General features: G+C 61.0%; 51 protein-coding genes (2 of these 51 only partly in view). 27 read left to right on the top strand and 24 right to left on the bottom strand.

Annotated elements, in window-relative coordinates:
* From OH720_RS19795 to OH720_RS19780, 4 genes are all read left to right on the top strand, one after another.
* Window positions 1-1297: the 3' portion of an MFS transporter gene (locus OH720_RS19795; protein WP_272602570.1), read on the top strand. Its footprint begins 380 nt before the window's first position; the window shows 1297 of its 1677 coding nt (coding positions 381-1677); the start codon falls outside the window, past its left edge; the stop codon is at window positions 1295-1297.
* 970 nt (window positions 1298-2267) lie between these two features.
* On the top strand, window positions 2268-2465 hold the full coding sequence (locus OH720_RS19790; RefSeq protein WP_272602569.1) for a hypothetical protein: 198 nt from the start codon (window positions 2268-2270) through the stop codon (window positions 2463-2465).
* Between the two features lie 13 nt (window positions 2466-2478).
* On the top strand, window positions 2479-3858 hold the full coding sequence (locus tag OH720_RS19785) for an iron-containing redox enzyme family protein (protein ID WP_272602568.1): 1380 nt from the start codon (window positions 2479-2481) through the stop codon (window positions 3856-3858).
* 15 nt (window positions 3859-3873) lie between these two features.
* Complete coding sequence (locus OH720_RS19780; RefSeq protein ID WP_272602567.1) at window positions 3874-4818, top strand: class I SAM-dependent methyltransferase; 945 nt, start codon at window positions 3874-3876, stop codon at window positions 4816-4818.
* A gap of 12 nt (window positions 4819-4830) precedes the next feature.
* Here the strand turns inward: OH720_RS19780 and OH720_RS19775 are convergent, their stop codons facing one another.
* The 3 genes from OH720_RS19775 to OH720_RS19765 all read right to left on the bottom strand — a co-directional run bounded on the left by OH720_RS19775 (window position 4831) and on the right by OH720_RS19765 (window position 6921).
* Window positions 4831-4986 (bottom strand): hypothetical protein, encoded by a 156-nt coding sequence (locus OH720_RS19775; RefSeq protein ID WP_272602566.1) that lies wholly within the window; start codon window positions 4984-4986, stop codon window positions 4831-4833.
* Window positions 4987-5064: 78 nt separating this feature from the next.
* Complete coding sequence (locus OH720_RS19770; protein WP_272602565.1) at window positions 5065-5589, bottom strand: cupin; 525 nt, start codon at window positions 5587-5589, stop codon at window positions 5065-5067.
* Window positions 5590-5703: 114 nt separating this feature from the next.
* Window positions 5704-6921 carry an MFS transporter gene (locus OH720_RS19765; RefSeq protein WP_272602564.1) on the bottom strand — a complete coding sequence of 406 codons (1218 nt, stop codon included), beginning with the start codon at window positions 6919-6921 and terminating at the stop codon, window positions 5704-5706.
* A gap of 96 nt (window positions 6922-7017) precedes the next feature.
* Between OH720_RS19765 and OH720_RS19760 the strand changes: the two genes are divergently transcribed.
* Window positions 7018-7839, top strand: a complete 822-nt coding sequence (locus OH720_RS19760) for an AraC family transcriptional regulator (protein ID WP_272602563.1) — start codon at window positions 7018-7020, stop codon at window positions 7837-7839.
* A 194-nt stretch (window positions 7840-8033) separates the two neighbouring features.
* Here the strand turns inward: OH720_RS19760 and OH720_RS19755 are convergent, their stop codons facing one another.
* The 6 genes from OH720_RS19755 to purU are packed head-to-tail and all read right to left on the bottom strand — an operon-like array spanning window position 8034 to window position 14784.
* A complete protein-coding gene (locus OH720_RS19755; protein WP_272602562.1) occupies window positions 8034-8591 on the bottom strand; it encodes a sarcosine oxidase in 558 nt (185 codons plus the stop codon).
* 3 nt (window positions 8592-8594) lie between these two features.
* Window positions 8595-11492 carry a 2Fe-2S iron-sulfur cluster-binding protein gene (locus tag OH720_RS19750; protein ID WP_272602561.1) on the bottom strand — a complete coding sequence of 966 codons (2898 nt, stop codon included), beginning with the start codon at window positions 11490-11492 and terminating at the stop codon, window positions 8595-8597.
* A complete protein-coding gene (locus OH720_RS19745; RefSeq protein ID WP_272602560.1) occupies window positions 11489-11788 on the bottom strand; it encodes a sarcosine oxidase subunit delta in 300 nt (99 codons plus the stop codon). The genes OH720_RS19750 and OH720_RS19745 overlap by 4 nt, the downstream gene beginning before the upstream one ends.
* A gap of 13 nt (window positions 11789-11801) precedes the next feature.
* A complete protein-coding gene (locus OH720_RS19740) occupies window positions 11802-13043 on the bottom strand; it encodes an FAD-dependent oxidoreductase (protein ID WP_272602559.1) in 1242 nt (413 codons plus the stop codon).
* On the bottom strand, window positions 13025-13921 hold the full coding sequence (gene folD / locus OH720_RS19735) for a bifunctional methylenetetrahydrofolate dehydrogenase/methenyltetrahydrofolate cyclohydrolase FolD (RefSeq protein WP_272602558.1): 897 nt from the start codon (window positions 13919-13921) through the stop codon (window positions 13025-13027). The genes OH720_RS19740 and folD overlap by 19 nt, the downstream gene beginning before the upstream one ends.
* Window positions 13918-14784 (bottom strand): formyltetrahydrofolate deformylase, encoded by an 867-nt coding sequence (gene purU, locus OH720_RS19730; RefSeq protein ID WP_272602557.1) that lies wholly within the window; start codon window positions 14782-14784, stop codon window positions 13918-13920. Before purU ends, folD begins: the two co-directional genes overlap by 4 nt.
* Window positions 14785-15188: 404 nt before the next feature.
* Here purU and OH720_RS19725 point away from each other — a divergent pair, with 404 nt between their 5' ends.
* From OH720_RS19725 to OH720_RS19710, 4 genes are all read left to right on the top strand, one after another.
* The gene (locus tag OH720_RS19725; protein ID WP_272602556.1) at window positions 15189-16478 is read left to right on the top strand and encodes an NAD(P)/FAD-dependent oxidoreductase; all 1290 of its coding nucleotides are present in this window, start codon (window positions 15189-15191) and stop codon (window positions 16476-16478) included.
* 25 nt (window positions 16479-16503) lie between these two features.
* Window positions 16504-17058, top strand: a complete 555-nt coding sequence (locus tag OH720_RS19720) for a helix-turn-helix domain-containing protein (protein WP_180207196.1) — start codon at window positions 16504-16506, stop codon at window positions 17056-17058.
* A 21-nt stretch (window positions 17059-17079) separates the two neighbouring features.
* The gene (locus tag OH720_RS19715; RefSeq protein WP_272602555.1) at window positions 17080-18426 is read left to right on the top strand and encodes a glutamine synthetase family protein; all 1347 of its coding nucleotides are present in this window, start codon (window positions 17080-17082) and stop codon (window positions 18424-18426) included.
* 472 nt (window positions 18427-18898) lie between these two features.
* Complete coding sequence (locus OH720_RS19710) at window positions 18899-19402, top strand: hypothetical protein (protein WP_272602554.1); 504 nt, start codon at window positions 18899-18901, stop codon at window positions 19400-19402.
* Window positions 19403-19473: 71 nt separating this feature from the next.
* On the opposite strand, the gene OH720_RS19705 is transcribed toward OH720_RS19710, so the two are convergent.
* A complete protein-coding gene (locus OH720_RS19705; protein ID WP_180207202.1) occupies window positions 19474-20055 on the bottom strand; it encodes an XRE family transcriptional regulator in 582 nt (193 codons plus the stop codon).
* 62 nt (window positions 20056-20117) lie between these two features.
* Window positions 20118-20279, bottom strand: coding sequence for a hypothetical protein (locus tag OH720_RS19700; RefSeq protein WP_162831852.1), 162 nt, complete (start codon window positions 20277-20279; stop codon window positions 20118-20120).
* Between the two features lie 262 nt (window positions 20280-20541).
* Here OH720_RS19700 and OH720_RS19695 point away from each other — a divergent pair, with 262 nt between their 5' ends.
* On the top strand, window positions 20542-20757 hold the full coding sequence (locus OH720_RS19695; protein WP_007904463.1) for a TOBE domain-containing protein: 216 nt from the start codon (window positions 20542-20544) through the stop codon (window positions 20755-20757).
* Between the two features lie 58 nt (window positions 20758-20815).
* Here OH720_RS19695 and OH720_RS19690 read toward each other — a convergent pair whose 3' ends face one another.
* From OH720_RS19690 to OH720_RS19675, 4 genes are all read right to left on the bottom strand, one after another.
* The gene (locus OH720_RS19690; RefSeq protein WP_272602553.1) at window positions 20816-22207 is read right to left on the bottom strand and encodes a hypothetical protein; all 1392 of its coding nucleotides are present in this window, start codon (window positions 22205-22207) and stop codon (window positions 20816-20818) included.
* A gap of 265 nt (window positions 22208-22472) precedes the next feature.
* Window positions 22473-22796: a hypothetical protein gene (locus OH720_RS19685; RefSeq protein WP_272602552.1), complete on the bottom strand. Its 324-nt coding sequence runs from the start codon at window positions 22794-22796 to the stop codon at window positions 22473-22475.
* A 124-nt stretch (window positions 22797-22920) separates the two neighbouring features.
* A complete protein-coding gene (locus OH720_RS19680; RefSeq protein WP_008062955.1) occupies window positions 22921-23553 on the bottom strand; it encodes a response regulator in 633 nt (210 codons plus the stop codon).
* A 28-nt stretch (window positions 23554-23581) separates the two neighbouring features.
* Entirely contained in the window at window positions 23582-24949 is a 1368-nt protein-coding gene (locus tag OH720_RS19675) for a cache domain-containing protein (RefSeq protein WP_008062957.1), read from the bottom strand.
* A gap of 299 nt (window positions 24950-25248) precedes the next feature.
* Between OH720_RS19675 and OH720_RS19670 the strand changes: the two genes are divergently transcribed.
* The 3 genes from OH720_RS19670 to OH720_RS19660 all read left to right on the top strand — a co-directional run bounded on the left by OH720_RS19670 (window position 25249) and on the right by OH720_RS19660 (window position 29878).
* The gene (locus tag OH720_RS19670) at window positions 25249-27318 is read left to right on the top strand and encodes a carbon starvation CstA family protein (RefSeq protein WP_008062959.1); all 2070 of its coding nucleotides are present in this window, start codon (window positions 25249-25251) and stop codon (window positions 27316-27318) included.
* A complete protein-coding gene (locus tag OH720_RS19665) occupies window positions 27308-27505 on the top strand; it encodes a YbdD/YjiX family protein (RefSeq protein WP_008051268.1) in 198 nt (65 codons plus the stop codon). The genes OH720_RS19670 and OH720_RS19665 overlap by 11 nt, the downstream gene beginning before the upstream one ends.
* Before the next feature lie 1302 nt (window positions 27506-28807).
* Window positions 28808-29878, top strand: coding sequence for a GGDEF domain-containing protein (locus OH720_RS19660; RefSeq protein ID WP_272602551.1), 1071 nt, complete (start codon window positions 28808-28810; stop codon window positions 29876-29878).
* Between the two features lie 67 nt (window positions 29879-29945).
* On the opposite strand, the gene OH720_RS19655 is transcribed toward OH720_RS19660, so the two are convergent.
* Both OH720_RS19655 and OH720_RS19650 read right to left on the bottom strand, forming a co-directional pair.
* Complete coding sequence (locus tag OH720_RS19655) at window positions 29946-31511, bottom strand: aldehyde dehydrogenase (NADP(+)) (protein ID WP_272602550.1); 1566 nt, start codon at window positions 31509-31511, stop codon at window positions 29946-29948.
* 8 nt (window positions 31512-31519) lie between these two features.
* Window positions 31520-32143 (bottom strand): isochorismatase family cysteine hydrolase, encoded by a 624-nt coding sequence (locus tag OH720_RS19650; protein WP_272602549.1) that lies wholly within the window; start codon window positions 32141-32143, stop codon window positions 31520-31522.
* A gap of 98 nt (window positions 32144-32241) precedes the next feature.
* Here OH720_RS19650 and OH720_RS19645 point away from each other — a divergent pair, with 98 nt between their 5' ends.
* The 3 genes from OH720_RS19645 (at window position 32242) to OH720_RS19635 (ending at window position 35435) form a co-directional block, all read left to right on the top strand.
* Window positions 32242-32760: a winged helix-turn-helix transcriptional regulator gene (locus OH720_RS19645; protein WP_272602548.1), complete on the top strand. Its 519-nt coding sequence runs from the start codon at window positions 32242-32244 to the stop codon at window positions 32758-32760.
* 118 nt (window positions 32761-32878) lie between these two features.
* Entirely contained in the window at window positions 32879-33217 is a 339-nt protein-coding gene (locus OH720_RS19640; protein ID WP_272602547.1) for a hypothetical protein, read from the top strand.
* A 235-nt stretch (window positions 33218-33452) separates the two neighbouring features.
* Window positions 33453-35435 carry a methyl-accepting chemotaxis protein gene (locus tag OH720_RS19635; RefSeq protein ID WP_272602546.1) on the top strand — a complete coding sequence of 661 codons (1983 nt, stop codon included), beginning with the start codon at window positions 33453-33455 and terminating at the stop codon, window positions 35433-35435.
* 83 nt (window positions 35436-35518) lie between these two features.
* On the opposite strand, the gene OH720_RS19630 is transcribed toward OH720_RS19635, so the two are convergent.
* Entirely contained in the window at window positions 35519-36550 is a 1032-nt protein-coding gene (locus OH720_RS19630; protein WP_272602545.1) for a LacI family DNA-binding transcriptional regulator, read from the bottom strand.
* Between the two features lie 190 nt (window positions 36551-36740).
* On the opposite strand from OH720_RS19630, the gene OH720_RS19625 reads away from it, so the two are divergent.
* Genes OH720_RS19625 through OH720_RS19615 form a run of 3 tightly spaced genes read left to right on the top strand, consistent with a single transcriptional unit; the run spans window position 36741 to window position 40274 of the window.
* On the top strand, window positions 36741-37907 hold the full coding sequence (locus OH720_RS19625) for a Gfo/Idh/MocA family protein (protein ID WP_272602544.1): 1167 nt from the start codon (window positions 36741-36743) through the stop codon (window positions 37905-37907).
* A gap of 38 nt (window positions 37908-37945) precedes the next feature.
* Entirely contained in the window at window positions 37946-38998 is a 1053-nt protein-coding gene (locus tag OH720_RS19620) for a sugar phosphate isomerase/epimerase family protein (RefSeq protein WP_272606492.1), read from the top strand.
* Window positions 38999-39041: 43 nt separating this feature from the next.
* Window positions 39042-40274 carry a nucleoside permease gene (locus tag OH720_RS19615; protein WP_272602543.1) on the top strand — a complete coding sequence of 411 codons (1233 nt, stop codon included), beginning with the start codon at window positions 39042-39044 and terminating at the stop codon, window positions 40272-40274.
* Between the two features lie 85 nt (window positions 40275-40359).
* On the opposite strand, the gene OH720_RS19610 is transcribed toward OH720_RS19615, so the two are convergent.
* On the bottom strand, window positions 40360-40917 hold the full coding sequence (locus OH720_RS19610) for a TetR/AcrR family transcriptional regulator (RefSeq protein ID WP_272602542.1): 558 nt from the start codon (window positions 40915-40917) through the stop codon (window positions 40360-40362).
* A gap of 242 nt (window positions 40918-41159) precedes the next feature.
* On the opposite strand from OH720_RS19610, the gene mexE reads away from it, so the two are divergent.
* The 6 genes from mexE (at window position 41160) to wrbA (ending at window position 49633) form a co-directional block, all read left to right on the top strand.
* Window positions 41160-42419 (top strand): multidrug efflux RND transporter periplasmic adaptor subunit MexE, encoded by a 1260-nt coding sequence (gene mexE / locus OH720_RS19605; protein ID WP_272602541.1) that lies wholly within the window; start codon window positions 41160-41162, stop codon window positions 42417-42419.
* A gap of 12 nt (window positions 42420-42431) precedes the next feature.
* A complete protein-coding gene (locus OH720_RS19600) occupies window positions 42432-45611 on the top strand; it encodes an efflux RND transporter permease subunit (RefSeq protein ID WP_272602540.1) in 3180 nt (1059 codons plus the stop codon).
* Window positions 45608-47026 carry an efflux transporter outer membrane subunit gene (locus OH720_RS19595; RefSeq protein ID WP_272602539.1) on the top strand — a complete coding sequence of 473 codons (1419 nt, stop codon included), beginning with the start codon at window positions 45608-45610 and terminating at the stop codon, window positions 47024-47026. The genes OH720_RS19600 and OH720_RS19595 overlap by 4 nt, the downstream gene beginning before the upstream one ends.
* 183 nt (window positions 47027-47209) lie before the next feature.
* The gene (locus OH720_RS19590; RefSeq protein WP_272602538.1) at window positions 47210-47893 is read left to right on the top strand and encodes a nitroreductase; all 684 of its coding nucleotides are present in this window, start codon (window positions 47210-47212) and stop codon (window positions 47891-47893) included.
* A gap of 154 nt (window positions 47894-48047) precedes the next feature.
* Window positions 48048-48926 (top strand): ring-cleaving dioxygenase, encoded by an 879-nt coding sequence (locus tag OH720_RS19585; RefSeq protein WP_442967205.1) that lies wholly within the window; start codon window positions 48048-48050, stop codon window positions 48924-48926.
* 77 nt (window positions 48927-49003) lie between these two features.
* Complete coding sequence (gene wrbA / locus OH720_RS19580; RefSeq protein WP_008062778.1) at window positions 49004-49633, top strand: NAD(P)H:quinone oxidoreductase; 630 nt, start codon at window positions 49004-49006, stop codon at window positions 49631-49633.
* Between the two features lie 14 nt (window positions 49634-49647).
* Here the strand turns inward: wrbA and OH720_RS19575 are convergent, their stop codons facing one another.
* Together OH720_RS19575 and OH720_RS19570 are read right to left on the bottom strand one after the other, a co-directional pair.
* Window positions 49648-50250 (bottom strand): glutathione S-transferase family protein, encoded by a 603-nt coding sequence (locus tag OH720_RS19575; protein WP_272602536.1) that lies wholly within the window; start codon window positions 50248-50250, stop codon window positions 49648-49650.
* 193 nt (window positions 50251-50443) lie between these two features.
* On the bottom strand, window positions 50444-51337 hold the full coding sequence (locus OH720_RS19570; protein ID WP_272602535.1) for a tryptophan 2,3-dioxygenase: 894 nt from the start codon (window positions 51335-51337) through the stop codon (window positions 50444-50446).
* Between the two features lie 196 nt (window positions 51338-51533).
* Between OH720_RS19570 and OH720_RS19565 the strand changes: the two genes are divergently transcribed.
* Window positions 51534-52445 (top strand): LysR substrate-binding domain-containing protein, encoded by a 912-nt coding sequence (locus OH720_RS19565; protein ID WP_272602534.1) that lies wholly within the window; start codon window positions 51534-51536, stop codon window positions 52443-52445.
* Between the two features lie 197 nt (window positions 52446-52642).
* On the opposite strand, the gene OH720_RS19560 is transcribed toward OH720_RS19565, so the two are convergent.
* Together OH720_RS19560 and OH720_RS19555 are read right to left on the bottom strand one after the other, a co-directional pair.
* Window positions 52643-53995, bottom strand: a complete 1353-nt coding sequence (locus OH720_RS19560) for an amidase (RefSeq protein ID WP_272602533.1) — start codon at window positions 53993-53995, stop codon at window positions 52643-52645.
* Window positions 53992-55107 (bottom strand): iron-containing alcohol dehydrogenase, encoded by a 1116-nt coding sequence (locus OH720_RS19555; RefSeq protein ID WP_272602532.1) that lies wholly within the window; start codon window positions 55105-55107, stop codon window positions 53992-53994. Before OH720_RS19555 ends, OH720_RS19560 begins: the two co-directional genes overlap by 4 nt.
* A gap of 422 nt (window positions 55108-55529) precedes the next feature.
* Here OH720_RS19555 and OH720_RS19550 point away from each other — a divergent pair, with 422 nt between their 5' ends.
* On the top strand, window positions 55530-56423 hold the full coding sequence (locus tag OH720_RS19550) for a SphA family protein (RefSeq protein WP_272602531.1): 894 nt from the start codon (window positions 55530-55532) through the stop codon (window positions 56421-56423).
* 4 nt (window positions 56424-56427) lie between these two features.
* Here the strand turns inward: OH720_RS19550 and OH720_RS19545 are convergent, their stop codons facing one another.
* Window positions 56428-57671, bottom strand: partial view of a winged helix-turn-helix domain-containing tetratricopeptide repeat protein gene (locus OH720_RS19545; RefSeq protein WP_272602530.1) — the 3' portion only. 334 nt of this gene lie beyond the right edge of the window; the window shows 1244 of its 1578 coding nt (coding positions 335-1578); its start codon lies beyond the right edge, outside the window; its stop codon occupies window positions 56428-56430.

The following is a 57671-nucleotide window of genomic DNA, read 5'->3' as shown; positions in this document are numbered from 1 at the left end:
CCTGATCACCCTGCGCCTGTTGCAAGGCCTGGCCCTGGGTGGCGAATACGGCGGTGCGGCGACGTACGTGGCCGAGCATGCCCCCAAAGGCAAGCGTGGCTACTTCACCTCGTGGATCCAGACCACTGCCACCCTCGGCCTGTTCCTCTCGCTGCTGGTGATCCTCGCTTGCCGCACCGTCCTGGGCACCGAGGCGTTCGAAGCCTGGGGCTGGCGGATTCCCTTCCTGCTGTCGATCCTGCTGCTGATCATCTCGGTCTACATCCGCCTGCAGCTCAGCGAGTCGCCGGTGTTCTTGAAGATGAAGGCCGAAGGCAAATCCTCCAAGGCGCCGCTGACCGAGTCCTTCGCCCGCTGGGAGAACCTCAAGATCGTGATCATGGCGTTGCTCGGCGGTACCGCCGGCCAGGCCGTTGTCTGGTACACCGGGCAGTTCTACGCGTTGTTCTTCCTGCTGCAGACACTGAAGATCGACGCGCAGACAGCCAACCTGCTGATTGCCGGTTCGCTGCTGATCGGCACGCCGTTCTTCGTCATCTTCGGCAGCCTGTCCGACCGCATCGGCCGCAAGGGCATCATCATGGCCGGTTGCATCCTCGCGGCGTTGACCTACTTCCCGATCTTCCACGCGTTGACCCAATACGGTAACCCCGACGTGTTCGCCGCGCAGGAGAAGAACCCGGTCACGGTGGTCGCCGATCCCGGCCAGTGTTCGTTCCAGTTCGACCCGGTGGGCAAGGCCAAATTCACCAGTTCCTGCGACCTGGCCAAGACCGTGCTGGCGAAAAGGGCCATCCCCTACAAGAACGAGAAGGCTGAACCGGGCACCGTCGCGCAGGTGCGCATCGGCGACAAAGTGATCCAGAGCTTCGAAGGCACGGGCATGCCGGCCGCCGACTTCAAGACCCGCAACGACGCCTTCGTCGCGACCCTCGGCACCGCCCTCAAGGACGCCGGCTACCCCGAGAAGGCCGATCCGGCCAAGACCAACTACCCGATGGTGCTCCTGCTGCTGACCATCCTGGTGATCTACGTGACCATGGTCTACGGCCCGATCGCCGCCTGGCTGGTTGAGCTCTTCCCGGCGCGTATTCGCTACACCTCGATGTCACTGCCTTACCACATCGGCAACGGCTGGTTCGGCGGATTCCTGCCGACCGTGGCCTTCGCCATGGTCGCGGCCACCGGTGATATCTACTATGGGTTGTGGTATCCGATCGTGATCGCGGTGATGACGGCGATCCTGGGGACCTTCTTCCTGCCGGAAACCAAGGATCGGGAGATTCATCACACCTGAAGCCTGCGCTCGCCCTTTCCTGCAGGGGGAAGGGCGATGCCTGATGAACCTTCCTTCCCCAATACTGTTCACTTAAGCATTGGGTTGTATATCAGATCTGGATAGGGGGGATATCCATTGCTGCGGTAACGGCGACTTATGGTTTCGCTCTTACAGCGACTCACTTTTCCAAACGCCGAAAAGTAAGCAAAAGGCTTTGCCCCACCACTCGGTGCCTCGCCTAGGCTCGGCATGCCCTCACTCCGGCATTGCTCCGTGGGTCGCCGCGATGGGCCATCCATGGCCCAGCGCGGCTAAACCGGCGTCCTGCCGGTTTCCCCACTGCGCAATGCCTGCGTTCGGCCATCGTGGTTAACGGGGCACCCAGATCAAAAACAAAAGCGAGGCGGCCTTAAAGCCGACCTGACTTTTGCACATACCCCCAATCCTCTGTAGGAGCCAGGCTTGCCGGCGAACCAGGCGCTGCGGTGTGTCTGTTGTACCGCGTTATCGTTCTTCGCCGGCAAGCCTGGCTCCTACAGTGGGAACGCGTATGGCTCCCGATCAGGTCGGCTTTAAGGCCGCCTCGCTTTCGCGTTCGATCTTGATTTGGCTTTTGATTTTCTTGCCCCATCGAGAGGCCGAGTGGAGGTTCTGCGCAGTGGGTAAACCGGCATGGATGCCGGTTTAGCCGCGCTGGGCCAAGGATGGCCCATCGCGGCGGGCCCACGGAGCAGGACCGGAGCGAGGGTACCCCGAGCCTTAGCGAGGGGCCGAACGGCAGGGGCAAGAGCCCTTGGTTACTTGGGGCTTTTCCAAGTGACTCGCCGTAAGGGCGAAACCATAAGTCGCCGTTACCGCAGGAATGGATATACACCCAATCCAAATATGCACCGTACATGCCACTCGTCTATTCGACCGCACGCTAGCCCCCAGACACCTTCAAACCTATACGCCCCGGAAATCCCGGGCCCAGGTTGTGAGGTGAAGTATGTCCAGCGAGTCGATCATCCAGGACAACACGCAAGACCCGGACAAGACGCTCCCCGCGTCGGACGATCCGGGCAAATACGATCCCCTGACCCAGTCCGACCTCGAAGATGAAGAGGGCGCGCAGGATTGGAATGAGCGCGACAGGAAACTTCCCGAGGCCGATGAGCAAACACCCTTGTCCGACGACAGGCGATAGGGGAAAGCGTCCGATGACAACCTTCACGCCCCTGGGACCGCCTTCGGTGCCTGCGAATGCCGACGCCGATGGCCAGTACCGCGAACTCTACGATTTGCTCTACAGCAACGGCCCGCAAGCAGGAACGCTGGGCGAACAGTTCCTGCGCGAGCAACTGGCCCTGGCGGCCGAACTCCCCTGTGACCTGCCCGAAGCGCCAGAACAGCTGTCGTCATGGGCGCAACAACATTGTGCCGCTGTGGCGCGCGATTACGCCCACTACCTCGAAGAACGCAAGCAGGGCGGGCCACGTCGGTATTTCTCGAACAAAGCCCATGCATTGTTTTTCCTGCAGCGGGTGGCGCCGACCAAGGAGGTCGACGGCGCATGGCTGACCGGTGTGCTCGAGCACTGGCAGGACATGCGATACAACGGGTTGCTGAGCACCTATCTGGAAGAGTTGGGCAGAGGCGACCCCCGGCACAATCACGTGGTGATCTACCGCAAGCTGCTGGCCTATCACGACTGTGGCGACAGGCAGGGACTACTCGACGAACACTTTCGTCAGGGCGCGATTCAACTTGCCTTGGGGCAGTGCAACGCGATGTTCATGCCGGAGGTGATTGGCTACAACCTCGGCTACGAGCAACTGCCGCTGCACCTGCTGATCAGCGCCTATGAGCTGCGTGAGCTGGGGATCGATCCCTACTATTTCACCCTGCACGTGACCATCGACAACGTCAGCAGCGGTCACGGGCGCAAGGCGATTGAAGCGCTGCTCGAGCTGATGCCCATGGCGCGGGGACGAGATGAGTTCTATCGGCGTGTCGCCCTTGGCTATCGACTCAATGACCTGGGGCCGGGCTCGACGGCGGTGATTGCAAGTTTCGATCTGCAGCAGGAAGTCGTCGCCATGCTCGAGCGCAAACGCCGCTTCGGCCAGCACATGCATTCCGATTACTGCCAGGTCGAAGGCAAGACCGTCAATCAGTGGCTGGCGACCCCTGGCCATATCGAGGATTTTCTCGGCGCGCTGCAACGCAAGGGCTGGATCAAACGGCACTGCCCACCCGGGGAAAGCCGCTTCTGGCAATTGATTGAGGGTGATCAGGCGGCCATGTTCGGTGTGTTCAGTGGCTTTGAGAAACAACTGCTGCACGACTGGATTGCCGGTGACTGGCAAGCACCGCAGCGGCGGCCAGCGATACGCCGCGCTCCATTCGACGATGCCCGGGCCGATGAAATCGGCGCAGACGACCCCGAGCTCAAGGCATTGCAAGAATCCCTGCACGACCAGTCACCGCGACAGCAATTGCAAATGCTGATCCCGTGGCTCTCGGCACAGCGTCATTGTCGGCCCGCCGGACTCTTCGCCACCCGGCGCTTTATCGAATGCGTGGCCCATCTGCGCTGATTTCAGGAGTCATGCATGTCAGTACAACAGATCGCTGATCGGACGTTGCTCGAGCTGGGCCGGCGTCTGGTTGCCGAGGGCTACCGTTTCATCACGCCCACGCCCTTGACCCATGAGCGGGTGTGCCAGCGCTTCGCACCGGCCTTGGCCAAGGACCTGCGTGATGTATTCGGTTGGTCGATGCCCTTCGAACACACGCTGTTTTCACCGCAAGAACTGGCTGGCCTGCAGCAGGCGCACATCGTCGAAAAGGAGGGTTCGCTATGGCGTAGCACGGTGCGCTGGTCGAGCCTCGGGCACTTGTTGATTGCCCATTCGGCGTACCCGACCACGCAGCCCGATTCGGTGTTTTTCGGGCCCGACAGCTACCGCTTTGCCCAATTGATCGAAGCATACTTGCAAAAGTGCTCCGGGCCCGTGCGGCGGGTGGTGGACATCGGCTGCGGGGCCGGCATCGGTGCGTTGGTCGTCGCGTGTGCCCGACCGGAGGCCGAGGTGCTGGCGGTGGATATGAATCCACGGGCATTGCGGTTGACGGCGGTGAATGCCGAGCTGGCCGACACCGGCAATGTCAGCGTTTATCACAGCGACGTACTGGGCTGTGTCGAAGGGCAGTTCGACTTGATCATTGCCAATCCGCCCTACATGAACGACAGCCAGCAGCGTGCTTATCGCCATGGCGGTGGCACGCTCGGGGAATACTTGTCGCAGCGCATCGTCCGCGAATCGCTGCCGCGCCTGGAAAAGGCCGGCAGCCTGCTGCTGTACACCGGGGTGGCGATGGTGGACGGGACGGACCCTTTTCTCGAATCCATCCAGCCGCTGCTGGGTGACGACAGGTTCAGCTGGACCTATCGGGAGCTGGACCCTGACGTGTTCGGCGAGGAGCTGCTCAAGCCAGGTTATGAACGAGTGGAGCGCATTGCGGTGGTGGCGTTGACAGTGACCCGGCTGCGGTGATGCGATGCAGGTTCAATTACCGTCCGCCACTTTGCGTTCTATCTCGGCAACTTTTCGCCTGAGATCCTCGGCTTCCTCCTCGATGGTTTCGGGGGGAGAGGGCTCAAGGGTCTCATCTTCCTCGGTGGGCTGGGTGTCGGCTGGGGTGATGCGGTCATCGTTGTTCATGGTGCTTGCCTCCAGGGTCTTCACGTTGGATCGGGGCCTTGGCTGCGAGTTCGAGATTTATCGACAAATACCCCATGGCTAGCCTCTGGACCAAAACTCGCTTACCGCGCCGTGGGTACCTTGCACCGGGTCCTGGTCCGGAAACGGCAGGGCGTCGATGCTCTGCTGTTGCGCGGCACACGGCGCTTCACGGCACATGTCGGCGTGCTGGCCGGGCGGATAGGCGCCGACCACCAGAAAGTCATCGCTCGAATCCAGGTCGCAATGACCGGTGCCGGCGGGCAACAGCAGCACATCCCCGGCACGCACTTGCAGCACATGACCATCGGGGCCGCCCAGCATCAGGCGCGCATGCCCGCTGGCCACGCCGAGCACTTCATGGCCTTCAGTGTGGTAATGGTGAAAGTCATAAACGCCATAGCGCCATTGCGGCGGCCAGCCGTTGGCACTGAAGATTTGCTCGAACAGGGCCGCTGGATCGTCGCCCTGGACAGCGATGGCCCCGGGATAGAACAGCACCGGCAGGCGAGGGTTATTCGGCACCCAGCGATTGCGTTCAAGTATCAATTTTTTCACGGGAGTACGCGCTTGCGAGCTGGTCATTTGAGATCTCCGTCCATGCCCGTCGATTTGAAGGCGACCTTTTGAAGTGTCTATTGAACAGAGACACTGGCTGGGCATGGGTGGTTCTAAAAACCGGGCGTGCGAAGACCCGCACTAAACGCCTTTGGTAGACGGCAACAGGATCGTCAAAATGCCCAGCAGCGGCAGGAACGAGCACAGCGTATACACGTACTCGATGCCGTGGATGTCCGCCAGGTGCCCGAGCAGCGCCGCGCCAATGCCGCCAAAACCGAACATCAGGCCGAAGAACACCCCCGCGATCATGCCGACGTTGCCGGGTACCAGTTCCTGGGCGAAGACCACGATGGCAGAGAAGGCCGAGGCGAGGATGAAGCCGATGATCATGCTCAACACGCCCGTCCAGAACAGGTCGACATAGGGCAGGGCGAGAGTGAAGGGCGCGGCACCGAGGATCGAGAACCAGATCACCTGCTTGCGCCCGATGCGGTCACCGATCGGCCCGCCGAAGAAGGTGCCGGCCGCCACGGCGCCGAGAAACAGGAACAGGTACAGCTGCGAGCTGGCCACTGACAGGTCGAATTTCTCGATCAGGTAGAAGGTGAAATAGCTGGTGAAGCTGGCCATGTAGAAATACTTGGAGAACACCAGCAAGGCCAGGACCACCAGGGCAAAAGTCACGCGTTTTCTCGACAGGCCGTGGGTCGCCTGGGTGCCTTGCTTGAGCTTGAACAGGTTCAGGTGGTTGCGGTACCAGCGGCTCAGGCCGTATTGCACGAGGATGGCGAACACCGCGAACAGGCCGAACCAGGCGACGTTACCCTGGCCGTAGGGGATGACGATGGCCGCCGCCAGCAGCGGACCGAAGGCGCTGCCGGCATTCCCTCCGACCTGGAAGGTTGATTGGGCCAGGCCGTAGCGCCCGCCCGAGGCCAGGCGCGCGACGCGGGAAGTCTCCGGGTGGAAGGTCGACGAGCCGATACCTACCAGGGCCGAGGCCACGAGAATCGCCCCGAAGCTGCCGACCATTGCCAGCATCAGGATGCCGACCAGGGTGCAGACCATGCCGGCCGGCAACAGCCACGGCTTGGGGTGGCGATCGGTGTAGTAACCGACCCAGGGTTGCAGCAGCGATGCGGTCAGTTGAAAGGTCAGGGTAATCAGGCCGACCTGGGTGAAGGTCAGGCCATAGGTGGCCTTGAGCATCGGGTAGATCGATGGCAGCACGGCCTGGATCAGGTCGTTGATCAGGTGCGCCAGGGCGCAGGCACCGATGACGCGCATCACCAGCGGGCTGGCCTGGCTGGCCACCGAAGGGGAGGTTGAGAGGGGGGCAGTGGTACTGATGGACATGGGATCCTTCCAGAGAAAAACGTACGGCTGTGCTGGGTGCCAGGCTCGAAAGCGCTAGCCATTTCAGGGTTCAGCGCTATCCTAAGTGCCGTCCGATTGCCTGTCTCGCGCAATTCGGGAATCGACTATCGCAAAAAGGGCATCATGATCAAGTCGCTGGATGAATTCCTCCGGGAGATCGACGGACGAGCCTGCGCCGTAAGCAGCAGCGCCACCGACTACCCTGAAAACTGGGTGATCGAAGCGCATTCCCATCAAGCCCACCAACTGATCTACGCCATCGAAGGCGTGATGGTGGTGCACTCCGGATTGAGCCAATGGACGGTACCGCCCAGCCGCGGGATATGGATGCCGAGCCGGCACATTCACTCGATTCGTTGCGTCGGTCCGTTGAAGATGCGCAGCCTGTTCGTGCGTCCCGACGTATTTGCGGACATGCCGAGCGAACCCAGGGCGGTGAGTATTTCGGCGTTGCTCAGTGAGTTGATCAAGGTCTCGGTGGATATCACCGCACCCTACGATGCGGACTCGCGCGAAGGCCGGGTCATGCGCCTGATCCTCGATGAACTGAGGATTTTGCCCACCTTGCCATTGCACCTGCCCCAGCCCTCGGACCCACGGATCAAGGCGGTGTGTTCAGCGTTGCAACGCGACCCCGGCGATGGCTCGACCCTGGCGCACTGGAGCGCACGCCTGGACCTCGACGAGAAAACCATCCAGCGCCTGTTCCGCAAGGAAACCGGGATGACCTTCGGCCAATGGCGTCAACAGGCGCGTTTGCTGCTGGCCCTGGAGCGCATCGCCGTCGGCGAGAAGATCATCGACATTGCCGGGGAGCTGGGATACGACAGCCCCAGTGCGTTTACCAGCATGTTCAAGAAGCAGTTCGGCAAGACCCCCAGTCATTTTTTCAGGTAGGCGCTGCGGTGTACCTGTCGCACTGCGTTTCTTCGCTTTGTAGGAGCCAGGCTTGCCGGCGAACCGGACGCCGCGGTGTACCTGCCGCACCGCGTCATCGTTCTTCGCCTGTAGGAGCCAGGCTTGCCGGCGAACCAGACGACGCGGTGTACCTGCCACACCGCGTAATCGTTCTTCGCCGGCAAGCCTGGCTCCTACAGGGCATCCACCAACGCCTCGTGAAAGTAAGCCTTCGATGCCCGGTCGCAGAGGATGAACAACCTCGGCTGTTGCGCGGTTGTGGCGTTGATCACGATTACGTTGATGCGCGCCGCCGAGGTTTGCGCCACGGCGCCGGGGCTGAAGGCCTGGGGGCTCAAGTCGACGCCGCAGAGTTTGGCCATGACCTCGGGAAAGTGCTGGCCACTGAGCTCGAACCAGGCATGGCTGTCCTGGCGCGGCAGCAGGTAATTGGCTTGCTGGTCCAACGCCCAGCGATCCTCCTCTTTGGCAATGCGTTGGCCCTGGTCCTGCGCACTGCCCAGCAGCAAATATTCGGTCTGGGACAGGCGCACGGTGTAGCTGCCGTCAACCTGGGCGACGGCGCGGTTGGGCGCGTCCGGCAGCACGAAGTCCCGGCTCTGCAAATAGCGCGCACTGTCGGCGCCGCGAAACCCGACCCGGGGCAGATCGGTCAGGTCGGTCAGCGCACAGGTGGGCAGGAGGGCGAGGGCCGGCTGCCCGGCGCTGTGTTGTTGTCTCAGGCTGGTCATGGCTCAAAGCTCCTGGCGCAGGTTGGAGGGGTCGAAGAAGGGTAACGGCACCACATCGGCATGCACCACGCGGCCACCTTCGACGCGGATCGCAATCCGTTGCCCGGGTGTGCTCTGGTCGATGCCGGCGTAGGCCAGGCCAATGATCTTGCCCAAGGTCGCCGAGTACTCGCAGGACGTGACGTTGCCGCTGATGTCCGGGCCATTGAGCACCAGGTGACCTTCCAGCGGTTGCGCGCTGGCCTTGGGCAAGGTGAAACCCACAAGCTTGCGTGTTTGCGGCTGGGCTTCGAGGATGTCCACCGAGCGCCGTCCGACGAAGAACGGCTTGTTGCGACTGACGGCCCAGCCCATGTCGATTTCCTGGGGATGGGTCATGCCATCAGTGTCCTGGCTGATGATCACATGGCCTTTTTCCAGGCGCAGCAAACGCTGGGTCTCCACGCCGAACGGGCGGATGTCATGGGCCTTGCCGGCCTCCATCAGCGCGTCCCAGAGCTTGAGGCCATGGCGCGCCGGTACGTGGATTTCATAACCCAGTTCGCCGACAAAACCGACTCGCAGCAGCCGGGCCTTGATCCCGGCCACGGTGCCTTGGCGCACGCCCAGGTAGGGGAACGCTTCAGCGCTCAGGTCGAGATCGCTACAGACCTTCTCCAGCACTTTGCGCGAATCCGGCCCGGCGACATTGACCGCGCAGATCGCCGCCGTGACGTTGGCGACGTCGACGTCCAGGCGCCATTGCGCGTTCCACTTGAGCATCTGCTGGTAGATGCGATCCACGCCGCTGGTGGTGGCGGTGACGTAGAAGTGGTTTTCGGCGAAACGCGCGCAGACGCCGTCGTCGATCACCACCCCGTGTTCATTGGTCATCAACGCATAACGGGAGCGACCGATCGGCTGCTTGAGGAAGGCGAAGGTGTACATCCGGTTGAGCAGTTCGGCGGCGTCCGGGCCGCGCACATCCAGGCCGCCCAAGGTCGAGACGTCGATGATCCCGACCTTGTTGCGCACGTGCAGGGCTTCGGCTTGCATGCACGCCTCGCGGTCTTTGGCATCGCCGTAGTAGGCCGGACGCTGCCAAATACCCGCCGGCATCATCTTCGCGCCGGCTTGCAGGTGCCGGGCGTGCATGGGTGTTTGCCGATACGGATCGAACGCCCGACCTGCGACGTGGGCCAGTTTTTCCGCGACAAAGGGTGGACGCGCGGTGGTCACGCCGGTTTCGCTGATGTTGCGTTGGGTCGCCCAGGCCACCAGGCGCGCGGTCGGCAGTGCCGAGTGACGCCCTTGCGAGGGGCCCATGCCCACCGTGGAATAGCGCTTGACCAGTTGCACGTCGCGATAGCCGATGCGCGTGGCATTGACGATGTCTGCCACTTGCAGGTCCTCGTCGAAATCGACGAAATCCTTGCCCTTGGGATGGGGGAAGATCGGCCAGTTGAAGTTGACCCGTACCTCGCTGCCCAGAGGCGCCCGGTGCACACCGACCGCCAGCCCCAGCGCAGAGGCGGCATCGGCACCGGCATTGACGCCGTCGGCGATCACGTTGTCGAGGCGGTGACGGCCATTGACCGAGCCTGCGACCGTGAGGTTCCGGGGCAGCCCGCTGAGGGTGAATTCGGCGCGCTGATCATCGTAGGCCAGCTTGCCGCCGGCCTGGCACAGCAGTTGATAGACCGGCATGTAACCGGCGGACATGCACAACAAGTCGCAGTCCAGACGTTGCCCGCTCTCGGCGACCTGGCCTTGGGCGGTGATCTTGCGCACGTCGACGCCGTTGACATGGCGCATACCTTTTTCGTGCAGGGCTTCATACACGGTGCTGTTGCGCTGACAGGGGATCTTGCGTTGCGCCAGCGCGCCCAGCAGGGCCTCATCGCCCGGACCATGGCGCAGGTCCACCACTGCGGCGACTTCCACGCCCTGATCGAACAAGTCCAGGGCGGCGAGGTATCCGTCATCGTTGCCAGTCAGCACCACCGCGCGCTTGCCCGGTTTGACCGCGTACAGCTTCATCAGGCGCTGTGCGGCGCTGGTCAGCATCACGCCGGGCAGGTCGTTGTTGCGAAACACCACCGGCTGGTCGAACGCACCGCTGCACACCAGGCACTGTCGCGCGCGTACCTTGTACATGCGTTTACCCTGGATCACCGGCAGGTAATTGTCGGTGAACCAGGCGTTGCAGGTCGCCTCGGTGAGGATGCGAATATTGGCGTGCTGCTGCACCGCCGCGAGCAGTTCGCTGCGCAAGGCGTCGGCGCGTTTGCCCGGGATATCAAAGCGGGCATAGGTCAGTGAACCGCCGAGGACCGGCTGTTGCTCGATGAGCAACACCTTGGCCCCGGCATTGGCCGCGGTCAGTGCCGCGTGCAGCCCGGCGGGACCGGCGCCGATCACGGCCAGGTCGGTGAACAGGTAGGCCTTGTCGTAATATTCGGGCTTGAACGTCAGGTCGAGTACGCCCAGGCCGGCCTTCTTGCGAATGATCGGTTCCCAGACTTTCCACATGCCCTTGGGCTTGTAGAACGAGCGGTAGTAGAAGCCCACCGGCATGAACTTGGAAAACTTGCCCAGATAAGCATCGCGGTCGTTGTCCAGCGAGCCGTTGACGTTCTGCGCCGTCACCTGCAAACCGGTCGCCAGCGCGTGGGCATCGGCCAGTACGTTGGGCTCTTGGGGCAATTGCACCAGGCTATTGGCGTCTTGCCCGGCCATGGTCAACGGGCCACGGGGGCGGTGGTATTTGAACGAGCGGGAAATCAGGAAACGTCCATTGGCGAGCAGGGCGCTGGCGATGCTGTCGCCTTGCAGGCCCTGGTAGGGTTGGCCATCGAAACTGAAATCGAGCGGCTGGTCACGGTCGATCAGCAGGCCCATCGGGGCGGGTAGGCGGTTCATCCGGCGATCTCCTGTGCGGCGTTGAAGTCGACGCGGGCAGTGAAAATTTCTTTGGGGTCGAAGGTGCGCAGGATTTCGTCGGTCACGGTGTGACGTTCGGCGAGAAACCAGTAGCTCGATGGCGTGTGCATCCACCACTCGCGCACCACACCGGCGAGGTTGTCAGTGTTGAATACGTAGTCGGCCCACTCGGCATCGCTGCAGCGCAGCGCGTCGGGCATCGGCTTGAACTCGCCGCCGTAGGTGAATTCGCTGATGTTGCGTGGCCCGTTGAGCGGGCAAATGATGATTTTCATGGTCCGCTCTGCCTCAGTGACTGGCCGCCGTAGCGCCCATTTCGTTGACTTGCCGGAAGGTCGAGAAGCGTTCCAGGCCAAAGGGCTTGATCAGCTCCGGCACCTTGCCGCCGCTGGCCACGAGTTCCGCCATGGTCTTGCCGCAAATAGGCGTCGCCTTGAAGCCCCAGGTGCCCCAGCCGGCGTCCAGGTAGTAATTTTTGACCGGCGACAGGCCCATGATCGGGCTGTAGTCCGGGGTCATGTCGGTGATCCCGGCCCACTGGCGCATCAGCTTGGTGTTGGCCAGGAACGGGAACATCTCGATGGCGTGGGCCAGCAGGCTCTCCTTGAGGTCCAGGGTCGATCGGGTGTTAAACAGCGGGTACGGATCGGAGCCGCCACCGAACACCACCTCGCCGCGGCTGGTCTGTTGCACGTAGCAATGCAGCGCCGATGAGCTCACCAGCGGATCGAGGAAGGGTTTGAAGGGCTGGGTGACCATGGCTTGCAGCGGGAAGGTCTGGATCGGCGAACGAATCCCGGCCTTGGCCATCAGCAGCGAACTGTGCCCGGCAATCGCCTGCACCGCGCAGCCGCACTTGATGGTGCCGCGGTTGGTCTTCACGGCGGTGATTGCGCCGTTCTCGATGATCAGGTCCTGCACCTCGGTGAGCTGGTGGATTTCCACGCCGCGCTTGGCCGCCTGCTTGGCGTAGCCCCAGGCAACGGCGTCGTGGCGTGCGGTGGCGCCATCGATGTGCCAGAGGCCGGCGATCACCGGCAGGTGGCCGGGGTCGAGGTTGAGGCTGGGCACCAGTTCGCGGATCTGCTGGCGGTCGATCATTTCGGTGCGACCACCGAAGTGCTTGTTGACCTCGGCCCGCTGGCGGAACGAACGCACGGTGGCGTCGGTGTGGGCCAGGGTCAGTTGGCCGCGCTCTGAGTACATGATGTTGAAGTCGAATTCGTTGGACAGGCCCTGGAACATCCGCACCGATTCGGCGTAAAAACGCACGCCTTCGCTGGTGAGGTAGTTGGAGCGGATCACCGCGGTGTTGCGCGCGGTATTGCCGCCGCCCAGATAGGACTTTTCCAGCACCGCGATGTTGGTGATGCCGTGATATTTGGCGAGGTAATAGGCGGTGGCCAGGCCATGGCCACCGGCACCGATGATCACCACGTCATAGCTGGATTTCAGTTCACGCGGTGGTGGCAGATCCACTTCCACCGGGTACTCGGAACTCAGCCCGTACTTCAAGAGATTGAATGGCATACGGCCTCCGATGGGCTGTGCTGTTGCATAAGGGCCGCGGTCACGGTGTTTTTCATCAGGAAGGCAATGGTCATCGGCCCGACACCACCGGGTACCGGGGTGATCGCCGCGACCTGGGGCAGGGCACTGTCGAAGTCGACATCGCCGACCAGGCGGCTGCGACCGGCGTCGTCGATGCGATTGATGCCGACGTCGATCACCACCGCACCGGGCTTGAGCCAACTGGCGTCGATCAGGCGCGGACGGCCCACGGCGGCAATCACGATGTCTGCCTGACGGCAGAGGGCCTGGGGATCGGGGCTGCGCGAATGCAACACCGTCACCGAGCAGTCGGCCTTGAGCAGCAGCGCCACCATGGGTTTGCCGACGATGTTCGAGCGGCCGATCACCACCGCGTGCTTGCCGCGCAGATCGCCGCAGGTTTGCTCCAGCAGGTACAGGCAGCCGCTGGGTGTGCAGGGCGCGAGCACCGGTCGGCCCTGGCTGAGGCCGCCGACGTTTTCACTGTGGAAGCCGTCGACGTCCTTGCCCGGATCGATGGCTTGCAGCGCCCGCAGTTCATCGACATGGGCGGGTAACGGCAGTTGCAGGAGAATGCCGTGGATCGAGTGATCGGCATTCAGTGTGGCGATCAGGTCGAGCAGTTGTTCGGTGGTGGTGTCTGCGCTCAACCGATGTTCCAGGGAGCGGATACCAACCTCGTCTGCGCGCAAGATCTTGTTGCGCACGTAGACCTGGCTGGCCGGGTCGCTGCCGACCAGGATCACCGCCAGGGCCGGCTGGATGTCTTGCGCGCGCAGGCGGTCGACGTCCTTGCGGACCTCGAGCAACACCCGGGCGGCGGCGGCTTTGCCGTCAATCAGTCTGGGCGTGTTCACCGGAAGATCACCGTTCTGTCCTGGTTGAGGAAAACCCGGTGCTCCAGGTGGTACTTGACCGCCTTGGACAGGGCCACGGTCTCGGTGTCGCGGCCGGTGGCCACGAGGTCGTCCGGCAGGTAGACGTGATCGACCCGCTGCACCTCCTGCTCGATGATCGGACCCTCATCGAGGTCGCTGGTGACGTAGTGGGCAGTGGCGCCGATCAGCTTCACGCCGCGCTGGTACGCCTGGTGATACGGCTTGGCGCCCTTGAAGCCGGGCAGGAACGAATGATGAATGTTGATCGCCCGACCGGAGAGTTGCTTGCACAGGTCGTCGGAGAGAATCTGCATGTAGCGCGCCAGCACCACCAGTTCGGTGCCGGTGTCGTCGACCACCTTCATCAGCTCGGCTTCCTGGCGGGCCTTGGTGTCCTTGGTGACCGGCAAGTAGATGAAGCGAATGCCCTCGCGCTCGGCCATGGGCCGAAGGTTCAGGTGGTTGGAGACGATGGCGGTGATGGTCATGTCCATCTCGCCCTTGTGGTAGCGGTAGAGCAGGTCGGTGAGGCAGTGGTCGAACTTGCTCACCATCAGCAGCACGCGCATGGGCTCACGGGTGTCATGCAGTTCCCAGTGCATGTCGAAAGCCTGGGCGACGTCGCTGAAACCGTCCTTGATCTGCTGGATATCCCCCGCGTGGCCGTCATTGAAACGGAACACTGCGCGCATGAAAAAACGGCCGCTGAAATCGTCGTCGAATTGCGCCATCTCCCCGATGTAGCAACCGTTGTCCGCCAGGTAGGTGGTGACGGCAGCGACAATGCCGGACACCGCGGGACAGGTGATCTTGATGATGAAATGGTTCTTTTCGTGTTGCATGACACGTCCTCGGGATGATGGCGGCAGCTCATCGCATAGCGAAAAAATGTCAGCGGACAGCGAGGCTCATTCCTTGAGCGCATTTTCTTGTTAGGAATAAAATATTCCTGCTGGTGGCTTTATAAGGGGAATGACGGCAGCGCGTCCAGAGGTTTTGTGAAAGTTTTTTAACTGGTGGGAATTTTATTGGGTGATTGACGCGCTGTAAAAACGCTTGCCGACGCGGACCTCGTAGGAGCCAGGCTTGCCGGCGAAGGCGTCCTTGAGCGTTACGTTGGTCTCTCGGGCGCCTTCGCCGGCAAGCCTGGCTCCTACGAGGGAGGCTTCGCCACACCTCTTGCATACATGAAATTAAACATGTATTTTTTCATGAAATTAAAACTATAAAATTTCATGGAGCCGGTATGTTTCAGCAATCCACCCAGCATGTCGCCAGCTATTACGCCCACACGTGCGCCGATCGCCTGGTCAATCGGGCGGCGTTGGAGGGCGAGCAGGACACCGAGGTGCTGATCATCGGCGCCGGCTTCAGTGGTTTGCACACGGCGCTGCGCCTGGCCCTGGCCGGCAAGCGCGTGACCTTGCTGGAGGCCAGCCGGGTGGCCTGGGCCGCGTCGGGCCGTAATGGCGGCCAGGCCATTCTCGGTTGGTCCTGCGACATGCCGCCGCTGGAAGCCGCGCTTGGGCATGAGCGCGCGCGGCGGTTGTGGGACGGCATGCGCTGGGCGGCCAAAGAGCTGCGCGAATTGCCCATGCGCCATGGTTTTGATTGCGACTACCGGCCCGGCCACCTCTGGACGTCGGTGATGCCACGGCGGGTCGGCCTGCTGACCGAGTGGCAGCACGAGGCCAGCCACAAATGGGGGCATGACGGTTTGCGTTTCATCGAGCGCGCCCAGTTGCCCGAGTGGGTGGCCAGCGAGCGTTATCAGGCCGGTTTGTACGATCCCGAAGGCGGGCATTTGAACCCGCTGAAACTGGCGCTGGGACTGGCCGCCGCGATTGAACGGGCCGGTGGTGTGATTCATGAACAAAGCAAGGCGTTGAGTTACCGCGAGGACGACAATGGCTACGTGGTGACGACTGAACGCGGGCGCATCCGCGCCGAGGTCCTGGTACTGGCCTGCAATGCCTATCTTGACCGGCTCGACCCGCAGTTATCGAGTTGCGTGTTGCCCGTTGGCACTTATCAGGTGGCTACGGCGCCGATGTCCGAGGCCCAGGCGACCGCGCTGCTACCCGGCAACGTCTGCGTCACGGACAACCAGTTCGTGCTCGATTATTTCCGCCGCACGCCGGACAACCGGCTGCTGTTCGGCGGCGGCTGCACCTATCTGGGTGGCATGCCCAAAGACATCGCCGGCGCCACCCGGCCGTGCCTGGAAAGGGTGTTTCCGCAATTGAAAGGCATAGAATTGGAGTTCGCCTGGGGCGGTCATATCGACCTGACGCTCAAGCGCACGCCCGACATTGGTCGGCGCCGCGACCTGTACTGGTTACAGGGCTATTCCGGGCACGGCGTGCTGCCGACCCTGGCCGGGGCGCGGGCGGTGTCCGATGCCATTCTCGGCCAGCCGGATGAGCTGGCGTTGTATCAGGGGTTGAGCAACGGCAGTTTTCCCGGCGGTAAATACATGGCAGCACCGCTTGAAGCCATCGGCAAAGCCTGGTATCGGCTGCGCGACAGCATTTGAATCGGCCATTTCTGGAAGCCTTTAGATGGACATGCAAGAAGAGATTTCGGCGCTGGCGATCCTGATCCAGGACCTGCGCAAGCACAAGAAGTACACCTTGAAGGATCTGGCCGACAAGATCGGCCGCTCCGTGGGTTTTCTTTCCCAGGTCGAGCGCGGCTTGTCCCGCCCCACGGTGGCGGACTTGACCGCCATCAGCGAGACCCTCGGTGTGCCGACCACCTATTTCTACAGCCTGCCCAAACCCATGGCCTTGCCCTGGGTGACCCGGCCGGATGAGCGTCGTACGTTGTATTACGCCGATGGCATCACCGACATCCTGGTCTCGCCAAAAATGCGCGCCTCCTTTTCCATGCTCGAAAGCCAACTGGAGCCCGGTGCCAGCAGCGGCGACCGGCACATGAAAGACAGCTCGGAGCAGGGCGGCTATGTGCTGGAAGGGGAACTGACCCTGTGGCTCGATCAGGACGAACCGGTGACCCTGCGCACCGGCGACAGCTTTCAACTGGCCAGCCATGCCCACTGCCGCTACGGCAACCTCTCGGACCAACTGACCCGCGTACTTTGGGTCTACACCTGATAAAAACAAAGGAACAAAACGATGGATGCTGTGTGCTCTGATCTGTTGGCCGAAGTGCGTGGGTTTCGTCAGCGTTACCCCGAGGTGCGCCACGTCGACCTGATTTCCCTGGACATACCGGGGCATTTCTACGGCAAGCGCTACCCGATCGAAATGCTCGAGAAAGTGGCCGCTGGCAGCGCCCTCAAGTTGCCGCAAAACTGCGTGTTGCTCGGCACCCAGGGCGGGCTGTTCAAGATCGGCGACTACTGCTTCAACGATGGCGATCCGGACGCGCTGCGTCGCCTGGTACCGGGCACGCTGAAGTTGGTGAACTGGGAGAAGCAGGCGCTGGGGCAGATGTTGATCACCTCCGATGGCACGGAAAAACCGATCGTCTTCGAACCCCGTGAAGTCCTGGCGCAGGTGTTGGCGCGGCTTGGCCGCAAAGGCATTTTCCCGGTGGTGGCGTTCGAGCTGGAGTTCTATCTGTTCGATAGCCGGTTGCGCGATGGATTACCGCAGTTTGCCCGCGACCCGCTGACCGGCGATGCTGACGACCAGCCGAACATGCACATCGAACGACTCTCGCGATTCGCCCCGGTGCTCGACGAAATGGTCGAGACCGCGCGTGCCCAAGGCGTCGATGCCACGGTGATCACCGCTGAATTGGGCCCCGGTCAGTTCGAGATCAATTTCGGTCATCTGGACGATGGCCTGCGCGCCGCCGACTGGGCAGCCCTGTTCTGCCGTAGCACGCGAGGCGTGGCACTCAAGCACGACTACCGCGCCAGTTTCATGGCCAAGCCTTACTTGCAGCACCCCGGCAGCGGTATGCATGTGCACGTCAGCCTTTACGACGAGGCGGGCAACAACCTGCTGGCGGCGAACGGGCAACGAGCATTGCGCCATGCGGTGGCCGGTTGCCTGGATGTGTTGCCACAGTGCATGCCGATCTTCGCGCCGAACCACAACGCGATGCGTCGCCTGAGCGCTACGGTGAACGTCGCCTCGCGCGCCAGTTGGGGCTTCGAGGATCGAGACGCGTGCCTGCGGGTGCCGGAGTCGGACGCCAGGAACCTGCGCATCGAACATCGCCTCGCTGGCGCCGATGCCAACCCGTACCTGGTGCTCGCCGCGATCCTGGTGGGGATGGAGCAGGGCCTTGAACAGGGTCATGAACCGATCGCCCCGCTCAACGAAGACCGCAACAGTGGCATCGACTTCCCGCTGGAAATGCTCGAGGCCGTGCGAGCCATGCAAAGCCATCAAAAACTGCGCGAAGGCCTGGGTGCGGAATTCGTCGATGTGTACTGCGAGAACAAGCGCCAGGACCACTTGGCGTTCCTCAATGACATCAGTGCGCGGGAGTATCGCTGGTTCCTGTAGTTAAGGTGGTTTCGAGGTTAACCGTAAAAAATGTCTGGATATATAATAGCTTAGAGATTTTAGTAACTAAACGGTTAATCAAAACATCTTGTTACAGGGCGAAATATTGCGTAATATTCGCCCCGCGTTCACCACCACGGTTTATGCATTTTTAAGTCCCGGGCGTCCATCAGCTGCCCGGGATTTTTTTTGCCTGAAATTCGCTGTCATTTAGATCGATTATTTCCTTGAGCTATTTATATAGACGCAATCTGCATATCCATGACCGAAGAATCCACGCAGTGGCGTTGACCTTGTCCGCTATCGAGGACGATTGTTCGTCATGGCAGAAAAATCTGTCCCGCCTGCTTCATTAAGGCTGCCCCGACATCGACTTTGACTGTTCGACCGACAGCTTGTCGGGCCTGGCTGAATCCATAGAATCCGCCCCATCAGCTTCGTCCAACTATCCAGTCCTTCAGGGAGCAACACCATGATGAATGCCATGCAGATGCCGATGAACACCAACATGCCGATGATGCCGATGATGGGCATGCCGATGATGATGGCGACCATGACCTGCGAGATGATGGACGACGGCATGATGTGCAAGATGATGCCGGCCGCTGGCATGGACATGGCCATGTTCAAGAACAGCGCTGAAATGATGCAGATGATGATGAACTGCGGCATGCCGATGATGATGCACTGCGCCAACATGAGCATGATGTGCATGTCCCAGGCGAGCATGAGCATGCCGATGGCGAACATGATGATGCCGATGCCGATGATGGGCATGCCGATGCCATCGATGAAGTGCGTGATGGAATGCACCATGATGGCCGACGGCATGATGTGCAAAATCATGCCGATGGCCGGCATGAACATGGACATGATGAAAAACTGCTGCGCCCTGATGATGAAGATGATGAACGACTGCAGCATGCCGATGATGATGAGCTGCAACGGCATGCCGTTGATGTGCTGCACCTGCTGACCCATAGAAGCAAAAAAGCCCGGCTGATGAAAATCAGTCGGGCATTTTTATATGCAATTTAAATGGCTTTTTCAGTCCAGGCGTTCCGGGTACGTCACCACCAGATAAGCCACCGCTTCGCTATCGGCCGGGTTGCGATAGCGGTGAGGCTGGTCGGCATAAAACAGGATCGAGTCGCCTGTTGAAAGCAGGTAGCGTTCATCATTGACGCTGATTTCCAGCACACCCTGGGACACCACCAGGTTTTCCTGGACTCCGGGGCCATGGCCTTCGCTCTGGTCCTCGCCCAAGGGGCTCAGGCGCAACTCATAAAACTCCGATTGGCGCGCCACGTCGAACGGGAACAGCGCACGGCTGACAAACGCGCCGTTGGCACTGACCAGGCGTTTGCTCTGGTTCGCCGACAACAGCGCTACGCCCTCGAAGGCCCGATGCTCAAGAAACGCGGCCACCGAGACCTTCAAGCCTTTGGCGATTTTGCACAGCACCTTGATCGACGGCACGCTGCGCCCCGATTCGATCTGCGCCAGCATTGCCCGGCTCACGCCACACTGGCGGGCCAGCGCATCGAGAGACAGGTGACGCTTGCTGCGCAGGCGTTGAAGATTCTGCGCCACCCGTTCGCAGTTGGCGTCTTCCTCCTGATGCTCCAGTTGATTGAAGTCCAGCGCAGGTTCATCGGCGCTGACCAGATAGCGCGAGGGAGGGTGCACGTTCACGCGTGACGAGTCTCGGTCGCCTTGGCCACTTGCGCCCACGGGAAGGCCTGGAGAGCGGCGTTTCGTGCGTACATTTCCCACATGGCCCGTGCCCGTTGCTGAGCCTGTTTGCGCTTGCGGTAGCTGGCGAAGTCGATGAGGTTGTCAGTCGGATTCATGGGGCACTTCACTGTGGTCGATGACGGGGTGAGTTGAGAATACCTGCGTATAGTTATAACCATAAATACTGATTATCTATTTGATAATTCCTTTTTGTTCTTTTGAGAAGCGACGCGTCCGAATTTTGTCAGGCGAATTTGATATTCCAAAAAGATATAAATAGATAATTATATATTCCTTTTGTTGTAATCAAAGTCAGTGCACCTTGGAGGCCTGCCCCTTCATTCGCAAGGGCAAGACACCCAGACAGGAAGCCTCAACATGACCATCAAAGCGATCAACGTCCGTAACCAGTTCAAGGGCGTCATCAAGGAAATTCTGGAAGGCGAAGTGGTCTCGGAAATCGACGTGCAAACGGCGTCGGGCATCGTCACCTCGGTGATTACCACCCGTTCGGTGCGTGACCTTGAATTGAAGGTGGGGAGCGAGGTGATTGCCTTCGTGAAATCTACCGAAGTCTCGATCGCCAAGCTGTGAGCCCAGGGTATGAAATAAAAAAAGGCCTCGCCATTTACATGGCGGGGCTTTTGTCAGGTCAGGGCATCAATCCTCTTGCTATGCAGCGATTGCGTGCTTCGCCTTCTTTGACGATTACGGTAAAAACGACCTTGTTGTTTTTGATGGCGGATGAATAAAAACCAACGCTTGTCGCTTCCTTATAGTCAAGCCAACCAACCCCATTATTATAGTCCTTGTCATGAACGCCATTGTAAAGAAAGCGCGTGATCACGTAATGAGTTTTATCTCGATTTTCAATGTCGATAATTCCGGTACTCAAAAAACTTCCGTCAGGCAGGAAGTCGGTGTTGAACCAAATTGTGCTGGATGAATTTATGTTCGTGAATACCGGATCCCCACCGTTGAATTGAATGTTTTTTGAGCCGTCTGCTTCCCTGCTGGTTAAAAGCCCGGAAATAGAGGTGTCGTGTCTTGAATGCCTTGTGCCTGTGCACAGGATGCGATTGTTGGGTTGCTTTACGGCACCGAAAAGTTCCCAATAATAGAGTGGGTCTTCATCGTATATCAGCAGAGAACCGTTCTGCTGAAAGGTGGTATCCAGTCTGCCATCTTGTCTGTGTTTTACGAGAACAATGGCATCAGGGTGATGCAAAAAATCCAACTTGACTTCGCCTGCAGTGATGTAGTTGCCCGCATCGTCAACGGTCAGGCTTTTCAGTTTGATGTGGGTAAATCTGTCATGCCGGACACGGACAAATCCGGAGCCATTGAATGAAACATCAAGCTCCCCACTTTGGGTCAGGCGGATGATCCAAGCATCAGTTGACAACCAGTTGCCTGAATCGTGAAGCAATATGATGTGGTCGCCGTGTATTGGTGATGCTCCGAGCACATAGGGTGTAAGCTCGTTTGGAGAGTTGGATGCAGCGCATCTGGAGTTGGCGATTTCCAGACATTTTTCGTTGTACTTAGATACAGCGCGTAAATCAGCATTCGTATCAGGAGCGTGGAAAATGAATTTTCCTTCTACGGCAAATGTTTTATCAATGGTGCCATCGAGAAGAAAACGAACGGCAGCCTTGTCCTTCTGCAAAACACCGTTTACATAGTGAAAGAGCTCTCCTGTCAGCAGAATTCTGTTATCCACAAAGGCAATCTGTTCGGCGATGAATTTTGAACTATCTGATCCGTAAAAAATACCGCCGAAGAAACCTTGGTAACCAAAACTGGTGTCAACAGAGCCGTCTTCATTCAGGCATGCCAGCATGTAGAGGCTTTTGCTGATGATGACTGGATCACTCAGCGAGCCCGCGACGTAAATCTTATTGTCAGGGCCTACAGAGACAACATGTAATGACAATTGCGTGTAAGTGTTGGATGGAGAATGAAGATAGGCAAAGCCGTTTTCACCAAAAAGTGGATCATATTCAGTTGATAGGGGAGAGGAGTGTATGTGTTCTGTGGTCATTGTACTTTCCCTTGATGTAGTGGGCGAATACGTTTGCATTCGCATCCTCAACTCGTTAAGCCAAAGGCAGGATGGTGCTACTGCTCTCTATGAGACAAGGGGGTGGGGAAATGAACAACTGTCAGAATTAACAGGTTTGTCGATTAAATTGAAATAAAAAAGCTTTCTGGCGGTGATTTTCCGATAGGCCTCCAAAAAGCAGCAGGCATAAAAAAGCCCGGCTGATCAGGCCGGGCTTTTTGTTCGTACGGTGCAGCGATGGGGGTCATGCGACGGTGTTGCCTTGCAGGCGGTCGGAACCATCGGCAGCAATGGTCTTGCCTTGCAGGCGATCGGAACCATCGGCAGCAATGGTGTTGCCTTGCAGGCGATCGGAACCATCGGCAGCCACACGATTTTCGATCAGGCGATCCGAACCGCCTTCAGCCACACGATTCTCGATCAAACGATCCGAACCACCTTCAGCCACCCGGCTTTCAATCAGACGATCCGAGCCACCTTCAGCCACGACAGGCTGAACAGAGGTAGCGGCAAAAGCGTTAACTGCAAAAGCCGAGAAAGCGATGCTGAGGAGGGTTTGGCGTTTCATGATCGTATGCTCCGGGGTGTTGTTGGTTGGTATGGAGCTGATGTTACGCCCTGGAGTTTTTAAGAGAACTTCATTGAGTTAATGGTGACTATTGACGCAGTCAATGGTTGGATGGGAGCACGCGCTAGCGCGAAATCAGCCCGTGATCGATCGCGTACTTGACCAGCGCCGCCGGCTTGTCGATGTTGAGCTTGCGCCGAATGCTCAAGCGGTGTGTCTCCACCGTGCGCACGCTGATATCCAGTTCCCGCGCCATTTCCTTGTTGTTCAGCCCTTGCGCCATCTTCGACAGCACCTGGCTTTCACGGGGGGTCAGCTCGTTGTCGGTGTTTTTGTCGGCGATCAGCCGCTGGGCGATTTCGGCGCTGTAGAAGGTCCCGCCGCTGGAGATGGCTTCGATGGCGGCGATGATTTCCCGTGACGGGGCATTCTTCAGCACATAGCCACTGGCGCCCGAGCGCAGCGACTCGCTCACGTACTCATAGTTATCGTACATGCTCAACACCAACACCTTGAGCGCCGGGTACTGGCTGCGTAATACGCGGGTCAGTTCCAGGCCGTTCATGTCCGGCAGGCTGATGTCGACCAGCAGCAGGTCCGGCTGGCAGCGTCCGACCATCTCGATTGCCTGGGCGCCACTTTCGGCTTCGCCCACCACTTCCAGAGGGGCCATGACCGACAGCAGCGCCTTGATTCCGTCGCGGACCAGGGCGTGATCGTCGACCAGGGCGACGCGGATCGGGGAGGGCAGGTTCATTGAAGGCTTCACTCTTGTTGTTGGGGCATCAGCGTTTGCTGGTGGGCAATTTCATCGGCAGTAGAACATCCAGCTCGGAGCGTCCGGGTGTCGAGATCAGTTCGAAGCGGCCACCAAAGTGTTCAACGCGTTCGCGAATATTACGCAAGCCAATGCCGAGTTGACGACGTTCGACCTGGGCGACGTTGAAACCGACACCGTCGTCGACCACCGTCAGTCGCACCGACTGTTCACAGCCGCGCAGGGTAATGGAGACATGCCTGGCCTGGGCGTGGCGTTCGATATTGGTCAGCCCTTCCTGGACGATGCGAAACAACGAGACCGCTGCGCCGTCGACCAGCTGGCAGTCGAATTCATTGTCGTCATAGGTCACGGTAAGGCCGCTGCGCTGTTCGAACTCAGCCGCCAGTTGACCGATTGCCGCCGACAGGCCGAGGGTGTCGAGCAACGATGAGCGCAAGTCGTGGGAGAGGCTGCGCACCTCGCCAATGGCATCACCGAGGCGCGCGGTGGCATCTTTCAACGTGCCCAGGCCCTTGTCGTGGTGTTGTCCGCTTTCCAGCAAGTGGCTGGCCAGTTCGAACTGGAACTTGATCGAGACCAGCACCTGGCTGATGCCGTCGTGCAACTCACGGGACACCCGCGAGCGTTCTTCCTCCTGCAGGCTGACGATACGCTGGGTCAGGCGCTGCAGCTTTTTGTCCGCCAGGCGATGCTCGCTGACATTGAGGGTCATGCCGGTGGCGAAGACAAACAGCACCGCCACCAGCGCCACCACGGCAATCGCCATCATGGTCTTGCGGATGCCCTGGGCCACTTCGGCACGGGCTTGCTGGGTGGCGCGCTCGACATCCTCAAGGTAGATGCCGGTACCAAGCATCCAGCCCCAGCGATCGAGCATTACCACGTAGGCCAGTTTGTCGGTCACCTGGCCGGAGGAGGGTTTGTTCCAGGCGTAGCGTTGAAACCCTTCGCCCGATTGCGCGCTTTTGAGCAGCGCCTGGATCACCGGCAGGCCGTGCGGGTCTTTCATGTCCCACAGGTATTTGCCCACCAGCTCCGACTGGCGCGCGTGCATCAGGCTGCGGCCTTCATGGTCGTAGACGAAGAAATAGCCGTTGATGCCAAAGCTGAGCTTGCGCAGTTCTTCGAGCACCTGTTGCTGGGCGCGTGCGTCACCCTGGCCGTTGTCGTACAGAGGCTCGATCAGGCTTTTCGCCATTTCGACGTAGTTTTTCAGTTCCGCGCGCTTGCTCATCAGGATGCTGTCTTCGATCAGCTGCGCCTGTTGATCACCCAGTTGGCGATTGAGGGAAATCACCAGTGCGCAAATGACGGCAATGGCCAACACCAGCGGCAAAATGCCGAGCGCGACGATCTTGTGTTTGAGCTGCATGGTTACTCCTGCCCGCGCGGGGGGCCGGCATCATATGCCAAAGATACGCCCTGTAGGAGCGAGCCTGCTCGCGATGGCGATGTATCAGACGAATCGATGTTGAATGACACACCGCTATCGCGAGCAGGCTCACTCCTACAGGGGATAGGGGTGTCTACGTAGAACTACGTAGACGCCACGTACGTAGTAACGCGGATTTATTTGTGGACGGCATGCGCGGATATTGGGCCAGCTCCGCTCAGCGGACACAATTATAAAAATTACCGCCGCAGTCACGAGCTGTCGGCAGGAGACCCTCTATGCCCCGTCTGGCTAAACACCTCGCCTGGTTTGCCGTGGCTGTCCTGGGAGCGATTGCGCTGAGTGTCGTGGCCCTGCGCCGCGGCGAAGCGATCAACGCCCTGTGGATCGTCGTCGCAGCCGTCGCCATCTACCTCGTTGCGTACCGCTACTACAGCCTGTTCATCGCCAATAAAGTGATGCAGCTGGACCCCAATCGCGCCACTCCCGCTGTGCTCAACAATGATGGCCTGGACTTCGTGCCGACTAACAAGCACGTACTCTTCGGTCACCACTTCGCGGCCATCGCCGGCGCGGGGCCGCTGGTTGGCCCGGTACTGGCGGCGCAGATGGGTTACCTGCCCGGCACGCTGTGGCTGATTGCCGGGGTGGTGCTGGCCGGTGCCGTGCAGGACTTCATGGTCCTGTTCATGTCCACCCGCCGCAATGGTCGTTCGCTGGGCGACATGGTCCGCGAAGAAATGGGCCGCATCCCCGGCACCATCGCGCTGTTCGGCTGCTTCCTGATCATGATCATCATCCTCGCGGTGCTGGCGCTGATTGTGGTCAAGGCCCTGGCCGAAAGCCCGTGGGGCATGTTCACGGTCATGGCGACCATCCCGATCGCGATGTTCATGGGCATCTACATGCGCTACATCCGTCCGGGCCGCATCGGTGAAATCTCGATCATCGGCGTGTTCCTGCTGCTGGGCTCGATCTGGCTGGGCGGGCAGATCGCTGCTGACCCGGTGTGGGCCAAGGCCTTTACCTTCACCGGTATCCAGATCACCTGGATGCTGATCGGCTACGGTTTCGTGGCTGCCGTCCTGCCGGTTTGGCTGATCCTGGCACCGCGTGATTACCTCTCCACCTTCCTGAAAATCGGTACCATCGTCGCGTTGGCGATCGGCATCCTGGTGACCATGCCCGAGCTGAGAATGCCGGCACTGACCCAGTTCGTCGACGGCACGGGACCGGTGTGGAAGGGCGGTATGTTCCCGTTCCTGTTCATCACCATTGCCTGTGGTGCGGTATCGGGTTTCCACTCGCTGATCGCTTCCGGCACTACGCCGAAGTTGCTGGCCAGCGAAGGTCATGCCCGTTACATCGGTTACGGCGGCATGCTGATGGAATCGTTCGTGGCGATCATGGCCATGGTCGCGGCCTCGGTGATCGATCCGGGCGTGTACTTCGCCATGAACAGCCCTGCGGCCATCGTGGGTTCCGATGCGGTTTCGGTTGCTCAGACCGTCAGCAGCTGGGGCTTTGCGATTACTCCGGAGGCGCTGCAAGCAGTGGCCAAGGACATCGGTGAAACCACCATCCTGGCCCGTGCCGGCGGTGCGCCGACCCTAGCGGTGGGTATCGCGCAGATCCTGCACCACGTCCTGCCAGGTGAAAACACCATGGCGTTCTGGTACCACTTCGCGATCCTGTTCGAAGCGTTGTTCATCCTGACCGCGGTGGACGCCGGTACCCGTGCTGGGCGTTTCATGCTGCAGGACCTGCTCGGCTCCTTCGTGCCAGCGCTCAAGCGCACCGAATCCTGGACCGCCAACCTGATCGCCACCGCCGGTTGTGTGGCCATGTGGGGTTACCTGCTGTACCAGGGCGTGATCGATCCGCTGGGTGGCATCAACACCTTGTGGCCGCTGTTCGGCATCTCCAACCAGATGCTGGCGGGTATCGCGCTGATGCTCGGCACCGTGGTGCTGATCAAGATGAAGCGTCAACAGTATGTGTGGGTGACTCTGCTGCCAGCGGTATGGCTGCTGATCTGCACCACCACCGCCGGCTTTATCAAGCTGTTCGACGCCAACCCTGCGATCGGCTTCCTGGCCCTGGCGAAAAAATACAGCGACGCCCTGGCCAACGGTCAGGTGCTGGCGCCGGCCAAGAGCATCGACCAGATGCAGCACGTGATCTTCAATGCCTACACCAATGCCACATTGACTGCGCTGTTCCTGTTCGTGGTGTTCAGCATCCTGTTCTTTGCGCTCAAGGTCGGTATCGCCGCCTGGGGCACCAAGGAACGCACGGACAAGGAAGCGCCGTTCCAAGCGCTGCCGATGCCTGATCATGTTCAATGACCTGAGTCGCCTGGGCAAATACCTCGGTCAGGCCGCGCGCCTGATGGTGGGGATGCCGGACTACGACAACTACGTCGAGCACATGCAAAGCAAGCACCCGGACAAGCCGGTGATGGACTACGAGGCGTTCTTCCGCGAACGCCAGGAGGCCCGTTACGGCAGCAAGGCCGGACCGAAGTGTTGTTGAATGAATGAATCAAGAAACCCGGCCGAAAAAGCCGGGTTTTTTGTTTGGGGTTTCGCGTGTTGGATTGGGTGTACCTTTTTTTTGCGTACATATCCATTCCTGCGGTAACGGCCACTTATGGTTTCGCTTTTACAGCGAGTCACTTGGAAAAACGGAACGTCGCCCGGCCCTAAGTAACCAAGGGCTCTTGCCCCTGGCGTTCGGTGCCTCGCTAAGGCTCGGCATGCCCTCGCTCCGGTCCTGCTCCGTGGGCCCGCCGCGATGGGCCATCCTTGGCCCAGCGCGGCTAAACCGGCATCCATGCCGGTTTACCCACTGCGCAGAACCTCCACTCGGCCTCTCGATGGGGCAAGAAAATCAAAAGCCACAGCAGAGCAAAAGCCAAAGCGAGGCGGCCTTAAGCCGACCTGATCGGGAGCCGTACGCATTTCCCTTGTAGGAGCCAGGCTTGCCGGCGAACCAGGCGCTGCGGTGTCTCTGTTGTACCGCGTTATCGTTCTTCGCCGGCAAGCCTGGCTCCTACAGGGGATTGGGGTATCTGTAAAAGTCAGGTCGGCTATAAGGCCGCCTCGCTTTGGCTTTTGATCTGGGTGCCCCGTTAACCACGCTGGCCGAACGCAGGCATTGCGCAGTGGGGAAACCGGCAGGACGCCGGTTTAGCCGCGCTGGGCCAGGGACGGCCCATCGCGGCGACCCACGGAGCAATGCCGGAGTGAGGGCATGCCGAGCCACAGCGAGGCACCGAGTGGTGGGGCAAAGCCTTTTGCTTCCTTTTTGGCGTTTGAAAAAGGGAGTCGCCGTAAGGGCGAAACCATAGGCGGCCGTTACCGCAGCAATGGATATGTACTCGGTCAACACAACACAACACAACACAACACAACACAACACAACACAACACAACACAACTCAGGTCAGCGTCGGCTACAGGCTAAACCGCTGCAACATGCCCCCCAGCCCTTCGGACATCACCATGAGCTCATGTGTCGTGCGTACGATCCCGCCCTGAGCCGTCGCGTTCTCTTCCAAACTTTGCGCGACTTTTGCTGGGTGAGAAAAAAGGCACGGCATTACCGGCGAGAATTTACGAATTAGCGACGTCTGACAGAGGCACTGAAGGCACTTTCAGACAGGCTCATTGCCGACCCCAGCGAACTGACTAGAGAAGAGCATTGCTGGGCGCGGTGTTTAATCGCCACTGATCAAAACCGGCTTTGAGGCTAAAGCGGGATAGCCGTTTGTCAGGCGTATCGGTATGCTCAGCGCACAGTCCGAATGCCAATGATAAACAACCACAGTGACGCCATGAGCTCATCAGAAACGCGTGCGAATATCCTAGCGCTGTATCCGGAAGACTCCCGCGAGGCAGCGGCCCTGCTCAAGCAAGCCGTGCCCCTGATGGTTCGCCATAACATCCCGCCCAATCCCGTGCACTATGCACTCTGGTACACCTACAGCAAGGGCCAGGACCCGGAACTCATTCGCCACCTCGACCGGGTGGTCAGAGACTTCGACGGTTGCCCGCCAGAGGCTGCGACCCGGCTGTTTCGCCAGTACATCATTCGTGACGAGCTCGAGGATGCCCGCGCCGAACAGCATCAGGTCATCAACCTGGTCGATGGCATGGAGCGGGACGTCTCGCGCAGTGTGGAGGGCAGTGTCAATTTCCAGAACCGCCTGGGGCAGTGCCTGGAAATGCTCGACGAACCGGCCAGTGATCGCCTGCCGGGCATCTTGAGCGAGCTGCAGCAGAGCACCCGGTTGATGCAGAGCCAGCAGGAGCACTTCCTCGCGCAGCTGCACTCGGCGCAGGACGAAATCAAGACCCTGCGCGACAAACTGCAACGTGCGCAACTGGCCGCAACCCTTGATGGCTTGACCGAACTGCTCAACCGCACGGCGTTCACCCGTCTGCTGGAGCAGGCGCTGAGCAAGCCTTCCCGCGGGGTGGCCCTGGTGATCCTGGATATCGACCACTTCAAGCAATTCAATGACCAGTACGGTCACCCACTGGGCGACCGGGTCCTGCAGCATGTCGCCCAGGTGCTGCGCGGCGCGTTGCCAGCCACTGGTTTCGCCGCGCGTTATGGCGGTGAAGAGTTCTGCGTGGTCCTGCCCGATTGCGCCGACCTGGGCAGTGCCTGCGCTTTTGCCGAGCACCTGCGCCTGAAGGTCCAGTCCTTGCGAATCAAGGCGCGCGGCACCGACACCGTGCTGGACACCGTGACCGCGTCCTTCGGTGTGGCCCTCGCAGAGCCCGGTGAAAATCTGGAAAGTCTGCTGACCCGTGCCGATGACGGGCTGTACCAGGCCAAGCGCAACGGGCGTAACCAGGTGATTGCCTTGCAAATAGGGGCGGCGACCACCTTATCCTGACCGGACCCTGATTACTTGTGGGAGCAAGCCCGCTCCCACATCGGCTTTTTGCCAGTCACGAAACCGCTTATTGACCGTCGACGCTACGCAGCACGCCCAGCGGGTTAGTGTCGCGCAGCGCCTCGGGCAGCAGCGCATCGGGGAAGCCCTGGTAGCACACCGGCCGCAGGAAACGCTCGATGGAGGTCATGCCCACCGAGGTGAAACGGCTGTCTGACGAGGCCGGAAACGGTCCGCCGTGCACGCTGGCGAAAGACACCTCCTGGGGATGGGCGAAGGCGTTGACGACAATCCGCCCGGTGCGTCGCTCCAGGATCGGCAGCAAACGACGGGCGAGTCCCAGGTCCTCTTCTTCAAGGTGCATGGCGGCGCTGAGCTGGCCGCGAAGCGAGCGGGCGACCGCGAGCATTTGCGTCTCGTCCTCGACCTTCACCAGCAGGGCCGCCGGGCCGAAGACTTCCTGGGCCAGGGCTGTTTCGTCGAGAAAGCGCTGGCCGTCCACCTCAAGCAAGGCAGCCTGGCCGTCAAGCGCTGCCGAGGCGGCCAAGCCTTCGGCGGCGGGCCTGGCGCCGGCGCCGTGCAGTTTGTCGAGACCGCTCAAGTAAGACCCATGGATGCCCGGTGTCAGCATCGGACGGGCCGGTGCTGTCGCCACGCGGCTGATCATGGCGGCGCGCAAGGGTTCGAAGCCGGCCCCGGCGATGGCGATCAGGATCGCCGGTTTCAGGCAGGCTTGCCCGACATTGACCAGCATGCGCTCGATGAAGCCGTCACCGATCTGTGCTCCACGCTCAGCCAGGGCCCGGGGCAGGATGAACGTGGGGTTGACGCTGGCCATTTCGGTGAACACCGGGATTGGCTCAGGGCGTTGCTGCGCCCGGCGATACAGCGCCATGCCACCCTGCTCGGAGCCGGTGAAGGTCACCGCCTTGATCAACGGATGATCGACCAGCGCTTCGCCGATCGCGTTGCCGGCGCCGCGCACCATCGAGAACACGCCTTCAGGCAGGCCGCTGTCCTGCACCGCCTGGCGGATGGCCCGTGCCTGGATTTCCGAGGCCCCGGGATGTGCGTTGTGGGCCTTGACGATCACCGTCGCGCCAGCCGCGAGTGCGGCGGCGGTGTCGCCCCCGGCCACCGAGTAGCTGATCGGGAAATTGCTCGCGCCAAACACCGCCACCGGGCCGATGGCGATACTTTGCAGGCGGTGATCCATGCGCGGGCGCGGCTGGCGTTCAGGTTGGGCCGGATCGATCGCCACCTGGAGGAAGCGGCCCCGGCGTACGATCTCGGCGAATTGCCGGAATTGGGTCGCGGCCCTGGCCGCTTCGCCCTGCAGCTGTGCTTCGGGCAGGCCCGTTTCCAGTGCGGCCCGTGCGGCGAGCGGCAGGGCGACGGCATCGAGATTGTCGGCGATGCGCTCCAGAAATGCCGCACGCTCGGCGAGCGAGGTATGGCTGTACTGGTCAAACGCGGCGTCGGCGAGCTGCGCCGCCATGTCCACTTCTACTGCGCCACCGAAGGCGAAATCCGGCTCGATCAGCTGATGGGTGGCGGGGTTGAGCGCTTTCATCGTCCCGGCGCTGGCGGGGACTTCTTTGGCGCCGAGTAACAGGTTTCCAGTCAAATTCATGGGTGTGCTCACGACTTGAGGGTGGCGATGAGTTGCTCGGTCGTCACGATCGAATGGGCGAAGGTCGGGCCGTTCAGTTCATGGGCGGCGTGCATCATCTCCGGCTTGAAAGCGGCGGTGGCGTCGCGCACCAGGGTGACGTGGTAACCCAGCTCCTGGGCGTAGCGGGCGGTGGCCTCGATGCAGGTATTAGCCAGCAGGCCGACGATGATCACGTGGGTGATGCCTTTCTGCTTCAGGCGAAAGTCCAGGTCGGTGTTGGCAAAGCCGCTCGATCCCCAATGCTCCTGAACGACGATGTCACCTGGCTGGGGCGCGAAATCGGGGTGCCATTCACCGCCCCATTCGCCGCGCGCGAAGTGGTGCATGTGCTGGATTTTGCATTGGGTGGGACTGGGGTGATCCCAGTTCTCGTAGTCGCCTTGCTCCCAGCGCCGGTGCGGTACGATGAACACCGGCAGGTCGAGCGCGCGGACCGTACGGTCGAGGGTGCGCAGGTTGTCGAGCAGACCGACCTGTTGGGCGATTGGCTCGATCAGCGGGAAGATCTTGCCACCTTCGGACAGAAAGTCGTTGTAGGGATCGACCAGCAGGTAGGCGGTTCGAGCTAGGGGGTAGGGGGTGTTCGACATGATCGATACTCCAGAAAATGGGTGGGACGGTGCCATGGCCTTGCCTTGGCAATGTGTAAATATGATAATCATAGTTACTTGGAAAGAGACAAGCCCCTATGGCGATAAAAAAGACTAGTCCTGAAACCTTGTGTCCGATTGCCCGGGCCGAGGACGTCGTCGGCGATCGCTGGACCGTGCTGGTGTTGCGCGAGTTGTTCATGCGCAATCATCGTTACGATGAGATCCAGGCGCAGACGGGCGGCACCCCACAGATGGTCGCGGCACGCCTGAAAAGCCTGGAGGCTGACGGGATGGTCGAGCGCCGCGCCTACAGCGAGCGGCCGCCACGCTACGAGTACCACCTCACGGCCAAGGGGCAGGCGTTCTATTCAGTCGTCCTGGCCTTGCGTGCCTGGGGTGAAACCTGGTGCAAGTCGCCGCAGGAGGGCTTGGCCGTGCGCTATACCCACCAGCGTTGCGGGCAGCCCGCCGGGCTGGGGCCGATGTGCGAGCACTGCGGCGAACTGTTGCGCCGGGATGAACTGGCCAGCGAGCCGAGCGCGGCCTATGCCCTGGAGCGCCAGGAACGACGCGAGGCCTTCAAGCGCGGGCCTGTCACCAAATCCGCGCAGTAAAGGATGCGTGTTTTACTATTCGTTGCACTGATAGTGATCATCATCCATCACAAGTTCTGTTGTGGCCGGCAAACAAGGAACATGGCGTGCATTGAAAACGCTTATCCGGGACCTTGTGATGAAGATGTTGACTCGACTGGCGCTGGCCGCCCCCTTGCTGCTGGCGGGGTGTGCCTCTGCCCCCAATGACCCGACGCTGACGCTGCAGACCAACAAGGCACCGGCGGACTACGCCAACTGTGTCTTGCCAAAACTGCAGGAGGACGCGCTGAGCGCAACGATCTCGCAGACCCAGCGCAGCTATCGAATCGTCGTGTCGAGCAAAGTTGCCGCCGACGATGTGCTCGAGGCTTACAAGGCCTCGAGCGGCGGCAAGGTGTTCCTGTACGAACGCGCGTTGCTGGCCTCGACGTTCGGGCCATCGCCCCTCGAACGTGCAGCCCAGGCGTGTCTTTAAGCAAGCCTCTGCATCAGGCCTGTTCCCCCCGCCTCGGTGCGCTGCAATAGCTCGCCGAGGCTGTCTGGCGTCGCGTTTTCCCCGCTTTCTCCCCCCAACTGATCAACCGTTCAATTGTGTTGCATCAGGCATGTTCGCCTCGATATAGTGGCTAAATAATATCAACTATGAATAATCCGCCAGCACTGCCGTGGCACGCTGTGCTGGCTGACGTATCGCTCATTCGAGAATGCTCATGCCTAATCGCTCCCTGCACTTCAAGCTGTTCTGGACCGCGTTGATCGGCACCGTCGTCGTCATGGCGCTGCTCCTGGGTTCCATCGCCTATATCGCCTATGGCTCCTCCGTCAAGGAAACCGCCGCCCTGGTCGAAACCATCGTCAAGGCCAATGCCAAGGAAGTGGAAGTCGAACTCGGTGCCGGTTTTACCGTGGCCGAGTCGCTGGCCAGCGTCGCCACGGCGATGCAGCAGCAACAGGTCGATCGCAAGACCGCCGATGCCCTGACCCGGCAACTGTTCGAAGCCAACCCCAGGCTGGCGGGGCTCGGCCAGTATTGGGAAGCCAATGCCTTCGATGGCAAGGACAGTGAGTTTGCCAACCAGCCACACCACGACGCCACGGGCCGTTACCTGACCTACTGGAACCGTGCCGGTGGCACGATCAAAGCCGAGGCGTTGAGCGGTTACGTCCCGGAAAACGCCGACAACCAGTATTACTACCGACCGCTGCACACACGTCAGCCCTGGGCTTCCGAACCCTTTGCCTACAGCAGTGGCAGCGGGCAATCGGTGATGATGGTGTCGATCATGGTGCCGCTGTTGCAGGGCGGCAAAGCGCTGGGTGTGGCCGGGGTGGACATTCCACTGGAAAGCATCAACCGCCAGCTCTCGACCATCGATGCCTTCAAGGGCTATGGCGCCCTGGTTTCCAGCGACGGCCTGTATGCCAGCCATCCCGACGCCAAGCGCCTGAGCCAGCCGGCTGACGAGTTGCCGAGCGCTGCCAAGGAAGCGATCAAGGCGGGCCGCTCCTACAGTTTCCAGCGCGATGGCTGGGGCTATGTGTTGCAACCGGTGCGTATCGGCAAGGCGCCGAACAACTGGGCGTTGATGGTCGCCTATCCGCTGGCCGAAGCCATGGCCAGCATCAACCACTTCCTCTACACCGCTGTGGTCATCGGCCTGGTGGCGTTGCTGGTGCTGGCCATTGTGCTGTGGCATTTGCTGGCGTGGCAGATTCGTCCGTTATCCGGCCTGACGGTCGGCATCCAGGCCTGGGGCGGCGAGCTGGGCCTGCGTTTCCAGCAGCGCAGCGGCGATGAAACCGGCAAGCTGGCGGGGGCGTTCAACCAGTTCATCCAGCGCCTGGGCGACCTGGTGGGTTCGATCCGCCAGAGCAGCACCACCTTGATGCAGATTTCCAATCACCTGGGCGACACCACCCAGGCCGTCGCCGAACGGGCGACCTCGCAACACACCGCTACCGAGGAGATGGCCAGCGGCGTCACGGCGTTGGCACACTCGGTGACCGAGATGTCCCAGCAAGCCGAAGACGTGGAGCAACTGGCGCGCAACACCGAAGTACTGACCACCAATATTTCCGGGGAGATGAGCCAGACCCTGGCCGGCATCACCCACATCGACCAGACCATGGACGTGGTGGCCGGCGCGGTGGGCGACCTGGAAAAACGCTCGCAACAGATCGCCGGGATCATCGCGGTGATTCGCAGCATCGCCGACCAGACCAACCTGCTGGCCCTGAACGCCGCGATTGAAGCGGCGCGGGCCGGGGAGCAGGGGCGTGGGTTCGCCGTGGTGGCGGACGAGGTGCGGCAGCTGGCGGAACGTACCAGCCGTTCGACCGGTGAAATCGGCGAGATGATCGGCGCCATCGGTTCGGATGTGCGCAACACCGTGGCCAATGTGCAACAGGTCGGCGAAGCGGTACGCCAGGGCGTGGTGCAACTGACCACCTCGGCCCAGGGCGTCGACCAGATCCGCCAGCATGCCCAGGACATTCTCACGCGCATCAGCGAAGTGGCGCGCCAGACCCAAAGCCAGGCGGCGACGGGCGAGCAACTGTCGGTGGCGATCCAGGGCGTCAGCCGGATCTCCGAGCAGAACGACCACGCGATCCGCAGCCTGCTCGAACAGTCGGTGCAACTGCGCGATCAGGCCGGGTCCCTGAGCCAGCAACTGACGCAGTTCAGGGATTGATACAGCGGCTGCACTTGTAACCTGTAGGAGCGAGCCTGCTCGCGATGGACGCCCGGACAACGCGGTCATTCAGACAGCACGCGTTATCGTTGACGTCCATCGCGAGCATGCTCGCTCCTACGGGGGGCTGCCGTGCTGCTGCGCAGTGTCAGCTCGAACGGCAACACCACATGTCGCTGCAGTAGCGGTTTCTTTTCGATCAGCGCAATCAACATCTCGACAGCTTTCTGGCCAAAGACTTCGGCGGGTTGCGCGATGGTCGTCAGCGGCGGGTCGCAGTACGCTGCAAAGGGAATGTCGTCAAAACCCACCAGGGAAATGTCCTCGGGCACCCGCAGCCCCTGTTGCTTGATGCGTTTCAACGCGCCGATGGCCATTTCATCGTTTTCGCAGAACAGTGCAGTGGCGCGTTCGGGCAGGGCCAGCATGGCGGCTGCGCCGTCGTCACCGGCCTTCAGACTGAAATCACCGTGACAGATCAGCGCCGGGTCGCAATCAATCCCGGCCGCAAGCAAGGCATCCTGATAACCGGCCACGCGATCGCGGGTCAACGGGCTGCTTTTCGGGCCCTTGATCAGGCCGATCCGGCGGTGGCCCAGTTCGATCAGGTGTTCGGTCATGGCCTTGGCGGCCGCGCGATTGTCCAGGCTGATGGTTGGATGACGGCCGCCTTGAATCACCTCGCAGGCGTTAACGATGGGCGGCAACTCGGCGTTGGGGAAGGGCGCTTCGAAGGGGTCGTAGGCGCGCAATTGAATCACGCCGTCGGCCTGATGGTTGTACACCAGTTCGGCGAATTCCCGTTCGATCTCCTCGCGGCCCTGGGTGTCGCACAGCAGCAGGCGATAGTTGGCCGCCTGGGCCGCCTGTTGGGCGCCGCTGATGACTCGGGCGAAAAAAGTGTTGGCGATGGCCGGCACCAGAATCACCAGGTTGCCGGTGCGCCGGGAGCGAAACTGCACCGCCATCAGGTTCGGCCTGTAGCCGGCCTTTTCCACGGCCGCGTTGACCTTGTCCCGCGTTTCGGGCAGCACACGCTCAGGCGATTTCAGGGTTCTGGACACCGTGGCCACCGAGACGCCGGCCAGCCTGGCTACTTCACGGATATTGGACAAAATCACCTCGTTATCGAACCGCGCGGCCGGCGAGCTTAACGCAGTTGGCCATGGGCCGGAATGTTCATCGATTTTAATCCCGGGTTTGACAGGCCTCAAAACTGAGCCTAAATTTCCGCCACGATGTAACCGGTTACATCGTGGCCCGGATTCAAGTCTGAAAACCCCGCTTCAAACAGAGAAAATTGCGATGAACACTGCAGTGCCAAAAATAAGAATGGGATTTGTCGGGGGCGGCGAGGGCGCATTCATCGCTCAAGCCCACCGTCAGGCCGCCGGGCTCGATGGCCGTTTTGAACTGGTGTGCGGCGCTTTCAGCCGTGACACCCAGAACAATCGGAACACCGGCGCGGCGCTGGGCTTGCCGGCCTCGCGCTGTTACAGCGACTGGCAGCAGATGATCGACGCCGAGCGTGCATTGCCCGCCGAGCAGCGCATGGAGCTGCTGGTGATCGTCACGCCCAACCACTTGCACGCCCCGGTTGCCAGCCAGGCGCTGAGCGCGGGTTTTCATGTGTTCAGCGAAAAACCGGCGGCACTGAACCTGGCCGAATTGCTCGCGCTCAAGGACGTGGTCGAGCGCAGCAACCGCTTGTACGGCCTGGCCCACACCTACCTGGGTTATCCGATGGTCTGGCAGGCGCGCGACATGGTGCGCAACGGCGTGATCGGTGCGGTGCGCAAGGTCATTGTCGAGTATCCCCAGGGCTGGCTCAGCCAGGATGTGGCCGGGCAGGGCAACAAGCAGGCGCAATGGCGTGACCGACCCGAGCAGTCCGGTCTGGGCGGCTGCATCGGTGACATTGGTACCCACGCCTTTTCCCTGGCCGAGTTTGTCGCCGATCAGCCGATCCAGCAGCTGTGCGCGATGTTGGGCGTGCACATCGCGGGCCGTCAGCTGGACGATGACGCCTCGATGCTGTTCAAGATGGCTGGGGGCGCCAGCGGCGTACTGATCGCCAGCCAGGTCTGCGCAGGCGAGGAAAACCCGCTGAAGATCCGCGTCTATGGCGACAAGGGGGGGCTGGAATGGCGGCAGGAAGAACCCGCGAGCCTGATCCACCGCGCCCTCGATCAACCCATGCGCGTCTTGCGTTCCGGCGTCGGCCAGCCCTGGCTGTGCCAGGCCGCCAGCCAGCGCATGCGCTTGCCGGCCGGGCATCCCGAAGGCTACCTCGAGGCCATGGCCAATCTCTACGGCGATCTTGCCTGTGCCATCCGCGGCGAGGCTGCGGGGCACGATGCTCCCGGGGTACCCGGGATCGACATCGGCCTGCGCGGCATGGCGTTCATCGAAACCGTGATCGCCAACCACCGTGGCGATGCCAAGTGGACCGAACTGGTCTGCACCCCATGACTCTGGAGACTGCCGTGACTGACACTGCCCCAATCGGCATGCGTGGCCCTGGGATATTCCTCGCGCAATTCATGTCCACCGAAGCGCCCTTCGATACCTTGGCCAACATCGCCCGGTGGGCGGCATCCCAGGGTTACAAGGCCATTCAATTGCCGACGCTGGGCACACAATTCATTGACCTTGCGCGCGCCGCCGAAGACCAGGGCTACTGCGACGAATTACAGGCGGTGTGCGCCCAGGCAGGCGTCGAAATCAGCGAGCTATCGACGCATCTGCAAGGCCAGCTGGTAGCGGTGCATCCGGCGTTCGACGCGCTGTTCGATGACTTCGCGCCGGCACATTTGCGCGGCCAGCCCCAGGCACGTACCGATTGGGCCATCGAGCAATTGAAGCTGGCGGCACGCGCCAGTCAGCGCTTGGGCCTGAAAGCCCACGCGACCTTTTCCGGCGCGCTGCTCTGGCCCTACGTCTATCCTTGGCCACAGCGGCCGAGTGGCCTGGTCGAGCAAGGTTTTGCCGAATTGGCCAAGCGCTGGTTGCCGATCCTGGACTGTTTCGAAGCGGCCGGCGTCGACCTGTGCTACGAGATTCACCCCGGCGAAGACCTGCACGACGGCGCTTCATTCGAGCGCTTCCTGGAGGCGGTCGATCACCATCCCCGCGCGGCGATCCTGTATGACCCGAGCCATCTGCTGCTGCAGCAAATGGATTACCTGGGCTTCATCGATCGCTACCACGAGCGCATCCGCATGTTCCACGTCAAGGACGCCGAGTTCCGGCCCGATGCCCGTTCCGGTGTCTACGGCGGTTATCAGGGCTGGGTCGAGCGGCCGGGGCGTTTCCGCTCACTGGGCGATGGCCAGATCGACTTCAAGTCGATCTTCAGCAAGCTGAGCCAATACGATTTTGCCGGGTGGGCGGTGCTGGAGTGGGAATGTTGCCTGAAGGACTCCGCGCAGGGCGCCGCAGAAGGGGCGGCGTTCATCGAGCGACACATGATCAGCAAGACCCGCAAGGCGTTCGACGATTTCGCCAGTGTGTCCTCCGACGCGACGTTCAATCGACGACTGTTGGGGCTGCCTGACGCCTGAACATTTTCTCTCGCACAAAAACAACAATAAGACGGTGACAGTCATGACCACGATGAATGCGCGGTTAAGCGCAATGATGTTCCTGCAGTTCTTTATCTGGGGTGGCTGGTTCGTCACCCTCGGGACCTTTCTCGCCAGTAACCTGGGCGCCACTGGCGTGCAGATCGGCATGGCGTTCTCGACCCAGTCATGGGGGGCGATCATCGCGCCGTTCGTGATCGGTTTGATCGCCGACCGCTTCTTCAATGCCGAGCGCATTCTTGCAGTGTTGCACCTGGCGGGCGCGGTGTTGCTGTATCAACTTTATCGGGCACCGGACTTCAGCACCTTCTATCCGTACGTGCTGGCCTACATGATGATCTACATGCCGACCCTGGCCCTGGTCAATTCCGTCGCCTTCCGCCAGATGAGCGACCCGGCGCTGGAGTTTTCGCGCATCCGCGTGTGGGGCACCCTCGGCTGGATCGTCGCCGGCGTGGTGATCAGCTTTGTGTTTGCCTGGGACTCACAAACGGCGATTTCGTCAGGCGGGTTGCGCAACACCTTCCTGATGTCGGCGCTTGCGTCACTGCTGCTGGGCCTCTACAGCTTCACCCTGCCGCGCACCGCCCCCCTCAAGGGCGAATCGGGCGGCGGCCTCAAGCAGATGCTCGGGCTTGATGCCCTGGGTTTGCTCAAGGATCGCAGCTATCTGGTGTTCTTCATCGCCTCCATCCTGATCTGCATTCCGCTGGCGTTCTATTACCAGAATGCCAACCCGTTCCTGGCCGAGATCGGCGTGACAAACCCCACGGCGAAAATGGCCATCGGGCAGGTTTCCGAAGTCCTGTTCATGCTGCTTCTGCCGCTGTTCATCCAGCGCTTCGGGATCAAGATTGCGCTGCTGGTGGGGATGCTGGCCTGGGCGTTGCGCTACCTGTTGTTCGCTTATGGCAACAACGGCGACCTGGCTTTCATGCTGTTCACCGGTATCGCCTTGCACGGCATCTGCTATGACTTCTTCTTCGTCAGCGGCCAGATCTACACCGACGCCAAGGCTTCGCAACGCTTCAGGAGTTCCGCCCAGGGCTTGATTACCCTGGCGACCTACGGCCTGGGCATGCTGATCGGTTTCTGGGTGGCGGGGCAGGTGACCGACCACTACGCCGCGACGGCGGGTAGCCATGACTGGAAAAACATCTGGCTGTTCCCGGCCGGGTTTGCCCTGGCGATCTTTTTCTGTTTTTCCCTGGCGTTCAAGGGACGGCAGGCGGTGGCGGTGCAAACTACGGTCTGAACCTTGCTTGCGATGGTGGTCCGGACAACGCGTCTATACAGGCAGCGCGCGTTATCGTTGACGTCCATCGCGAGCAGGCTCGCTCCTACAAGGAGGGCTGCCAGGTGTTGATCACCGACGTCAGGAACTGCTGGGACAACGCCGGTTTATCCACCGCCCGGGCGATCAGCATGGCGCCGGCGATTGATGCAATGACCTGCAACGCCTGCTGATGTTTTTCCTCCTGGCTTTCGCCTTCCACCAGTGGCATCAGTATTTCGATCAAGCGCTCGATGCCCTGGGTGAAGGACTGGCTGACCGTGCCGCCGGTACGCGCGACGTCGGTCGCCAGCGCGGGAATCGGGCAGCCCTCGGTCCAGTTGTCCAGGTGCTTCTGGGTCAGGTAACCCTTGACCAGTTCAGGAATCGATTTGGCGGTTTGCCAGGTTTGTATGTTGGTTTCGAACGTCCTGCTGACGGCCTCGCAGGCCAGCTGTTCCTTGCCGCCCGGAAACTGCCCGTAAAACCCGCCGTGGGTCAGCCCGACCGAGCGGGACAGTTCGCCGATGCCGATGCCGTCGAGACCTTTCTCGCGGTACAGCCGGGAGGCGGCCGCAAGGATCGCTTCTTTGTTGGCCGCAGCCTTGTCTTTCGTCACTTTCATGAGGTGCTCCTGTGGCCAGCGTGCATGGCCCTTGGCAGGTCGTCGCTGAGAGGGTAGTAATTATGATAGTCATCATATATTGTTGGCGCAAATGTGTGAGCAGGGTAAATCCCTTTTTTTTGCCTTTATACATGATGACTATCATCAATAGTGATACCCAAGTTCATTGCGTTCGATTCGTCGCGGCCGCGCGCGAAGCCGAGACTGCGCAAAAAAACCATAACCGTCAGGCGGACACCTCCATGGAACAATCACTCAAACCACTGCGTTACCCACTTGCCGCCCTGGCACTCACGATGCTTGCCGCTTGCGATCGTGCGCCGGTCGCCGCCAATGCTCCGGGGGCGCCGCGCGTCACGGTCGCCAAGGTCATCGAGCAGCCCATCACCGAATGGGATGAAGTGACCGCACGGCTGGAGGCACCGGAAACCGTCGAGGTCCGTCCACGGGTATCAGGGCAGATCGAACGGGTGGCCTTCATCGACGGTGCGCTGGTGAAGAAGGGTGATCTGCTGTTCCAGATCGATCCGCGGCCATTCGAACATGAAGTGCATCGCCTCGAAGCGCAGTTGCAACAGGCCCGCGCCACTCTGGTTCGTACCGGCAATGAAGCGCAGCGTGGTCAGCGGTTGCTCGGCAGCAACGCGATTTCCGCGGAGTTGGCCGACACTCGCAATACCACCGCCCAGGAAGCCCGGGCCGGTGTCGATGCGATGCAGGCGCAGCTCGATCTTGCCCGTCTGAACCTGAGCTTCACCCGCGTGACCGCACCGATCAGCGGCCGTGTCAGCCGCGCTGAAATCACCGCCGGCAACCTCGTCACCGCCGAAACCAGCGCAATGACCCGCGTGGTTTCCACCGACAGGGTGTACGCCTACTTCGACGCCGACGAACGCCTGTTCCTCAAGTACGGCCAGCTTTCCCGCCAGGGTCAGCGTGGCCAGGCCACGCCGGTGTACATGGGCCTGTCGGACGAGGAGGGCAACAGTCACCTGGGGCAGATGGATTTCGTCGACAACCAGGTCAATCCCAAGACCGGCACCATCCGCGGTCGCGCGGTGTTCGACAACGCCGCCGGCCAATACACCCCGGGTTTGTACGCCCGGCTGAAACTGGTGGGCAGCGCCGCCTATGCCGGCCTGCTGATCAAGGACGAGGCGGTGGGTACCGACCTGGGTAAGAAATTCGTGCTGGTGATCGATCAGGACAACAAGGTCGTGTACCGCAACGTCGACCTGGGGCCCAAGCTTGAAGGCCTGCGCATCGTGCGCAGCGGCTTGCACAAAGACGATCGCATCGTCATCAACGGCCTGCAGCGGGTCCGTCCCGGCGCCGTGGTCGCCCCGCAGGACGCACCCATGGCCGACCCGGAAACGGTCGCGACCCTGACCCGCCAACGCCAGGCCATCGAGGCGGGCAATCAACCTGCAAGCCCATCCTCCACCTCCGTCAAATCACCGGCCCTGGTGAAGACGGATGCGGCGCCCAGCCCTCGCGGATAAGGAAGCATCGACATGAAATTCTCCCAGTTCTTCATCACGCGGCCGATCTTCGCTGCGGTGCTGTCGCTGTTGATCCTGATTGCCGGCGCCATCTCGCTGTTCCAGCTGCCGATCAGCGAATACCCCGAAGTGGTGCCGCCCACCGTGGTGGTTCACGCCAACTACCCGGGGGCCAACCCCAAGGTCATCGGCGAAACCGTGGCGGCCCCGTTGGAGCAGGCGATCACCGGCGTCGAGAACATGCTGTACATGTCTTCTCAGTCGACGGCGGACGGGCGCTTGACCCTCACCGTGACCTTCGCCCTGGGCACCGACCTGGACAACGCCCAGGTCCAGGTGCAGAACCGCGTGACCCGCACCGAGCCGAAATTGCCCGAAGAAGTGACGCGCATCGGCATCACCGTGGACAAGGCCTCGCCGGAGTTGACCCTGCTGGTGCACCTGGTGTCGCCGGACAAACGCTACGACATGCTGTACCTGTCCAACTACGCGATCCTCAACGTCAAGGATGAACTGTCGCGTTTGAACGGCATCGGCGACGTGAAGATGTTCGGTATCGGCGACTACTCCCTGCGTATCTGGCTCGATCCGGATAAAACCGCCTCGCGCAACCTGACCGCCACCGATGTGGTCAACGCGGTGCGCGAACAGAACCGTCAGGTCGCCGCCGGGCAACTGGGTTCGCCACCTGCACCGAATGCCACTAGCTTCCAGATGTCGATCAACTCCCAGGGGCGGCTGGTCACTGAAGAAGAGTTCGAGAACGTGATCATCCGCAGTGGCCCGGATGGCGAAATCACTCGCTTGAAGGACATTGCCCGCATCGAACTGGGTTCTAACCAATACGCCTTGCGCGCCTTGCTCAACAACCAGGAAGCGGTGGCCATGCCGATCTTCCAGCGCCCCGGTTCCAACGCGATCGACGTCTCCGACCAGGTGCGGGCGAAGATGGCCGAACTGAAGAAGAGCTTCCCGGAAGGCATGGACTACGAGATCGTCTACGACCCGACCATTTTCGTGCGCAGCTCGATTGAAGCGGTGGTGCACACGCTGTTCGAAGCACTGATATTGGTGGTGCTGGTGGTGATCCTGTTCCTGCAAACCTGGCGCGCCTCGATCATTCCACTGGTGGCGGTGCCGGTGTCGTTGATCGGTACGTTTGCGGTGATGCATTTGCTCGGCTTCTCGCTCAACGCGCTGTCGTTGTTCGGGCTGGTCTTGGCGATCGGTATCGTGGTCGATGATGCGATCGTGGTGGTGGAGAACGTCGAACGGAACATTGAATCCGGGCTGGAGCCGGTCGAAGCCACCAAGAAAGCCATGGGCGAGGTGACCGGCCCCATCATCGCCACCGCGCTGGTGCTGTGCGCGGTGTTTGTGCCGGCCGCTTTCATTTCCGGCCTGACAGGGCAGTTCTATAAACAGTTCGCGCTGACCATCGCCATCTCGACGGTGATCTCGGCGTTCAACTCCCTGACCCTGTCGCCAGCGCTGGCCGCTGTGCTACTCAAGTCTCACGGCGCACCGAAAGACCGCTTCTCCAAAGTGCTGGATCGCCTGTTGGGCGGCTGGCTGTTCAAACCCTTCAACCGCTTTTTCGACAAGGCCAGCCATGGCTACGTGATTGCCGTGGCCAAGGTCATCCGTGGCAGCAGCGTCGCCTTGCTTGTCTATGCCGGCCTGATCGCCATGACCTACATGGGCTTCAGCACCACGCCGACCGGCTTCGTGCCGACCCAGGACAAGAAGTACCTGGTGACCTTCGCGCAACTGCCGGATGCCGCCAGCCTGGATCGCACCGAATCGGTGATCCGGCGCATGAGCACCATCGCCATGAACGAACCGGGCTTCGACAGCGCCGTGGCGTTCCCGGGCCTGTCGATCAACGGCTTCACCAACAGCCCCAACGCCGGCATCGCCTTCATCGGCCTGAGCCCGTTCGACGAACGCAAGGACCCGAGCCTGTCGGCCAAGGCGATTTCCGCCTCGCTCAACGGCAAGTTCGGTGAGATCCAGGACGCCTACATCGCCGTGTTCCCGCCACCACCGGTGCAAGGCCTGGGCACCATCGGCGGCTTCCGCCTGCAGATCGAAGACCGCGGCAACCTGGGGTATGACGAGCTGTACAAAGAGACGATGAACATCATCGCCAAGAGCCGCAGCGTTCCGCAGCTGGCCAACCTGTTCACCAGCTATACGGTCAACGTGCCGCAAGTCGAAGCCGCCATCGACCGGGACAAGGCCAAGACCCATGGCGTGAAAATCAACGACATCTTCGACACCTTGCAGGTGTACCTGGGCTCGCTGTACGCCAACGACTTCAACCGTTTCGGCCGCACCTACCAGGTCAACGTGCAGGCCGAGCAACAGTTCCGCCAGGAACCGGAGCAGATCGGCCAGTTGAAGGTGCGCAACGATCGCGGCGAAATGATCCCGCTGGCGACCTTCGTCAAGGTCAGCCCGACCTCGGGCCCCGACCGGGTCTCGCACTACAACGGCTTCCTCACCGCGGAAATCAATGGCAGCGCAGCCCCCGGCTACAGTTCCGGCCAGGCCCAGGCCGCGATTGAAAAACTGCTCAGGGAGGAACTGCCCAATGGCATGACCTACGAGTGGACCGACCTGACCTACCAACAGATCCTGTCCGGCAACACGGCGTTGCTGGTGTTCCCGCTCTGCGTGCTGCTGGCGTTCCTGGTGCTGGCGGCGTTGTACGAAAGCTGGAGCCTGCCGTTGGCGGTGATCCTGATCGTGCCGATGACCCTGTTGTCGGCGATTGCCGGGGTGATCATCTCCAGGGGCGACAACAACATCTTCACCCAGATCGGCCTGATCGTGCTGGTGGGCCTGGCGTGCAAGAACGCGATCCTGATCGTCGAGTTCGCCAAGGACAAGCAGGAGCAGGGCCTGTCGCCGCTGGACGCCGTGCTCGACGCTTGCCGGATGCGTTTGCGGCCGATCCTGATGACCTCGTTCGCGTTCATCATGGGCGTGGTGCCGCTGGTGACGTCCAGCGGTGCCGGTTCGGAAATGCGCCGGGCCATGGGTGTCGCGGTGTTCTCCGGGATGCTAGGGGTGACCTTCTTCGGCCTGCTGCTGACACCGGTGTTCTTTGTGCTGATTCGCCGTTACATCGAACGCAAGCAAGCTAAAAAGCAAGCACGTGCGCTGATTCTGGAGGTGCAACCATGAATGCTCTCAAGCTTTTTCTACCCAGCCTTCTGGTGAGTGCGCTGGCCGCCTGCACCGTAGGTCCGGACTACAAGACCCCGGCTACGCCGCCGGCCAACAGCATTTATGCCAAGGCCGCGAACTACGATCAGACGCGCTTCGAGACGGTGTGGTGGCAGCAGTTCGACGACCCCACACTGAACCAACTGGTGAGCAAATCCCTGGAGGGCAACCGCGACCTGCGCGTGGCTTTTGCCCGCTGGAAAGCGGCGCGAGCGATTCGCGACGACATTAGCAACGACAACCTGCCGGTGGTCACCAGTCGCATCAGCAGCGTGCAAGGCAAATCACAAATACCGGGCCTGACTGAAAGCCGGGTCAATACTGAGCGCTACGACCTGGGCCTGGACATGGCCTGGGAAATCGATCTGTTCGGGCGCATTCAGCGTGCGCTGGAGTCGAGTGATGCCCGGGAAGACGCGGCTGCGGCAGATCTGTATCAACTGCGGGTAACGATGATCGCTGAACTGGTCGACGCTTACGGGCAACTGCGCGGCGCGCAACTGCGGGAAAAAATCGCCCTGGCCAACCTGAAAAACCAAAACGATTCACGCAGCGTCACCGTCAGCCTGCGCGATGCCGGCGTCGGCAACGAACTCGATGTGGTGCGTGCCGACGCGCGCCTGGCCGCAGTGGAGGCGAGTGTGCCGCAACTGCAGGCGGAACAGGTCCGGCAGAAAAATCGCATCGCCACCTTGCTCGGTGAACGCCCGGACCAGCTGAGCGTGTCATTGAGCCCGGCGGAGCTGCCGGCCATCGCCAAGGCGCTGCCGATCGGCGATCCCGGCGAGTTGTTGCAGCGTCGTCCCGATGTGTTGGCGGCCGAGCGCAGGCTGGCATCGGCGACCGCGGATGTCGGCGTGGCGACCGCCGACCTGTTTCCCCGGGTCAGCCTGGGCGGCTTCCTTGGCTTCACCGCCGGGCGCGGTTCGCAAATCGGTTCCAGTGCCGCCCGGGCCTGGAGCCTGGGCCCGAGCATCACCTGGGCCGCCTTTGATCTGGGCAGCGTGCGCGCGCGCATCCGCGGCGCCAACGCCGACGCCGAAGGCGCCCTGGCCACCTACGAACAGCAGGTGTTGCTGGCACTGGAAGAATCGGAGAACGCCTTCAGCGACTATGGCAAACGCCAACAGCGGCTGCTGTCGTTGATCAAGCAGAGCGAATCAAGTCGCGCGGCGGCCAGCCTGGCGGCGATCCAGTACAAGGAAGGCTCTGTCGATTACCTGGTGTTGCTCGATGCCGAGCGCGAACGCTTGAATGCAGAGGATGCACAGGCACAGGGTGAGGTCGACCAGTACCGGGGGATTGTCGCCATCTACAAGGCGCTGGGAGGAGGGTGGGACAGTACCGGCAACAAGGTGGCCGTCATGAACTGATGCCAGAACTCACGGCAAGTGCCTGATCGTTCACGAATCCGCAACCCTGCGTTCAAACGCAGCGCCTTCTATGCCTGGCGCAACGCTCTTATGCTCTGTCACACCCCAGGCAGTCAGCAACAGTAACCAGACGCCATCAACGGGAACCGCTGAGACTCCATTCCAATAATAAGGAGACCGAAAATGCCGAGTGGCCTGTTCATTGATGATCTGATTCGCGAGCGTAGTGCCAAGCGTGGTTTTCTCGATCGACCGGTGTCGATGGACATGGTGAAGGACATTTTGTCGGCGGCAAAACATGCGCCGAGCTCGAGTAACAGCCAGCCGTGGCGTTGCTATGTCATAACCGGTCAGTCCCGCGAGCGCATTACCAAAGCCGCGGTGGAGGCGTATCGCGCTTCACCGGAAGGCCAGACTCCGGAATACCCGTTTTTTCCGACTCAGCTGCATGATCCCTACAAGTCCCGCTTCAATACCTTTCGCGGCCAATTGGGTGATGCCCAGGGCTGCTGTCGTAGCGACAAGGAGGGACGGCGGCGTGATGTCGAGCGTCAGTTCCGTTTTTTCGATGCGCCGGTCGGCATCATTTTCACCATGGATCGGCGTCTGGAATGGGCCAGTTTCCTTTGTTATGGCTGCTTCCTGCAGAACGTGATGCTGGCCGCCAAGGGGCGCGGGCTCGATACCTGCCCCCAGCAGATCTGGTCGCTGCAGCACCCGCTGTTGCGCACCGAACTCAATCTTCCCGATGACCAGATGATCGTCGCCGGCATGTCACTGGGCTGGGCCGACAACAGCCTGGCGGAAAACCGCATGAGCGTCGCCAAGCTGGAACTCGAAGAGTTCACCACGTTCCTCGACGAATAACTTCCGACCCAACCCTGGTAAATGCCCACGGCGCCGACAGGCGTTGCGGCACCTGCTCGTCCAAACGAAACTGGAGAATCGAATGTCAGCCATTAAAGGTTTCCACCACCTGACTGCCGGCGTTGCCGGTGCGCAAGAGGACGTTGATTTCTATGTGAAGCTGCTGGGACAGAGCCTGATCAAGAAGACGGTACTGCTTGACGGTGACGAACCGATTTATCACCTGTACTACGGCAACGCCCAAGGGGATGCCGGCACGCTGGTCACCTCGTTCCCGTTCCGCCAACGGGGTGTCAAAGCCCGTCCGGGATCCGGCCAGATCCGGGTGATCAACTACTCCGTACCCAAGCACTCCCTGGACTTCTGGCGAGCGCGGTTCAAAGCCTTCGGCGTGCCGTTCGACGAGGAAACGGTCACGCGTTTCGGTGAGACCCGCCAACGGTTCCTGCATCCGTGCGGCATCGAATTCGACCTGGTCGCCTCCGACCGGGACAACCGTCCTGCGTGCGTCGCCGATGACATCCCCGAAGCGTTCGCCATCCGTGGGGTACACAGCATCACCCTGTCACTGCGCGAGGTCGCCGAGTCGATCATCTTCATGAAAGACGCGCTCGAGTTCCGTTACGCCGGGCAGCATGGCCCCTATCACCGTTTTGAAACCGCCAGCGGCGCGCCTGGCACCGTCGTCGAGTTCCAGCATGAGCCCGACCGCCTGCAAGGTTCGTCCATCTACGGGGAGGGCACGATCCACCATGTGGCCTTCGCGGTGGACAACGTCGAACAGCAGATGGCGCTCAAGGACAAACTGATGTCGATGGGGCATATCGATACTTCCGAATCGGTGAACCGCAACTACTTCCGTTCGATGTATTTCAAGATGCCTGGCGGTGTGATGTTCGAAGCGGCGACCACCGATATCGGTTTTACCATCGATGAGGCGGCGGACGAATTGGGCGCCGAATTCCAGACGCCGTCCTGGTTGAGCGAACGCAAGGACGAACTGCTCAGCCGGCTCGAGCCGATCGCCATCTGACCCGGCGCACTGCACCCCTTAGCCAGCGACTTCATCGTGGGGTCGCTGTTCACTGTTGCTCATCCATAGGTTCCATCATGTCAAAACCAAAAGTCCTGATCGTGTTCTATTCGCGCACCCGTTCCACCGAAATCCTCGCCAACGCCATTGCTGAAGGCGCGTTGGCACAAGGCGCCGAGGTGCGTCTGCGCCGGGCCCGGGAGCTGGTCGGCAGCGAAGTCATGCTGCAAGTTCCGGGTTGGTTCGACAGCGCGCAAACCATGAACGCAAAGTACGAGAAACCCACCGAGGCCGATGCGGAGTGGGCCGACGCGATCATTTTCGGGACGCCAACCCGGTTTGGTTCGATCGCTTCGGAGCTCAAGGCCTACATCGACAGCCTCGGCGGCCTGTGGTTTGCCGGCAAGCTCAACGGCAAGGCGGGTTCGGTGTTTGGCTCGACCTCCTCGAAGCACGGCGGCAACGAATCGACCTTGCTGTCGATCTACGCGCCGATGGCTCACCTGGGGCTGATTATCGTGCCGCTTGGATATGCCGACCCTTCGATGTTCAAGGCCGGTACGCCGTATGGCGCGACCCATGTGTCGGTGCTCGACACCTTGATGCCCGATGAAGAGCATTTGGCCGTCGCCCGGTACCAGGGGCGCAGAGTCGCGTCGGTGGCCCGGTCATTGCGCTGTGTGCAAGCAGTCAGCGAAGTGGCCTGATCCGGGCCCGCCGTTCAACCGTTCGGCAATAATTCGACCCACCCTGGCTGGCTTTTGACTTGCGCGATCCATCGTCCAATGGCGGGGAAACGCTGCATGTCGAAGCCGCCGACACTCGCCAGTGAAACGTAGATCGAGACCCCCAGGTCGGCCACGGTGTAATCGTCGCCGACCAGCCAGCTGTGAGTGGTGAGCCAGTGTTCGAGTTTTTCCAGCGCCAGGTAACCCTCGCCATGCAATTGCTCGATCTGCGGGGCCATTTGCCCGGCCAGACCTTTCAAATGGTAGACGCGGCACTGCGCCAGTGGTTTTTGCAGATCGCCTTGTTCAAACGACAGCCAACCAACTATTTGCGCGCGCAGCCAGGGATCGTCTGGCAGGTAGCGACTGCCTTGCGCCAGGTACAGCAGGATAGCGCCGGATTCGACAATGGACCGGCCATCATCGAGTTGCAGTGCGGGGACTCGGGAGAAGCGGCTGATCTGCTGGAATTCGGGGGTTTGCGCATCGCCTTTGGCCAGGTCCAGGGTGATCCGCTCGTAAGGCTGGCCCAGCTGATTGAGCAGAATGCGTACCTTCCAGCAATTGCCCGACATTCGGCTGTCATAGAGTCGCATGATGTCCGCTCCAGTGAGAAATGGGGTCGAGGTGTGGCCGCAATGAAGTGCGGCCCCGGACCTGGAACGGCTTGTATCCTACCTGATTTGCTCGATACGCAAAGGCGCTGCTAAACCTGTGGGAGCGAGCCTGCTCGCGATGGCGATCTCAATGCCGCCATCACGGGCAAGCCATGCTCATGAAGAAAATATCTCAGTTCTTATGCTTGGCCATATGCGGGCAGCCCGACGGTGGGTTGCCGATGAAGGTCCGCGCCGACCACAACTCCGGGAACGGGATTTCGTCCAGGGTGGGCACCAGCCAGGCGACGCCTTCGGTGCCGAAATAGGCTGGGCGGGCGCCGAAAGTTCGGCGGGTGGCCATCAGGTGGCGGTACTTCCAGTCGCTGAAGCCTTCGGCGATGTCGGCGAGGGTTTCGCCGATCTGCTGCAACTGGAGGTTGATGTCCGGGCCTGCGTAGATGTCGCGCCAGAGCTGCTCGACGGCCGGGCTCGGGACGTAGGGCGCACTCAGGTCGCGTTCGAGCACTGCCTTGGGCACCGCCATGCCGATGCGGCTGAAATAGGCCAGCAGGTCGTCGTAGAGGCTCGGTTCAACCAGGGCCTGCTGCAACTGTGCCAGGCGCTCAGGCTGCACAGTGAAGTGTTCAAGGTGTTCGGCCTGCTTGATTCCCAGCAGATAAACCATATGCCGATAGGTCCAGCCCTGCAGCGCGGTGTCCTTGCCGTAGGTCGCCGCGGCACGGGACAGGATCGCCATCAGGTCGTTCGGTGTCATCCAGTCGATCGAGCGCCAATTGGCCGCCAGCACCTCTTGATGGGCGACTACGCGCAGGAGCGTGCGCCAGGCCAGGCCAAGGTTGTTTGCCCGCAGCTGGCGTTGCGCCGTTTGCAGTTCCTTGACGATGAGCATCCAGTAGAGCTCGGACACTTGCACATGGGCGATCCAGGCGTGTTCGCCAGGGTGGTCGCTGACCGGATTCTGCAGCGAGTGCAGCACGTCGGTCTGCATCCAGGCGCTGTAGGGGGTTTGACCGGCGGGTGTGCCGGTTGGTTCGAGGCTCGCGGGTTCGCTAGGACTGTTCATTATTGTTTTCCTGATGGAGTTCTGGCTTGCAGGCCAACGGCTGAAAAGCAGGAAAAGTCTAGGTTGGGCGGCCGGGCCTGGGAAGTTGGCCGGGCTGTACGATAAGTCCCGCAATGGCGAACGATCTTCGCGGTGGATTAGCGCTGGAAAACTGCCAGAATAACCGCCATTGCGTGATTGCAAAGGCAGGGCCCGGATGCTGGATCTGAAAGATGTCTTTTACTTCGTTCAAGTGGTCGATCGCGGTGGCTTCACCGCCGCCGGCAACAGTCTGCGACTGCCCAAATCGACCCTGAGCCATCGGGTCCAGGAACTGGAAACCTATCTGGGGGTTCGGCTGCTCAACCGCACGTCGCGCCAGTTCGGCATGACCGATATCGGCATCGAGTTCTACCAATACGCCATCGCCATGCTCAACAGTGCGGACGTGGCCGAGGAGGCGGTGCGGCAACGACTGTCTGAACCCAGCGGTGTGGTGCGCATCACTACGGCGGTGGAAATCGCCCAGTTCGCCTTGCGCGACCTGCTGCCGATTTTCCTCACGCGTTACCCTAAAGTGCAGATTGTGGAAATTTCCACCGACCGCCTGGTGGACATTGTCGGCGAAGGTTTTGACCTGGCGATCAGGGGGCACATCAGCCCGTTGCAGGATTCTTCCCTGGTTCAACGCGCGATTGCCAGCGTGCCGTGGTTCCTGTTCGCCGGGGCGCAATACCTGGAAAAAGCCGGCACACCGGCCACCCCGGAGGAGCTGGCGCAACATGCGTCGATTTCCATTGTGCGAGGAGGGCCGGTGCAGTGGCAGTTGCGGGGCCCGTCCGGTCAGGAAACCACCGTGCCGCTGACGCCGAGATTCCAGAGCAACGACATGATTTCCACCAAGGAAGCCGCGTGTGCCAACCTCGGAATTGCCGCCTTGCCAGGTTACATCTGCAAGGAGGAGCTCAAGAACGGCACCTTGCGGCGGGTATTGCCGGGCTGGATGGTCGCGGATGCGCGCATGACCGCGTTGATGCCCCATCGGACCGGGCTGTTGCCTGCGGTGCGCGCGCTGCTGGATTTTCTCGCTGCCGAGATACCCAGGTTGACGACCTTCGACGAAGCGTAGCGCATCGATTTTTTGCTAGTGCGAAGCATGCCGTGAAGAACGATAACGCAGCGCAACAGAAACGCCCAGGCGTCTGGTTCACCTGTAGGAGCCAGGCTTGCCGGCGGGAACGACGAAACCGGACAACAGATAAACCGCAGCGCCTGGTTCGCGGGCAAGCACCGCTCCTACGGGGTTATTGGGTGTGAGTCAGAGGGTCATTCAGCAGAGTTTGCCAGCAGGCATTCCAATTCCAGTGCAATCTGAAGCAAGCCACCATCGTTCCCGGGCCGAGCAACTATTTGCAGCGCCGCAGGCAGGCGGCCGTCCGCAGACGGGCAGGGCAATGGAATCGAGATGGCCGGAAAACCAGCAAGATTGAACGGCGCGGTGTAGGTCATCAGCGCTTCGCGAACCGTGCCTTGCCAGGTGCCGATGCCCAGGGTGGCTTGATCCACGCGCGGCGCGGTACAGGGGCAGGTGGGTAGTAGCAGATAGTCAATGCCGTCCATGAGCTGGCCGAGCCTTGCGCCGAGTTGTCGGCGTACTGTCTGCGCGCTCGCGTATTCGCTTATCTCCACACGCCTGGCCCGATCAAGCCGTTCGACGGTCTCTGCGCCATAGTGGTGGTTGATGAAGTCCCAGTCATGCCGCGAAAAGTGCGTCACAGCGCCCTCGGTCAGGACAATGTTGGCGAAGGCCTGGAACGCACCGTCGAACAGGCCGGCGGAATCGACTTCGACGCACTCATGAACCCGGGCAAGACTACTTACGGCCCGCTCGAAGGCTTCAGCGACTTCTGTACTTAAAGGAACCGGATCGATCTGGCGGATCACACCAAAGCGCGGCATTACCGAGGATGTGGCATCGGGCAGTGCAATGCCCAGGGCCCTCGCCAACAGCACGACGTCGGCCACGCCAGCGCCGAGCAGCCCCGGATGATCCAGGCTGGGCGCCAGGGGAAAAATGCCTTCGGTGGGAAACCTGCCGTAAGTCGGTTTGAAGCCGGTCACACCACACAGCGCCGCCGGAATTCGCACTGAGCCACCGGTGTCGGTGCCCAGGCCCGCGGCGATGGCGCCGCAGGCGATCGCCGCCGCCGCACCACCGCTCGAGCCACCGGGAATGCAGCGGGTATCGAGCGGATTGAGGGTGTTGCCGAACTCACGGCTGGCCGTGGTGACCCCCCAGGCGAATTCATGGGTGGTGGTCTTGCCGATGATGATTGCGCCCTGGCCTACCAACGATTGCACCACCTGCGCGTGGGCCGATGGCACGTGACCCCGATAGGCGGCCGAGCCATAACGCGTTTCCAGGCCTTGGGTATCGATCAAGTCCTTGATGCCGATCGGCAAGCCTTCCAGCGGCCGTGGGCAGCCTGCGGCATAACGTCGATCGCTGTACGCAGCGGCTTGCAACGCCGAGTCGTGGGCAATGTTAGCGAATGCATTGAGTGTCGACTGGCCGGCTTGGGCGATGTCCAAGGCTTGCCGGGTCAATGCCGATGCGCTGATTCGTCCGCTGGCCAAAGCTTGCAGCGCTTCAGGCAAACCCGCAATGCGCGCGCTCACCAAAGCCGCTCCAGCAGCAGGTCAAGTTTGGCCGAGGCATTCCCCCCCAGATCGTCGACCTCATTCGGATAATGGGTTTTCAACAGCTCGGCGACTTTGGCCAATTGCGACTTATCGATGTCGAAGCAGCTGATGCGACTGGGCAGGCCCAGGCTGACCACCAGGTTGGCGATCCGCTCAGCCAGTTGCCCGGCGGCTAGCCCCCGGGGCGCTGGCGACAGGATATCGAGCTTTGCTCCGTAATAATCGGCACACGCACGAATCACCGGGGCCAGGGTGATGCACGAAGTCGCGCTGTGGGGCAGGCCGAAAGTGCCGCCCAGGATATGCCCGATGCGGTGGCTCAGCCCGTAAATCACCGATGCCGGCGAGAAGTAACACTGCCAGGCGGCCAGTTGCAGTTGCAGCAGGTCGTGGCGGGTGACCAATCCGTGGTCAATGGCGCGGCGGGTCTCGAGCTTTTCCGGCCACCGTTCAAGGACGTTGAAGAAGCGCTGCAACCCGCTGGCGGACATGATCGCGTGGGGGTGGTCGGTACGCACCTTGCGCATGCCTTCCACCGCATGGTCCATGCCCTTGATCGCTGAGGACAGCAACAGCGCGCGGGGAGTATCGAGCAACAGTACGGGGTCGATCACCACCACTTTCGGGGTCGTTTCGCGAATGGCGTAGCTGCGTTTGAATTTCTCCGGGCCAGCGGTTTCGGTAATGCCGAAATAGTGCGAAAACTCGGAGCCGGACAGGGTGGTTGGCAGTGCCGCGATGGGCAGGAAATGGCCGGTTTGCTGGTGGTGCCGATACGACACCGCCTTGGCGGCGTCGAGCACCGATCCGCCACCGAGGGCAATGATCGACTTGGCTCCGAGACGAAGGCAGGCCTGCAGGCCTTTCTCAACCGTGACATCCGGCACATGCGCAGGCAGTTCGGTAAAAACCCCCACCCCTTGTTTGATGTGCGGTTGCAGGCAGGTGTCGTTCAACTGGGTAAGCGGCGTGACCGTGAATGTGATCGGGCACTCGATGCCATACTCGGCAAAACGGGAAACGGCTGTCGCCAGGATGTTTTCGCCCCAAATGACGGAGTCCTGTGGCAGGCAAGTTAGTTGATTCATTGTTATTGACCCGGATAGCTGTTGAATACGGATCGAGGCTGATGCATCGGCCGGGTCGCGACAAGTCGCAAACCAGGGACATAGCGTCCAACGTCTTGGATGATCGAAAAAGTTGCGGGTGTGAAGTTGTGGGTAGTTGTTGTTTATTGTTTTTCATGTGTTTTTGTTAAGGTTGTATCTTATTGATATATATTATTTTTATCATTTGTTAGTAGCGTGTTCTGTAGGCCGAAAAGCTGATGGTGCGCACCTGTCACGCGGGTTCGGCGCTATGTCGCATTACCTAGGGCAGGCTTTTTTAGCGTGACATTTTTATAAAGTGGTTTTATAAAGCGCTCGAAGTTTCACTTGGGTAAAACACTGCGACATTATCGCGGGGCTCAACCGTGCGCCCGAACAAAAATAATAAGAAGGTTTAAAGCATGAATCGACAAGCGTTGTTCATCCCGATCAGTTTCACGTTCATGAGCCTGTTCTGTAACCTGGGCCATGCCAGCGAGAGAGGTGCCTCACCCTACGCGATGGGGGCCGAAACCTACATGGCGGGGGCAATGCCACCTCCGGGATTGTATGGCCAGCTGTTCGTCAGCCATTACGAAGCCGACGCCCTGCGCGGCAATGGTGGCGAGCAGTTGCCGGTGGATTTCGATCTGCGGGCCAACAGCATCGCCAGCCGCCTGATCTGGGTCACGGAGCAGCAAATTCTTGGCGGGCAGCTGGGTTTCCACGTCATTGCACCGCTGGTGGATCTCAGGGTCAGTGTCAACGGTCAATCGCAAAGTAACCGCGGTCTGGGCGACATGATCCTTGCGCCCGCTCTGGGCTACCACTACAGCGACAAAATGCACGCGATCTTCGCTGTCGATACCATCGCGCCCACGGGTAAATACGATCGCGATGACCTGGCCAACATTGGCTGCAACTACTGGGTGCTGCAGCCTGTTATTGCCTTGGCATACGTCGATCCGGACGGTCTCAATGTCGACGTGAAAACCATGTACGACTTCAACTTCAATAACCCCGCCACCGACTACCGCTCCGGTCAGGCCCTGCACATGGATTACTCCGCAGGTTGGGGGCTGGGTAACGGTTGGGTGGTGGGCGTGGGGGGGTACACCCTGTGGCAAACCACCGATGACCGTCAGGACGGCGAACGGCTGCCGGACAACAAGAGCCGCAGCCTGGCCATTGGCCCTTCAATCAAGTACACCAATAAGAACGGCTGGTTCCTGACCGCCAAATGGCAAGACGAAACCCGGGTACGCAACCGCCCCGATGGCAGTGCGTACTGGCTCAAGCTGAGCGTAGCGTTTTAGTCGGTTACTCCGGCAACCCGGCCAGCCGCAGGCCATCGGCGAGCCGGGCGAAATCTTCGGGCCGCTGGATTGGCAGCCAGTTCTTGAGGTTGGAGACGCGCAACGAGGGGTCGAGTTCGTGCAGGCGTTGCATCGCCAGTTGCGCCTTGTCCATGCGTCCGCCCAGGGCATGACTGGCCGCCACCAGGACTGCCGAGGGTAGCAGGCTGGGCAAGTTGCCCAGGGCTTTTTCCGCCCAGTCTGCGGCCGCATCGAAGTGCCCGGCAAAGAAGTGCGCCAGCGCCATGCCGACCTGCATCCTGAACATTTCCGGGTCCAGCGGACTCAATCGAAGGGCGTGGTTCAAGTCCTTGATCGCGGCATCGGTTTCGCCGTGCAGTGCGCGCAGGATGCCGCCTAGGTACCAGGCGGGGGCGAGATTGGGATTGAGCAGGCGCGCCCTGTCGAGCAACGCAATGCCAGCGTCGACTTCGCCGGCCAGGTGGCTCAGTGCATGTCCGCCCCGGGTCAACGCGACGGCATCATCGCGCCCGAGCGATATCGCCAGGCGCGCCAGCCGTATGCCCTCGGCGATCTCGGCCGGGCGATCGCCCATCCAGCCGTTGAGTTTGCGCCAGAAGTGGCACCAGGCAGCCATGCCGTAGGCCGAAGCAAATTCCGCATCGAGTTCGATGGCCGTGTAGAACATCGGTAGCGCCTGCGCGATGGCTTCCCGGCTGCCGCTGTGCAGCTTGGCCATGGCGCGCAGGTAGTAGTCGTAGGCGTCCAGGCTTTCCGTCGGCTTGCGTTTGGCGCGTTCGATCTCTGCCCGTTCCAGTTGCGGCGCGATGGCCCCGACGACGCTTTCGGCGATCTGGTCCTGCAGCTCGAAGATATTGTCGAGCAGGCCTTCGAATCGCTCCGCCCAGATATGCGCGCCGCTCGTGGCGTCAATGAGTTGCCCGGTGATGCGCACCTTGTTCGCCGATTTGCGCACGCTGCCTTCGAGCACGTAGCGCACGCCCAGTGCCTGGCCGACACCCATGGCATCCACCGCCTGGCCCTTGTAGGTGAAGCTCGAATTGCGCGCGATGACGAACAGCCAGCGGATCCGCGACAGCGCAGCGATGATGTCCTCCACCACGCCGTCGGCGAAGTATTCCTGCGCGGGATCGCCGCTCAGGTTGTGGAAGGGCAGGACAGTGATCGAGGGTTTGTCCGGCAGGACAAGGGCTGGCGCAGGCTTCAGGACAGCGGGTTGCTCGGTGT

Source organism: Pseudomonas sp. WJP1 (assembly GCF_028471945.1).
Classification (GTDB): domain Bacteria; phylum Pseudomonadota; class Gammaproteobacteria; order Pseudomonadales; family Pseudomonadaceae; genus Aquipseudomonas.
This window is presented reverse-complemented; position numbering and strand designations above follow the sequence as displayed.

Bases quoted from the DNA above. Each gene is read 5' to 3' on its own strand.
- OH720_RS19785 (WP_272602568.1), top strand. From the start codon at position 2,479: ATGACAACCTTCACGCCCCTGGGACCGCCTTCGGTGCCTGCGAATGCC.
- OH720_RS19770 (WP_272602565.1), bottom strand. From the start codon at position 5,589: ATGACCAGCTCGCAAGCGCGTACTCCCGTGAAAAAATTGATACTTGAA.
- OH720_RS19690 (WP_272602553.1), bottom strand. From the start codon at position 22,207: ATGACCACAGAACACATACACTCCTCTCCCCTATCAACTGAATATGAT.
- OH720_RS19680 (WP_008062955.1), bottom strand. From the start codon at position 23,553: ATGAACCTGCCCTCCCCGATCCGCGTCGCCCTGGTCGACGATCACGCC.
- OH720_RS19765 (WP_272602564.1), bottom strand. From the start codon at position 6,921: ATGTCCATCAGTACCACTGCCCCCCTCTCAACCTCCCCTTCGGTGGCC.
- OH720_RS19710 (WP_272602554.1), top strand. From the start codon at position 18,899: ATGATGAATGCCATGCAGATGCCGATGAACACCAACATGCCGATGATG.
- OH720_RS19635 (WP_272602546.1), top strand. From the start codon at position 33,453: ATGCCTAATCGCTCCCTGCACTTCAAGCTGTTCTGGACCGCGTTGATC.
- OH720_RS19640 (WP_272602547.1), top strand. From the start codon at position 32,879: ATGAAGATGTTGACTCGACTGGCGCTGGCCGCCCCCTTGCTGCTGGCG.
- OH720_RS19620 (WP_272606492.1), top strand. From the start codon at position 37,946: ATGCGTGGCCCTGGGATATTCCTCGCGCAATTCATGTCCACCGAAGCG.
- mexE (WP_272602541.1), top strand. From the start codon at position 41,160: ATGGAACAATCACTCAAACCACTGCGTTACCCACTTGCCGCCCTGGCA.
- OH720_RS19780 (WP_272602567.1), top strand. From the start codon at position 3,874: ATGTCAGTACAACAGATCGCTGATCGGACGTTGCTCGAGCTGGGCCGG.
- OH720_RS19715 (WP_272602555.1), top strand. From the start codon at position 17,080: ATGGATGCTGTGTGCTCTGATCTGTTGGCCGAAGTGCGTGGGTTTCGT.
- OH720_RS19645 (WP_272602548.1), top strand. From the start codon at position 32,242: ATGGCGATAAAAAAGACTAGTCCTGAAACCTTGTGTCCGATTGCCCGG.
- OH720_RS19745 (WP_272602560.1), bottom strand. From the start codon at position 11,788: ATGAAAATCATCATTTGCCCGCTCAACGGGCCACGCAACATCAGCGAA.
- OH720_RS19670 (WP_008062959.1), top strand. From the start codon at position 25,249: ATGCCCCGTCTGGCTAAACACCTCGCCTGGTTTGCCGTGGCTGTCCTG.
- OH720_RS19700 (WP_162831852.1), bottom strand. From the start codon at position 20,279: ATGAATCCGACTGACAACCTCATCGACTTCGCCAGCTACCGCAAGCGC.
- OH720_RS19555 (WP_272602532.1), bottom strand. From the start codon at position 55,107: ATGAATCAACTAACTTGCCTGCCACAGGACTCCGTCATTTGGGGCGAA.
- OH720_RS19675 (WP_008062957.1), bottom strand. From the start codon at position 24,949: ATGCAGCTCAAACACAAGATCGTCGCGCTCGGCATTTTGCCGCTGGTG.
- OH720_RS19685 (WP_272602552.1), bottom strand. From the start codon at position 22,796: ATGAAACGCCAAACCCTCCTCAGCATCGCTTTCTCGGCTTTTGCAGTT.
- OH720_RS19725 (WP_272602556.1), top strand. From the start codon at position 15,189: ATGTTTCAGCAATCCACCCAGCATGTCGCCAGCTATTACGCCCACACG.
- OH720_RS19595 (WP_272602539.1), top strand. From the start codon at position 45,608: ATGAATGCTCTCAAGCTTTTTCTACCCAGCCTTCTGGTGAGTGCGCTG.
- wrbA (WP_008062778.1), top strand. From the start codon at position 49,004: ATGTCAAAACCAAAAGTCCTGATCGTGTTCTATTCGCGCACCCGTTCC.
- OH720_RS19755 (WP_272602562.1), bottom strand. From the start codon at position 8,591: ATGACCAGCCTGAGACAACAACACAGCGCCGGGCAGCCGGCCCTCGCC.
- OH720_RS19720 (WP_180207196.1), top strand. From the start codon at position 16,504: ATGGACATGCAAGAAGAGATTTCGGCGCTGGCGATCCTGATCCAGGAC.
- OH720_RS19625 (WP_272602544.1), top strand. From the start codon at position 36,741: ATGAACACTGCAGTGCCAAAAATAAGAATGGGATTTGTCGGGGGCGGC.
- OH720_RS19655 (WP_272602550.1), bottom strand. From the start codon at position 31,511: ATGAATTTGACTGGAAACCTGTTACTCGGCGCCAAAGAAGTCCCCGCC.
- OH720_RS19565 (WP_272602534.1), top strand. From the start codon at position 51,534: ATGCTGGATCTGAAAGATGTCTTTTACTTCGTTCAAGTGGTCGATCGC.
- OH720_RS19650 (WP_272602549.1), bottom strand. From the start codon at position 32,143: ATGTCGAACACCCCCTACCCCCTAGCTCGAACCGCCTACCTGCTGGTC.
- purU (WP_272602557.1), bottom strand. From the start codon at position 14,784: ATGCAACACGAAAAGAACCATTTCATCATCAAGATCACCTGTCCCGCG.
- OH720_RS19775 (WP_272602566.1), bottom strand. From the start codon at position 4,986: ATGAACAACGATGACCGCATCACCCCAGCCGACACCCAGCCCACCGAG.
- OH720_RS19790 (WP_272602569.1), top strand. From the start codon at position 2,268: ATGTCCAGCGAGTCGATCATCCAGGACAACACGCAAGACCCGGACAAG.
- OH720_RS19615 (WP_272602543.1), top strand. From the start codon at position 39,042: ATGACCACGATGAATGCGCGGTTAAGCGCAATGATGTTCCTGCAGTTC.
- OH720_RS19575 (WP_272602536.1), bottom strand. From the start codon at position 50,250: ATGCGACTCTATGACAGCCGAATGTCGGGCAATTGCTGGAAGGTACGC.
- OH720_RS19590 (WP_272602538.1), top strand. From the start codon at position 47,210: ATGCCGAGTGGCCTGTTCATTGATGATCTGATTCGCGAGCGTAGTGCC.
- OH720_RS19660 (WP_272602551.1), top strand. From the start codon at position 28,808: ATGAGCTCATCAGAAACGCGTGCGAATATCCTAGCGCTGTATCCGGAA.
- OH720_RS19695 (WP_007904463.1), top strand. From the start codon at position 20,542: ATGACCATCAAAGCGATCAACGTCCGTAACCAGTTCAAGGGCGTCATC.
- OH720_RS19665 (WP_008051268.1), top strand. From the start codon at position 27,308: ATGTTCAATGACCTGAGTCGCCTGGGCAAATACCTCGGTCAGGCCGCG.
- OH720_RS19550 (WP_272602531.1), top strand. From the start codon at position 55,530: ATGAATCGACAAGCGTTGTTCATCCCGATCAGTTTCACGTTCATGAGC.
- OH720_RS19750 (WP_272602561.1), bottom strand. From the start codon at position 11,492: ATGAACCGCCTACCCGCCCCGATGGGCCTGCTGATCGACCGTGACCAG.
- OH720_RS19570 (WP_272602535.1), bottom strand. From the start codon at position 51,337: ATGAACAGTCCTAGCGAACCCGCGAGCCTCGAACCAACCGGCACACCC.
- OH720_RS19600 (WP_272602540.1), top strand. From the start codon at position 42,432: ATGAAATTCTCCCAGTTCTTCATCACGCGGCCGATCTTCGCTGCGGTG.
- OH720_RS19740 (WP_272602559.1), bottom strand. From the start codon at position 13,043: ATGCCATTCAATCTCTTGAAGTACGGGCTGAGTTCCGAGTACCCGGTG.
- OH720_RS19610 (WP_272602542.1), bottom strand. From the start codon at position 40,917: ATGAAAGTGACGAAAGACAAGGCTGCGGCCAACAAAGAAGCGATCCTT.